The sequence below is a fragment of the Parabacteroides sp. AF19-14 genome, from assembly GCF_003635485.1.
Taxonomy (GTDB): Bacteria; Bacteroidota; Bacteroidia; order Bacteroidales; family Tannerellaceae; genus Parabacteroides; species Parabacteroides distasonis.
Window position 1 is genome coordinate 137,883 of sequence record NZ_QTMJ01000007.1, and the last position, 57,671, is coordinate 195,553.

General features: G+C 42.0%; 37 protein-coding genes and 2 pseudogenes (2 of these 39 cut by a window edge). 37 read left to right on the top strand and 2 right to left on the bottom strand.

Annotated elements, in window-relative coordinates; all coding sequences use genetic code 11:
- The 10 genes from DWX33_RS09360 to DWX33_RS09405 form a co-directional block, all read left to right on the top strand.
- A protein-coding gene (locus tag DWX33_RS09360; RefSeq protein ID WP_122380252.1) for a FecR family protein crosses the window boundary here: on the top strand, positions 1–54 show its final stretch. It extends 921 nt beyond the left edge of the window; only the last 54 of its 975 coding nucleotides appear in the window; the start codon falls outside the window, past its left edge; the stop codon is at positions 52–54.
- 249 nt (positions 55–303) lie between these two features.
- Positions 304–3,642 (top strand): TonB-dependent receptor, encoded by a 3,339-nt coding sequence (locus DWX33_RS09365; protein WP_122380253.1) that lies wholly within the window; start codon positions 304–306, stop codon positions 3,640–3,642.
- Positions 3,643–3,655: 13 nt separating this feature from the next.
- Complete coding sequence (locus DWX33_RS09370; RefSeq protein ID WP_122380254.1) at positions 3,656–5,512, top strand: RagB/SusD family nutrient uptake outer membrane protein; 1,857 nt, start codon at positions 3,656–3,658, stop codon at positions 5,510–5,512.
- 19 nt (positions 5,513–5,531) lie between these two features.
- The gene (locus DWX33_RS09375; RefSeq protein ID WP_087346821.1) at positions 5,532–6,227 is read left to right on the top strand and encodes a DUF3823 domain-containing protein; all 696 of its coding nucleotides are present in this window, start codon (positions 5,532–5,534) and stop codon (positions 6,225–6,227) included.
- A gap of 26 nt (positions 6,228–6,253) precedes the next feature.
- Positions 6,254–7,408, top strand: a complete 1,155-nt coding sequence (locus DWX33_RS09380) for a glycoside hydrolase family 130 protein (RefSeq protein ID WP_122380255.1) — start codon at positions 6,254–6,256, stop codon at positions 7,406–7,408.
- 18 nt (positions 7,409–7,426) lie between these two features.
- Positions 7,427–8,593 (top strand): glycoside hydrolase family 130 protein, encoded by a 1,167-nt coding sequence (locus DWX33_RS09385; protein WP_122380256.1) that lies wholly within the window; start codon positions 7,427–7,429, stop codon positions 8,591–8,593.
- A gap of 633 nt (positions 8,594–9,226) precedes the next feature.
- A complete protein-coding gene (locus DWX33_RS09390) occupies positions 9,227–12,436 on the top strand; it encodes a TonB-dependent receptor (protein WP_122380295.1) in 3,210 nt (1,069 codons plus the stop codon).
- A gap of 10 nt (positions 12,437–12,446) precedes the next feature.
- Complete coding sequence (locus DWX33_RS09395; RefSeq protein WP_122380257.1) at positions 12,447–14,210, top strand: RagB/SusD family nutrient uptake outer membrane protein; 1,764 nt, start codon at positions 12,447–12,449, stop codon at positions 14,208–14,210.
- Positions 14,211–14,226: 16 nt separating this feature from the next.
- Positions 14,227–15,069 carry an endonuclease/exonuclease/phosphatase family protein gene (locus DWX33_RS09400; protein WP_122380258.1) on the top strand — a complete coding sequence of 281 codons (843 nt, stop codon included), beginning with the start codon at positions 14,227–14,229 and terminating at the stop codon, positions 15,067–15,069.
- 37 nt (positions 15,070–15,106) lie between these two features.
- Positions 15,107–16,024, top strand: coding sequence for an endonuclease/exonuclease/phosphatase family protein (locus DWX33_RS09405; protein ID WP_122145660.1), 918 nt, complete (start codon positions 15,107–15,109; stop codon positions 16,022–16,024).
- Between the two features lie 74 nt (positions 16,025–16,098).
- Here DWX33_RS09405 and DWX33_RS09410 read toward each other — a convergent pair whose 3' ends face one another.
- On the bottom strand, positions 16,099–17,481 hold the full coding sequence (locus tag DWX33_RS09410) for a restriction endonuclease (RefSeq protein WP_122380259.1): 1,383 nt from the start codon (positions 17,479–17,481) through the stop codon (positions 16,099–16,101).
- A gap of 438 nt (positions 17,482–17,919) precedes the next feature.
- Between DWX33_RS09410 and DWX33_RS09415 the strand changes: the two genes are divergently transcribed.
- From DWX33_RS09415 to DWX33_RS09525, 23 genes and pseudogenes are all read left to right on the top strand, one after another.
- Complete coding sequence (locus DWX33_RS09415) at positions 17,920–18,462, top strand: RNA polymerase sigma factor (protein WP_122145659.1); 543 nt, start codon at positions 17,920–17,922, stop codon at positions 18,460–18,462.
- 75 nt (positions 18,463–18,537) lie between these two features.
- The gene (locus tag DWX33_RS09420; protein WP_122380260.1) at positions 18,538–19,521 is read left to right on the top strand and encodes a FecR family protein; all 984 of its coding nucleotides are present in this window, start codon (positions 18,538–18,540) and stop codon (positions 19,519–19,521) included.
- Positions 19,522–19,663: 142 nt separating this feature from the next.
- Positions 19,664–23,104 carry a TonB-dependent receptor gene (locus DWX33_RS09425; RefSeq protein WP_122380261.1) on the top strand — a complete coding sequence of 1,147 codons (3,441 nt, stop codon included), beginning with the start codon at positions 19,664–19,666 and terminating at the stop codon, positions 23,102–23,104.
- Between the two features lie 18 nt (positions 23,105–23,122).
- Entirely contained in the window at positions 23,123–24,787 is a 1,665-nt protein-coding gene (locus tag DWX33_RS09430) for a RagB/SusD family nutrient uptake outer membrane protein (RefSeq protein ID WP_122380262.1), read from the top strand.
- Positions 24,788–24,925: 138 nt separating this feature from the next.
- Entirely contained in the window at positions 24,926–26,608 is a 1,683-nt protein-coding gene (locus tag DWX33_RS09435) for a hypothetical protein (RefSeq protein WP_199713285.1), read from the top strand.
- Positions 26,595–28,028, top strand: coding sequence for a DUF3863 domain-containing protein (locus DWX33_RS09440; RefSeq protein ID WP_122380264.1), 1,434 nt, complete (start codon positions 26,595–26,597; stop codon positions 28,026–28,028). Before DWX33_RS09435 ends, DWX33_RS09440 begins: the two co-directional genes overlap by 14 nt.
- Positions 28,029–28,035: 7 nt before the next feature.
- Positions 28,036–29,868, top strand: a complete 1,833-nt coding sequence (locus DWX33_RS09445; protein ID WP_122380265.1) for a glycoside hydrolase family 2 protein — start codon at positions 28,036–28,038, stop codon at positions 29,866–29,868.
- 99 nt (positions 29,869–29,967) lie between these two features.
- Positions 29,968–31,113: a glycerate kinase gene (locus tag DWX33_RS09450; RefSeq protein WP_122378911.1), complete on the top strand. Its 1,146-nt coding sequence runs from the start codon at positions 29,968–29,970 to the stop codon at positions 31,111–31,113.
- A 49-nt stretch (positions 31,114–31,162) separates the two neighbouring features.
- Positions 31,163–31,333 (top strand): annotated as a pseudogene (locus DWX33_RS22810) (GntP family permease); the annotation flags it as partial.
- Positions 31,334–31,459: 126 nt separating this feature from the next.
- Positions 31,460–32,671 (top strand): DUF418 domain-containing protein, encoded by a 1,212-nt coding sequence (locus tag DWX33_RS09460; RefSeq protein WP_122380266.1) that lies wholly within the window; start codon positions 31,460–31,462, stop codon positions 32,669–32,671.
- Between the two features lie 326 nt (positions 32,672–32,997).
- A complete protein-coding gene (locus DWX33_RS09465) occupies positions 32,998–33,588 on the top strand; it encodes an RNA polymerase sigma-70 factor (protein ID WP_041525604.1) in 591 nt (196 codons plus the stop codon).
- A gap of 80 nt (positions 33,589–33,668) precedes the next feature.
- On the top strand, positions 33,669–34,592 hold the full coding sequence (locus DWX33_RS09470) for a FecR family protein (protein WP_122380267.1): 924 nt from the start codon (positions 33,669–33,671) through the stop codon (positions 34,590–34,592).
- Positions 34,593–34,818: 226 nt separating this feature from the next.
- Positions 34,819–38,181, top strand: a complete 3,363-nt coding sequence (locus tag DWX33_RS09475; RefSeq protein WP_158595294.1) for a TonB-dependent receptor — start codon at positions 34,819–34,821, stop codon at positions 38,179–38,181.
- 12 nt (positions 38,182–38,193) lie between these two features.
- Positions 38,194–39,657: a RagB/SusD family nutrient uptake outer membrane protein gene (locus DWX33_RS09480; RefSeq protein WP_122380269.1), complete on the top strand. Its 1,464-nt coding sequence runs from the start codon at positions 38,194–38,196 to the stop codon at positions 39,655–39,657.
- 49 nt (positions 39,658–39,706) lie between these two features.
- A complete protein-coding gene (locus DWX33_RS09485) occupies positions 39,707–41,140 on the top strand; it encodes a sulfatase (RefSeq protein WP_233570155.1) in 1,434 nt (477 codons plus the stop codon).
- Between the two features lie 23 nt (positions 41,141–41,163).
- Entirely contained in the window at positions 41,164–43,440 is a 2,277-nt protein-coding gene (locus DWX33_RS09490; RefSeq protein WP_122380271.1) for a GH92 family glycosyl hydrolase, read from the top strand.
- A gap of 8 nt (positions 43,441–43,448) precedes the next feature.
- The gene (locus DWX33_RS09495) at positions 43,449–44,987 is read left to right on the top strand and encodes a sulfatase (RefSeq protein ID WP_122380272.1); all 1,539 of its coding nucleotides are present in this window, start codon (positions 43,449–43,451) and stop codon (positions 44,985–44,987) included.
- Between the two features lie 4 nt (positions 44,988–44,991).
- Complete coding sequence (locus DWX33_RS09500; RefSeq protein WP_122380296.1) at positions 44,992–45,816, top strand: alpha/beta hydrolase; 825 nt, start codon at positions 44,992–44,994, stop codon at positions 45,814–45,816.
- Positions 45,817–45,822: 6 nt separating this feature from the next.
- Positions 45,823–47,274: a sulfatase gene (locus tag DWX33_RS09505; protein ID WP_122380273.1), complete on the top strand. Its 1,452-nt coding sequence runs from the start codon at positions 45,823–45,825 to the stop codon at positions 47,272–47,274.
- A 69-nt stretch (positions 47,275–47,343) separates the two neighbouring features.
- Positions 47,344–49,542 (top strand): GH92 family glycosyl hydrolase, encoded by a 2,199-nt coding sequence (locus tag DWX33_RS09510; protein ID WP_122380297.1) that lies wholly within the window; start codon positions 47,344–47,346, stop codon positions 49,540–49,542.
- Positions 49,543–49,566: 24 nt separating this feature from the next.
- Complete coding sequence (locus DWX33_RS09515; protein WP_122378919.1) at positions 49,567–50,418, top strand: class II fructose-bisphosphate aldolase; 852 nt, start codon at positions 49,567–49,569, stop codon at positions 50,416–50,418.
- Positions 50,415–51,419, top strand: coding sequence for a carbohydrate kinase family protein (locus DWX33_RS09520; protein ID WP_122380274.1), 1,005 nt, complete (start codon positions 50,415–50,417; stop codon positions 51,417–51,419). The genes DWX33_RS09515 and DWX33_RS09520 overlap by 4 nt, the downstream gene beginning before the upstream one ends.
- Entirely contained in the window at positions 51,416–52,084 is a 669-nt protein-coding gene (locus DWX33_RS09525; protein WP_122380275.1) for a D-lyxose/D-mannose family sugar isomerase, read from the top strand. The genes DWX33_RS09520 and DWX33_RS09525 overlap by 4 nt, the downstream gene beginning before the upstream one ends.
- 48 nt (positions 52,085–52,132) lie before the next feature.
- Here DWX33_RS09525 and DWX33_RS22815 read toward each other — a convergent pair.
- Positions 52,133–52,401: pseudogene (locus tag DWX33_RS22815) on the bottom strand (IS3 family transposase); the annotation flags it as partial.
- Between the two features lie 223 nt (positions 52,402–52,624).
- Here DWX33_RS22815 and DWX33_RS09535 point away from each other — a divergent pair.
- The 4 genes from DWX33_RS09535 to DWX33_RS09550 all read left to right on the top strand — a co-directional run.
- Positions 52,625–54,367, top strand: a complete 1,743-nt coding sequence (locus tag DWX33_RS09535) for an ATP-binding protein (RefSeq protein ID WP_122380277.1) — start codon at positions 52,625–52,627, stop codon at positions 54,365–54,367.
- A gap of 62 nt (positions 54,368–54,429) precedes the next feature.
- Positions 54,430–55,377 carry a site-specific integrase gene (locus tag DWX33_RS09540; protein ID WP_005860121.1) on the top strand — a complete coding sequence of 316 codons (948 nt, stop codon included), beginning with the start codon at positions 54,430–54,432 and terminating at the stop codon, positions 55,375–55,377.
- Between the two features lie 357 nt (positions 55,378–55,734).
- Entirely contained in the window at positions 55,735–56,499 is a 765-nt protein-coding gene (locus DWX33_RS09545) for a DNA-binding domain-containing protein (RefSeq protein WP_008773073.1), read from the top strand.
- Between the two features lie 180 nt (positions 56,500–56,679).
- Positions 56,680–57,671, top strand: partial view of a C10 family peptidase gene (locus tag DWX33_RS09550; protein ID WP_122380278.1) — the 5' end (the start) only. It continues 4,015 nt past the right edge of the window; only the first 992 of its 5,007 coding nucleotides appear in the window; it begins with the start codon at positions 56,680–56,682; its stop codon lies beyond the right edge, outside the window.

The following is a 57,671-nucleotide window of genomic DNA, read 5'->3' on the forward strand; positions in this document are numbered from 1 at the left end:
GCTCCAATTTTATACGGATCGGAAGGCGATACGATAACACTGAGAGAGAAATGAGATAAGTTTTAGTTAACCTTAAAATGATGATGCCTATGATATAAAGAAAGAATAATAAAGGGACAGTTCCTTTAGGGTAAAGACCTGTCCCCCCAATGTATTGTTTTTATAAGTATAAAATCATGACATATAAAGTTTAAAAGGATAAGACAACTGGCGGGTTGCCTCTATCTATCAGATTATTGCCATGTATTTTATCTTGTAAAGTTACCTTTTATTATTTATATACTATATAAAAAACACTTAAAAATGAGTAACATCAAGCAAATTCTTTTACGAGCGATCCTATGTTCATTTGCGTTGGCCTCTTCTGGTTTATCCGCAATGGCTCAAATTACGCTTACTCTTAAGAACCAAACGATGCGTGAGGTGATTAAGGAAATAGAAAAGGTAAGCGACTACCGATTTTTTTATAATGATGATCTACCCGGGTTGAGTACCCGTATATCAGTGGATGTCAAGAATGCCAGTATACAAAATATCTTAGAACAGATCTCTAGGCAAACACCCATTACTTATGTCTTAAAAGATAATAGCCAGATTGTCTTGTCTTCTAAAAATACATCTGTTACCCAACAACAGAAACGAGTGATTACCGGTACTATCATGGATCAGAACGGGGAACCGGTGATTGGTGCGAACGTGGTTGAAAGGGGTACGACGAATGGTACGATAACAGATTTGGATGGTCATTATTCATTGGAAGTCTCCTCTCCGCAGGCAACCTTGCAAATATCCTATATTGGTTATAATACATTAGACGTGGCGATTGCTGGACAATCTGTGTTGAACGCCTCTTTACGGGAAGATACTCAAAAGCTGGATGAGGTCGTAGTTGTAGGATATGGTGTACAAAAGCGTGCGTCCGTGACTGGTTCCGTAGCTTCGTTGCAGACGAAAGATATTGTTTCTGTCAAGACTCCGAATGTGACGAATGCTTTGGCTGGTAAGTTACCCGGGCTACGGGCGGTACAGAGAAGTGGTGCTCCCGGTGATGATGCGGCTAGTATCGATATCCGTGGCTTTGGAAGCGCATTGGTGATTGTAGATGGTGTGGAGCGTGATTTTACTCAGATCGATGCAAATGATATAGAGTCGATTAGTATCTTGAAAGATGCTTCTGCCGCTGTCTATGGTTTTAAGGGGGCGAATGGCGTTATTTTAGTAACAACCAAGAAGGGAGAGATCAGCAAACCAAAAATTTCATATAATGGTTATTATGGCCTCCAACAGGTGACTCGGTTCCCTGAATTATACAATGCGTATCAATATGCGACCTTGTGGAATGAGGCGCAGATGAATATTGGAGTACAGGCTCCTTATTCTGAAGAAGAGATTGAAAAATATAGGACGGGTACAGATCCCGCTTATCCTAGTACGAACTGGTGGAAAGAGATAACTCGGAAATCGGCTCCTCAAATGTATCATAACTTGAATGTTTCCGGAGGAACGGAGAAGGTTAAATATTATTTTTCTTTAGGCTATACAAGTCAAGACGGTATTTGGGTTTCGGGAGACCAAAACTATCGTAAATATAATGTACGCTCTAATGTTAATGCGGAGATCACGAAAGGCTTAACGGTAGGTTTACAACTTAGTGGTCGTTTGGATACTCGGAATAAACCATATGACCAAAATGTCTTCAAAGATGTATATTTGTCTAGCCCGTTAAAAACAGTATATGCTAATAATACGCCTCCTTATTACAATACCGCAGGTAATGAGCCTAATCCGATGCAGGTAATTAACGCTAGTGAAGTTGGATACGATAAGCGAGACCGTCGGGAGTTTAATGGAGCATTGACTATCAATTGGGATCTACCTTGGGTAAAAGGCTTATCGGTAAAGGCATTGCTATCATACGATTATAATAATCTGTTTGAGAAGAAATGGTTCAAGGAATACTATGAATACCAGTATGATGCGATAAATGAAACTTATAATAAAATAACACGACATGCGCTTTCTACGTTGGACGAGAAGAATGAGAATTCTTTTATGCCTAACCAGCAATACTCTGTCAATTATCATAATACATTCGGTAAACATGATGTCGGCGCTTTGTTATTGTGGGAAATGAGGAATTATCGCAAGGACTGGTTTTCTGCCTATCGTCAATTTTACATCAGTGCTCTTGACCAAATGAATGCGGGTGATAATACGAATAAGAGTAATGATGGAAATGCGGAAGTTTCTGCTCATGAAGGTTTGGTGGGGCGTGTGAATTATGCGTATGATAGTAAATATCTGGCTGAGGTAAGTTTTCGTTATGATGGTTCTTATAAGTTTGCGAGCGATAGTCGTTGGGGATTTTTCCCTGCTGTTTCTCTGGGATGGAGAGTTTCACAAGAGGCTTTCTTCAAGGAAAATGTATCGTTCATAGATAATTTAAAGATTCGTGGATCTTATGGAAAGGTGGGCGATGAAGGTGATTTTGCTGCTTTTCAGTATTTAAGTGGTTATAAGTATCCATCGGGTAATTATGTATTGGGCTCTGACGGACTTTCTAATGGTGCGGAAGATAAAGGATTGCCTAATCTTAATTTAACGTGGTATGAATCTACAACGGCCAATATCGGTTTTGAAGCATCTGTATTAAATGGCTTGATCTCTGCGGAGTTCGATTACTTTGAGCGTCGCCGTAAAGGATTATTAGCGAATCGTTTATTGACTTTGCCGACTTCATTTGGAAAGAGCTTACCACAAGAAAACCTAAATTCGGATAAAACAAGAGGTTTTGAGCTTGTACTTACACATCGTCATACGATAGGTAAGGTGTCTTATAGCGTAAGTGCGAACTTTACGACTACCCGCGAACTGAATCGGTATGTAGAACGTGCTGTTTCCGGTAATATGTATGAGAATTGGAGGAATAACACGAATGATCGATATAAAAGTATCACTTGGGGATATGAGGCATTAGGACAGTTCCAGAGTTTTGAGGAGATACTGAATGCGCCTATCCAAGACGGTAATGGCAACAAGTCTTTATTGCCCGGAGATATTAAATACGCTGATATCAATGAGGATGGAATTATTGATGATAAAGATAAGAAACCTGTTGGGCATAGCGATACACCGAGTATGTATTATGGATTGAATTTATCGGTAAACTGGAATGGCTTTGATTTTACCGCATTTTTCCAAGGTGCCGCTGGACATGAGGTGAAAGTGTTTGAGACATTCTTAGACCCGTTTATTCAACAGGGATTAGGTAATGGTGTGGTCTTCTGGGAAGACCGTTGGCATAGAGAAAATCCCTCGGATGTAAATAGCGCATGGATTTCAGGTGAGATGCCGGCTGTACGCCCTACTGGTTTTAGTTTGAATAATGAGACTAGTACATGGAGCTTATTGAAGGCGAATTATCTACGATTAAAAACAATAGAGTTAGGTTATACTTTACCGAAGACTTGGTTAGCGAAAGCCGGATTGGAGAATGTCAGGATTTATGTGAATAGTTATAATCCTTTGACTATAACTAGAGGTGGAATGATGAAGTACATGGATCCGGAGAACTCACAGACGAATTTACAATATTACCCGCAAATGAAGTCTTATAATTTTGGTATTAATTTAACATTCTAATAGTGGAACTTTTATGAATACGATAAAATATTTTAATAGTTTGATTTGTGGCATTGCGTTTCTTTCCTTCACGAGTTGTGATTATTTGGATAAAGAACCGTTTGATTTGATCACGCCGGACCAAGTTTGGGAAGATCCTAAATTGATTAATGGTGTATTGGTGAACTTGTATGATAAGATGCAATTGGAAGATTTTAATTATAGACATTATGCCGATTATCAATTAGTGAACTTGACAACGATGTCGGATGAGGCGCAAGGCTCTTTCCAAAAAGATCCGGTATTTGATAATGGTAATGCGACTTATGCCTATGCTGATGATCTGTTTGGCACCTTTGCGGACCCATATAAAGGCATTCGTAATTGTAATGATTTCCTTGCTCAGCTGAAAGAAGCATTGTTGGATGAGGCAGAAAAGGCCTCTTTGGAAGCCGAGGTTCGTTTTATCCGTGCTTGGCATTATTTTACGTTGGTAAAACGCTATGGTGGAGTTCCTATAATAATGGAGCCTCAAGAATATAATGGGGCGGATCAATTAGAATCTTTGCAACTACCTCGTTCAAAAGAGGAAGAGGTGTATAACTTTATTATCGACGAGTGTAATGCTATCGCAGAAAACTTACCATTACAACGGGATGCTTCCGGAAAGTATAGAGCCGATAAAGGGGCTGCTCTGGCTCTTTGTTCTCGTGCCGCTTTATATGCCGGATCTATCGCTAAATATGGTACGGTTCAATTGGATGGTATCGTGGGGATTCCTACCGAGAAGGCGAATCACTTTTATCAAATAGCATATGATGCTTCTAAAAAAGTTATGGACTTGGGAGTTTATGCTTTATATCTGAAAAAACCGGATGATCGAGCTCAGAACTATTGTGATATGTTTTTGAAAGGTAATGGTGATAACGGTGAATATATTTTCCAAAAGCAATATAATGTGGCTGGAGGAAAAGGACATGACTTTGATAAACGTAACGCTCCTTTTTCGTTCCGTGCCGGAGGCTGGGGCTGTGGTGCGGCTCCTACGCTCGAAATGGTTGAGGAATATGAATATTTAGATGGTTCGGAGGGTACCTTGGTATTAACCAATCCGGATGGCTCGGCACGTGCTTTCGATGATCCGATGGAGTTATTTGCTAATAAAGATCCGAGATTGTTCGCCTCTGTTTATTTGCCGGGTTCTCCTTGTAAGGGTGATATCGTAGAATGGAGAAGAGGTATCATTAATTCGAATGGCGAAAAGATTCAAGCGACCAAGCAACCAGATGCGGTAGAAAACTATGTGGATCCATCTACCGGGATTACGTATAATGTATCAGGTAAGGATGGTGGAGCAGATGCGGGTGACCCTTCTAAAACGGGTTTCTATCAGAAAAAGTTCTGGGATGAGACATTGACAGACCTAAATATGGGTAAGTCGGAGACTCCTAGACCGGTCTTCCGTTTGGCCGAGATGTATTTGAATCTAGCGGAGGCTGCCGTAGAGATGGGAGGAAAGGAGCAAGAGGCTTTGAATGCTATCAACGCTATTCGTGAACGTGCGGGAATTGCTAAACAGACATCCATCGATATCCAAAAAGTACGTCACGAGCGTAAGGTTGAGTTGGCATTTGAGGGGCATCGTTATTGGGATATGCGTCGTTGGCGAATTGCTCATTTGGATGTAGCGCAGGGAGGCTTGAATGGTTTCCGAGGTTCCGCCCTTTATCCATGGCTGGATACTCGCACTCAAAAGTATGTATTTGAACGTGGAAATAAGCCTCCGAAACAGGTGCGTTTATTTTTGGAAAAGAATTATTATGTGAAGATCGGATCGGATGACATGAACTCGAATCCGAAATTGGTACAGAATCCCGGTTATACAAATTAATTTAAAATGTATTAGAGTTATGAGACTTATAAATATATGCTTTTTATCATTGATGTCTTTATGCCTGATGAGCTCTTGTGTAAATGAGTTGGATAATTATGACGCTCCGGATGGAGGGGTTTATGGTACGATATTAGATGCTGAGACAAATCAGCCTGTTCCTCTGCCGGTACAGGGCTCTACAGGTGTGATTATAAAGTTGATGGAACAAGGTACGGGGGCTACTAAAACAGTGGATTTCTATGCGAAACAAGATGGTACCTTTAATAATTCTCGTATATTTAATTGCGATTACTTGATTACGGTAGAAGGACCTTTCGTAACTTCGGAAGAGGTCCGGGCAACCGTGGAAGGACAAACAGAAGTAAATATCCCAGTGATTCCGTATGCAAGGATTGAAGCCTCGGCTTCTGTTTCCGGGAAAAAAGTTTCTATCAATTATCAAGTGAGCAAGACCCGGTCTTCATATACAACGGATGAGGTATATGGGTATTGGAACTTTGCTCCGGGTGTAGATGATGGTGGAGCGAACCAAGCGGGGAAAGTTACAGTGAATGAATTGTCTGGAACGATTACATTTGACTTGGTAGCTGATCAAACATTCTTAGATAATGAGTATAAAGTTAAAGCGAATGGTAATAAGATCTATGTCCGTATAGGAGCGAAAACAGAAGGGGTAATTAATTACTCTCAGATAATGGAAGTGATTTTATAGTTAATTTGTAAATTAAAATAGTATATATGAATTATTTAAATCTAATACCTGTATCGTTCTTATGTGTTTGCTTGTTGGCATGTGGCAATAAGGCGAAACAGGTACCGACAGAGGTGATCGCTAACAACACAAATAATCTTCCCGTATGGGCTTTGGGGGATTTTGTACGTCCGGAAGGGATGAATCCTGTGATTACTCCGAATCCGGAAAGTAAGTTTGATTGTCCGATGCGTAAGGCTCCGGTAGGATGGGAAGAGAGTGATACGTTCAATCCTGCGGCAGTGGTAAAAGACGGGAAGATTTGTGTTTTGTATCGTGCGGAAGATAATTCAGCCACGGGTATCGGAAAACGTACCTCTCGGATCGGATTGGCAGAGAGTGTAGATGGGGTTACGATGGAACGGCATGCTACTCCTGTAATGTTTCCCGCCGAGGATAATATGAAAGAATTTGAATGGCAAGGAGGCTGTGAGGACCCTCGTGTAGCGGTTACGGAGGATGGGCTTTATGTTATGATGTATACCGCATGGAATCGGGATGTTCCTCGTTTGTCTGTCGCTACTTCCCGTGATTTATTGACGTGGGAGAAGCATGGCCCGGCTTTTGCGAAAGCTTATGATGGACGTTTTAAGGATATGGCATGTAAGTCCGGCTCTATCGTAACAAAAGTGGTGGATGGTAAACAAGTTATAACGAAAGTAAATGGTAAATACTTGATGTATTGGGGGGAACAGATGGTTGCGGCTGCGACCTCTGACGATCTGATAACTTGGACTCCGGTATTAAATGATCAGAATGAATTGTTGGGCTTAATTTATCCTCGTGATAATTATTTTGATAGTGCCTTGACAGAGTGCGGACCTCCTGCTATCATGACTGATAAAGGGATCTTATTACTTTATAACGGTAAGAACCAAAAGGATGATAGGAGAGATCCTCGTTTTAACGCAGGTACTTACAGTGCGGGGCAAGTATTGTTTGATTTGAACGATCCTTATAAAGCGATCGCTCGTTTGGATGTTCCATTTTTCCAACCTATGGCTGATTTCGAGAAGAGTGGTCAGTATGTAGATGGTACTGTATTTATTGAAGGGTTGGTATTCTTTAAAGATAAATGGTACTTGTATTATGGTTGTGCGGATTCTAAAGTTGGGGTAGCTATTTATACCCCAACCTTGTAATGCCTAAAAGCAGGATGTATGTGGTTCTATAATAGATTGTTTGTATGTGTATTTATTATGTCTTTTTGTGGCTTAGTGAATGCTCAGATCGATACTTCGGTCTATAAAGATTGGATGATTGGCCCTTTCGAGAAAGAACCGGAAGGGATCAATCCGATACTCGGCCCGAACTTTGATAGTAAATTCTATTGCCCTTTAGAAAGAAAAGAGGTTAGATGGGAATCGAGGGCTATCATTGGCGGAGCTGTGGTTGTGAAGGATAATCAGATCTTTATGATTTATCAAGGTGAAGATGATAGCAGGGGATATAATCTTCATACTCATGGTAGCCCGGGCATAATGAGACTTGGGCTGGCGGTTAGTTCTGATGGGATAAATTTTACACGGCGATCTCCTGTACTATATCCTCAAGATGATTTATTTTTGGATAAAGAGCGGGGAGGAGGCTGCGAGATTCCCCGTTTGGTGGAATCTCCCGATGGAGGCTATGTTCTGTTGTATGATGGTTGGAACCAGTCGGTTGCCAGACTAATGGTTGCGACCTCTAAGGATTTAGTAAACTGGAAGAAGGAGGGTTCGCCTTTCTCTAAATATCATGGGGAGAAGTATGTTGGCTTATGGTCTAAATCGGCTGCTATCATTACGGAATTAAAGAATGGAAGATTAGTCGCCGCAAAGATAAATGGTAAATATTGGATGTATTGGGGTGAAGAAGGCTTGTATATTGCGACCTCGGATAATTTGCGGGATTGGAAGATGTTGGAAAATCCGGATGGATCTCCTAAAGTCTTATTGCCTAAACGTGTAGGAAAATTTGATGATCGCGTGATAGAAGGTGGGTATGCACTTAAGACGGAAAAGGGAATTGTCGTTTTTTACAATACGTTCCGTTTCCGACAAGAAGGGGAGACAGGAGAGCCTGTTCTTGCCTCGGGATTAGGACAAGCTCTAGTTGATCCAAATGATCCAAAGGTATTATTGGACCGTTCGGAAAATGCTTTTCTGAAACCAGATTGGGAGTATGAGATACAAGGTGCTGTAAATAACGTAGTGTTTATGACTGGGCTTGTTTATTTTAAAGGGAAATATTTTCTTTATCATAATGGTGGCGATCGTATGTTGTGTGTTGCGATCTCTAGAAGTAATGATTCGGCCCTTCAAGTCTCCGGAGATCCGATCGAATAATTGATGATTCCCCAGATAAAGTTTTTAAAGTTTCGAAAGCACGTATGTTCTCAAAAGAGCATACGTGTTTTTTTTATGAAAAATGTATCTAGTGTTGCTAAATAAACGATAAATTCACTAATTTTGTACCATTAGATCTTAAGAAAAGACATAGTCTATCCATATAGTTTATTTTTTTAAAGGTTGCTTGCTGACTTAGTTCCGGGAAGACTATGGTTCTTTATGATACATAAATCATTTTCCCGTACACTATTATAATCCTATTTTTTCTTTCTAATCTTTTTACTAGATCAATCATATTCTATCCGGATTCCGGTTATCTATTGATCTAGCAGGCTTTATGTCCTAAATTCTTTCTATTGAAAATCATAGTCTTCCCGGAACTCGTTTGTCTTGTTTTTTTATTTAAGATGAGAGAATGTAAATAGAGTAGTTAACCTTAAAAAAAGAGAAGCCTATGTAAATATGCGGAATGAATGTAAAAAGAGAAGAAGGCGGTATGCCTACCTGTCTTCATTTGTTATCTAGTTAAAATCTATACATTATAAAAAACGTTTTAAAATGAGTAATATCAAGCATTTTTTCTTCAAGGCTTTGTTTTGCGCATCATTATTCCCGAGCGTAAATACTCCAATGGCCTTGTGTGCGAATAGTCATGATATAGAGGCTTTGCCGGAACCACAGCAACAAAGAAAAGTGACCGGTGTAGTTACAGATTTGAAAGGCGAACCTATCATCGGCGCCAATGTGGTAGTGAAAGGTTCTACGAATGGAACGATCACGGACATTGATGGTAATTTCTCCATCGAGGTAACTCCGAATTCGATACTTCAAATCTCTTATATTGGTTACGTAGCTCAAGAGGTACCGGTAGGAAATAAGAATAATCTGGTCATTTCTATTCATGAGGATACCCAAAAATTAGATGAGGTCGTGGTTGTAGGTTATGGTACTCAAAAGAAAGTAAACTTAACGGGTGCCGTGGAACAAGTGACGAGCGAGGTTTTTGAGAACCGTTCCGTATCGAACGCTACCCAGATGTTACAAGGTTCTATCCCGAACTTGAATATTCAATTGACGGATGGTAAGCCGACCCGTACGGCTAGTTATAACGTGCGTGGTACGACCTCTATTGGTCAAGGTGGGGATGCCTTGGTTTTGATTGACGGTGTTGAGGGGGATCCGTCTATGTTGAATCCAAATGATATCGCTAGCGTGTCTGTATTGAAGGATGCGGCCTCTGCCGCTATTTATGGTGCCCGGGGTACGTTTGGCGTGGTATTGATTACGACAAAAGAACCGGCTAAAGATAAGACCTCTATTACGTATACGGGTAATTTCTCGCTACAACGTCCGGCTACGGTTCCCGATGTGGTGACGGATGGATATATGTATGCCGAACGTTTCTATGAGGCTTATCACGCATGGAACAATTATTCGGCGGACCCGAAGAATATTAATAAGACCCAAGACTTCTCTCTTGGTTGGTTGGAAGATTTCAGGTTACGGAAAGAACAAGGTCTTACCTCGGAAGTAGAGAAAGATGCCAACGGTAAGTATGTTTATTACGGAAATGAGGATTATTACGACGCTTTGTATAAAAAGAACACGTTTGCGCAGGATCATAATTTATCCTTGACCGGGAGCAATGGTAAATTGAATTATTATATTTCCGGACGTTTCTACGGTTATGATGGTTTGTTCCGTTATAATACGGACGATTACAAAACGATGAACTTACGTGCGAAGGGTTCTATCCAACTGTTCGATTGGTTGAAAGTAGAGAATAACATGGAATTCTCGAATATGGATTATCATAACCCGATGAATGTGGGTGAAGGTGGTTCGATTTGGCGTAATATATCGGATGAGGGACATCCTTGCCAGCCCATTTTCAATCCGGATGGAAGCCTGTCTTTTGCGGCCGCTTATACGATAGGTGATTTCATATATGGAAAGAACGGTATTGATACGAATAATAAGGTATTACGGAATACGACTAGCTTTACGACATCATTCTTAAACAATAAGTTGCATGTAAGAGGTGATTTTACATTTAGGAATACGGATAATAATAAGACGCAACGCCGTGTCCCGGTTCCTTATAGCAAGGTAGAAGGTGAGAGTTTGCTGTTGAGCGAGAAATACAATGATTTAAAAGAAACGACTGGTAAGACTGATTATATCGCCACTAATATTTATGCAGATTATGAGGATACGTTTGCGGAGGTGCATTATCTTAAAGGTATGATCGGTTATAATTATGAGCAGTCTCAATATAAGAACCTAGAGGTTCAGCGGAATGGCTTATTATTTGATGATACGGATAACATCAATTTGGCGTTGGGTGACGCTATCACTACATCCGGTAAATATAATCGTTGGCGGGTTGCTGGTGGTTTCTTCCGTTTGAATTATGCGTTTAAGGATCGTTATCTGTTGGAGGTGAACGGCCGTTATGATGGTTCCTCGAAATTCCCGACAGATCAGCAATGGGCATTCTTCCCATCTGTATCGGCGGGTTGGAGAATCTCGGAGGAGCCGTTCTGGCGGGTGAATGAACAAATCTTCTCGGATATGAAAGTCAGGGCTTCTTATGGTTCACTGGGTAATGGTAATGTTGACCCGTATAGTTTCCTTGAGCTTTTAAGCATCAAGACTTCCGATCGGGTATTGAATGGAGCGTTGAATAAGTATACCAGCGCACCTGCCGTTATGCCAAGCGGACTTACTTGGGAGACCGCTACGACAACTGACGTAGGACTTGACTTTGGTATGTTGAACAGTCGTTTCCGTTTCTCCGGCGATTACTACATCCGTAAGACTACGGATATGTACACGGTCGGTAAGACGCTCCCAGAGATTTTCGGTGCCGCTTCCCCAAAAGGTAACTATGCGGATATGACAACGAAAGGCTGGGAAATCACATTGACTTGGCGTGATCATTTTGAGCTGGCTAGCAAACCGTTTAATTATGAGATCAAGGGTACTCTGTCTGATTATATTTCAACCATAGATCGTTATAATAATGAGAATAAGTATCTGGATGATTACTATGAGGGTATGCGTGTCGGTGAGATTTGGGGATACGAGACCGAGGGCTTATTTAAAGACCAAGCGGATATCGATAATCATGCTACCCAGAAATTAATCAAGTCATCTTCCAAGAATATTTGGTATCCGGGAGACGTGAAGCTAAAGGATCAAGACGGGAACGGTGCGATCGATTATGGAACGAACCGGGTTGATGATCATGGGGATTTGAAGGTGATTGGTAATAGTTTACCCCGTTTCGCTTATAGTATTAACCTAAGCGGTGATTGGAATAATTTCTTTATATCGGCTTTCTTCCAAGGCGTGGGAAAGCAGGATTGGTATCCTAGCTCGGAATGTATTTTCTGGGGACAATATAATCGTCCGTATAATAATCTACCGACATGGCATGTCGATAATTATTGGACTGAGGATAATCAAGGCGCTTATTTGCCTCGTTATGCGGGTTATAATACCTCTATTAGAGATACGAAACAGACTCGTTACTTGCAGAATGTGGCTTATATCCGTTTGAAAAATCTGCAATTTGGTTATACATTACCCAAGCAATGGATCTCGAAGATCATGCTTCAAAATGCCCGGGTTTATATCTCGGCGGAGAATTTGTGGTGCTGGTCTCCCTTGTATAAACATACCCGTGATTTGGATGTGACAAATATCTATGGTTCGGACCCGGACTTGACGGATGCGGATATGAAGTCTGGCTTGAACGGGAAACGAGGTAGTGGTGATGGTAATAGTTATCCTCAAATGCGAAGCGTAAGCTTAGGTGTATCAGTAACTTTTTAAATCTTGAGACATGAAAAAACTAGTATATTCTTTTATATCGGCTTGCTTGTTATTGGGTGCTTGTTCGATGGATGAGTCTCCAAAATCGGAAATAGACAAGGAATCTATATTTAATAATGAGAAAGGACTTCAGACATATTCTTATTCCTTTTATGATATTTTGCCTTCTATCAGTAATGGGTATAAGAAAGATGCGATGTGTGATTATGGTGCGGTAACAAGTTTCGATTCTTTTTTGAGAGATGGGGCTTATTCGGCTGAGGTCGCTACGGGCTGGTCTTCCGATGATTGGAAAAACTTACGTAATTTGAATTATTTCATTGAGAATTGCGTGAGTGATCAGCTAGATGAGTCCGTACGTGATAATTATATCGGATTGGCCCGCTTTTTCCGTGCTTATTTCTATTATGAGAAAGTACTCCGTTTTGGAGATGTGCCTTGGGTAGATAAATCGTTGAGTATTGATGACGAGAAGCTGTATGATGAGCGTGATCCCAGAACATTCGTGATGGACAAAGTTTTGGAAGACTTGGATTTTGCGTGCGAACATATTACTCGTACGAGTGATGGTACGGGATCTTTGGTGACGAAGTGGGTGGCTTACGCTTTGAAATCCCGTATTTGCCTGTTTGAAGGTTCTTTCCGTAAGTATCATACGGAATTGGGATTGGCCGATACAGCGAATAAGTGGTTCCAAGAGGCTGTTAACGCTGCTGAAACCGTGATGGCAGAATCTGGTCATTCTTTATATACAGGTGCGGGAACAGATGGTTCGATGCGTGCTATATTCATTAGTGATACGCCGATCACGAGCGAAGTAATGCTTGCTAGCTGTTGTGACGTAACTCTAGGTAAACTAGGTGATGCGAATTGGTGGTGGACATCGGGTACCTACGGCTCTCGTTTTAGCATGACTCGTACGTTTGTCAACACATTTTTGAGTATCGATGGAACTCCATTTACGGATCGTCCGGGATATGAGACAATGTTGTTCTATGATGAATGCCAAGATCGTGATATGCGTTTAGCGCAAACGATTCGTACTCCGGGTTATCAGAGAGATGGGGAACCTGCCGCTCCGAATTTCAATGGTTATACATTTACCGGCTATCAGCCGATTAAGTATACGTTGGATGCTACTCATTATGACGCTGGGGCCTTGAATACAAACGCTATACCTCTTTTCCGTTATGCGGAGGTGCTGTTGAATTATGCGGAGGCCAAAGCGGAATTGGGTACATTGAGTGATCAGGATTGGAGCAAGACAGTTGGAGCTTTACGTGCCCGCGCCGGTATTACGGGAGGATTAAATGCAAAGCCGGTGAAGGTGGATACTTATCTTCAGAATACTTATTTCCCTAATATCTCAGATCCCGTCTTATTGGAAATCCGCAGGGAACGTTCTATTGAACTTGCTTTGGAGGGATTCCGTTTCTCGGATATCAAGCGTTGGAAGTTAGGTAAATTGATGACTATGCGTTGGACGGGTATTTATGTCCCGAAATTGAATGAACCGATGGATCTTGACCATGACGGAACAATGGATGTCGTGTTCTATATCGGTAGTAAACCGGAGAATTTACCGGCTAGTTGTACGCCGATATCAGTAGGGGATGATACCCAACAAGGGTTGACACAGGGTACATATGGAAACCTCACTTGGTCTGATAACGATCCTAGGATCTGGTATGATGATGATCGTCAATATTATTATCCGATTCCGGCGGCGGCAATTCAGAAAAATCCTAATTTGAAACAGAATCCGGGTTGGTAATTAAAATAAGAATAGTATGAGAAATCTAGTTATAGTATTTATTTCTTTATTTAGTTTCTGCTCCGGAATATTGGGGCAGCAGAAATGTCAGTTGAACGTAGGTAGTTTTAACCTGCGGTATGATAATGACGGAGATAAGGATGATTCTTGGACGCATCGGAAGGATATGGCCGTGTCGTTGGTACATTTTCATGATTTTGATGTCTTTGGGATTCAAGAAGGGTTGATTCACCAAGTGAAGGATTTAGTGAAAGATGGTACGTACACGTATGTCGGCGTAGGTCGGGATGACGGAAAAGAGGCAGGGGAACATGCCGCGGTCTTATTTAAGAAAGATCGGTTTAAATTATTGGATTCGGGAAATTACTGGTTGTCGGAGACACAGGATAAGCCTTCTTTTGGCTGGGATGCGCAATGCCGGAGGGTTTGTTCTTGGGCGAAGTTGAAGGATAAGGTTTCGGGAAAGGAATTTTATTTCTTTAGTGTGCATTTCGATCATATCGGTAAAGTGGCCCGTCATGAGTCTGCTTTGATTATGTTGGCTAATATTAAAAAGATAGCGGGGGATTCCCCTGCTATCTGTGTAGGTGATTTCAATGGTACGCCGGATTCTGAGCCTATACAAATATTGAAATCCGATGGTTTACTGTTGGATTCACGGGAAATCTCAAAAACACCACCCTATGGAACGGTAGGAACGACAAATCAATTTAATTTGAATGCTCCGATGAAGAATCGAATTGACTACATTTTCGTTACCAAGAATATTCACGTGAATAAATATGGTACGTTGAATGAGTTCCAATACGGTCATTACCCTTCAGACCATTTCCCGATTATGATTGAGGCTGAATTTTGAGTTTAAGGATTAGGATGTTAAAAATAATTATAAAGGTATGAAGAAGCTAATTTATTCTTTCTTATTTCTCCTTTGCTCCGTGTTTGCGTTGCAGGCGGAGTCTATGGTAGTTGCCACTTATAATTTGCGTAACGCGAATGCGGGTGACTCGACGAATGGTAATGGCTGGGGGCAACGGTATCCGTATATCGCCCAGTTGATTCAGTTTCACGGTTTTGATATTTTCGGAACTCAAGAAGGCAAGTATCAGCAATTGCAAGACCTTAAAAACGCGATGCCCGGTTATGATTATATCGGGGTAGGGCGTGATGATGGTAAACAAGCCGGGGAACACTCTGCCATATTTTATCGTAAGGAGAAGTTTGAGGTACTGGATCATGGGGACTTTTGGTTGTCTACGATAACCGATCGCCCTAATAAGGGATGGGATGCCGTTCTTCCCCGTATTTGCACATGGGGTAAATTTCGGGATAAACAAACCGGCTTTACTTTCTTGTTCTTTAACTTACATATGGACCATGTCGGTGTACAGGCTCGTGCGGAGAGCGCAAAACTCATTCTTGAGAAAGTGAAGGAATTTCCTGAGAGATTGCCGGCAATCCTAACGGGAGATTTTAACGTGGATCAACATAATGAATCTTATTTACTACTGGATAATTCCGGTATTATGCGGGATTCTTATCAGATAGCGGATTTCCGGTATGTGCCGAATGGGACATTCAATGGTTTCCATACGGATCGCAAGACGGATAGCCGTATCGACCATTTGTTCCTAACGAAAGAGTTTGATGTGAAAAAGTACGGAGTCTTGACGGATACGTATCGTTCGGAAGCAAAAGAAAGCGCTCAAAAGGAACAGGATGCGAACTTCCCTAAAGAAGTTTCCATGCAGAAGTATGTTGCTCGTACGCCATCTGATCATTTTCCTGTAATGGTTGTGGTAGAAGTAGAATAGAAAAACTTTAAGAAAAATAGAGGCGATCGCTAGAGGTCGCCTCCTATTCTGTAGAAATATTATAGAGGTTCTATTTACTCATTCTTTTTATAATAATTACCCATAAAAGAATTAATTGTATCAGAATAACAATTACCTGTTTCTTTGGATGTATGGGGTCTTGTTGGATCGATTCCTCCCTTAAACTGATCGAAATAAGTATATCTTATTTTCGTATAATCCGTAAATGCTTGTTCGGGAGAGGGATTAAAATGTCCATGCATAAAAAATTCCCAAGTATCGTCTACACCCGCATAATTCTTTTTGGCAAACCCTTCTATCGTTATATAATCCGAATTGTCTTGGGAGATAATGGTAGCGTAATGATGAGCGGTACTATCTTTCACTGTAAAATTCAACATGCTAGATTTACTTTGACTTTCGTATCGGCCAAACAGAGAGGCAACCATATCGCACCCTCTGGGCATTTTAACCTCTTCAGAGTGGGTTTGTTCGTAAAGAAATGCCTCTCTGGTACATAGACCTAAGGTATCAATTGAGATACGACTCTTTATTTGTCGTAATTTTGATATAAGGGAATCTATATTATTTACAGTCGGACCATACATCTCGTGGACATCATCCCTTTCACTATTATTATCAAAGACGGTAGGTATATAGGAAGAGGGCGACAAGGCTACTTCCAGATCAGACTTCAATGTGGTTAAATTTTCGATCAAGGTATCATAACTTCCAGTTACAGGCTTTTTACCTCTTTCTGGGTAGAGCCAAGAGGAAAGTTTGATGTGAATTTCTTTATACATTTCATAGACAGAAGTAAATTGACTCTGTTCGGCCGGCCATTTAAATTGCAACTGAACAAAGAACTTCCTTAAATTCTCACTGCTTTTTCTTATCTCGTTCACCTCTTGATAGAGCGAATTAAATTCTTCATTATATCCACCTGTAACATCATTAAGATTTGAAAAACTTGAAATTAACTTTTTACTCGAAAAATCATGTTCCTTTTTCCATTTCGGTTCTACCCGGATATACTCTTTTGTACGGTATGTTGAATTGAGTCTTGTAAATTGTCTTTTTTCCTTTGGCACAAACTCAATCATAGCACCTTCCTTTTGCATAATAGTATTAAAATCTAATACATACAATTCGTGATTTGGATATTCCAAGCCGCAAATAGCTTGGCCGGAATTGGAAATATTATAAATTTTCCCACCTTCCGTGAAGGTAGCATATCGTTGAATGGGTACAAAATTATTGACTGATGGTATTTTTAGCTCGTCTTTTATTTTAGTTCCTGGACTGTTATTATTTATTTGACATTGAATAGCCTTCCTCTCAAGCAACTTATCATGAGAAGACTGTAATATTTCACACAAAGATGCTTGCTTGGAATTACCAACATGACCAACAAGGGTATGCGGTGTTCTCTGTTTTCTTTCAGCATATGTTTTCATGACAACTTAGATTTTAAACTATTCGTAGATAAAATCGGAGATTGCGTTCTGTTTTTTTCCAAAAATAATAATTTTGCAGGAAAATAAATATTAAAATAACCAATCGAATAATAATTTTTCTACATTTGCGTTACAGGAGATTTGAGGAAAGACACGATTGATCCCTTGTAAAATATATTTCTGAGATCTATTACAACTGAGTCTCGGCAAGACTATGGTTTTGTTGATAAACCGTAAATCACTCAACCATATATATTTATAATCTATTCCTCCTTTTTATGAAATCTCAGATCTATCAACTAAGCATCTTTTTAAACCTCGATTACAAACTGATTCTGTTCGCTTTATATCTTCGTTCTTCTTTTTGTTAGCCATAGTCTTGCCGAAACTCATTTACCTGTAAAGACGATTGCGAATATTCATGATAATAAAGATTGTATGCAGGAAATTCATGCCGATAAGGTTTTAATGATAGCGATCGGAAATAATGATTATATCAGTTATAATAAACTGTTTGATCGTTATTACGGGCGTCTTTGTCAGTATGTGTATAGTCTATTGATGGATAGAAATGATGCGGAGGATGTTGTTCAAGAGCTTTTCTTGAATTTATGGAAAAATAGGGGGAGAATAGAGATAAAGGAAAATGTATCAGGATATTTATATCGGATGGCTAAACATCTGGCCTTGAACTTTATCCGATCAAAGGTGCAGACGGGAAGTTTATCAGAGAATCAAGACTTATTACTTCTATCCTATGAGGATAATCAACTGGAAACAGAAGAGTTTAGGATCGCTCTTTATGATTGTATAGACCATTTGCCGGATCGGAGCAGAGAAGTGTTACTTCTTCACAGGGTAAAAGGATTGAAGCAGAAAGAAATATCGGAGAAACTATCTATATCCGTGAAAACAATTAAAAATCAAATATGGATGTCTTTACAGAAGTTGAAGGAATGTCTGGAGATGAAGGAGGTATAAAATAATGAGAAAATTTTTAAGGTCTGTATAGGACCTTTTTTTATTTGCGGTGTCATTTAAACAAAGACTAGACTCATGGAGAAGAAAAAGCAAATAGGAGAACACATCGTTGACCATTTATCGGAGAGGATGAATGAAGAGATCGTGGATCCGGTTCTGGATGAATGGTTGGCTGAGGATGAGTCTAATCAAGAGGATTTTAAACGGTATAAAGAGATCTGGAAAGAAACAGGCTCTTATCTGGAGCAAGAAACTTTTAATGCTCAATACGCATGGGATAAGATCGATCGTATCAATAAGAAGAGAGATAATAAGCGGAAACGCTTGGTGAATATCGGATATATCATTTCAGGAGTGGCGGCTACTTTATTGCTTGTCCTCGGGTTTTCGAAAATGGGAGTATTTGATAAACAGCCGGAAATGCTGGTTCGAATGACCGCCGATTACGGAAGCCGATCGGAGGTCGTCTTGCCGGATGGTTCCGTTGTTAAGCTGAATTCAGGATCTGATATTACGTATTCCTATAACGCGAAGGAGAATATCAGGGAAGTGAATTTCCAAGGAGAGGGCTTTTTCGATGTCTCGAAGAACAAGATACCGTTCGTGATCAAGATGAACAATGGATTACGCTTAAAGGTACATGGTACTTCTTTTAATTTGCAAGCGTATACGGATGAAAAAACAGTTGAAGCCTCGTTGGTGGAAGGCTGTATCGAGTTGGATCATGGGAATGATAAGTTGCTAATGAACGCCGGTGACATGGCGATTTTCGATAAGCAAACCAACAAGATGAGACCGACATCGGGCGTGTTATCTCATTCGTACAGTTGGCTGGAAGATAAACTCTATATGGATCATATGCCGCTAGCTTCCGTCTGTAAATATCTGGAGAGGAGGTACGATGTGACTATCCATCTTCAAAAGGATTTGGGGAATAGTATACATTACGATGGAGTCATACAGGAGGAAACCATAACGGATATATTGGGCGTACTATCCCGATTGAGTGATATAAGTTATAGCGTGAAAGGAAAAAATATAAGTATAACCTCTAAATAAAGTCTGCCTATGAAGTAAAGAACAGGAATCGCATGAATACACATGAAAAACGGGAAATGCTGGAACATTCCCCGTCATCTTTTTGATCATTAAAATTAGTGCTCGTAACACTAGTGTTAACAAACAATCGAATTACAAATATATGAATTTTTGGAATATAGCAAGGCCGGAAGAGTCTCCGGTCCTTAAAAAAACTTTGTCTATTATGAGATTGACGACATTATTCTCTATCGCATGTTCACTTCAGATCTCGGCCTCTGTCTATTCGCAAGAGACAAAGTTGTCTTTGGACGTTAATAACCAGACAATAAAGGAGGTTCTTTTCAAGATAGAGAAACAGTCTGGCTTCCGTTTTATCTACGAGAGCGAGAAGGTTAACCTGAATAAGAAAGTATCTGTACATGTGAAAGAGCAGACGGTAGAAACTATCTTAAAGCGTCTTTTCGAGCAGGAAGGGATAAAGTATGAGATTACCGAGAATAATTTCATCTTAATTAATCCTTCTACAAAAAACGAGAAAGCCGCTCCTTCTTCACAGGCGGTTTTACAAAAGAAGAATTTGGTAAAAGGGGTAGTGACCGACGAGAATGGTGAACCTATTATTGGCGCGAACGTAGTTGAGAAAGGTACTACTAACGGAACGGTTACGGACCTTGATGGAAAGTTTACGATGGAGGTAGCTGAAAACGGTGTCCTTCAAATCTCTTACATCGGATATGCCATGACGGAATTGCGTCCCGGCAAGGAAGCGAATTTGAACGTGAAGTTACGGGAAGATGCTTTGCAAATGGATGAGGTTGTAGTTGTCGGTTACGGTACGGTAAAAAGAGCGAACTTGGGTGGTGCCGTATCTACGGCTGACGCGAAAGCGTTTGAATCTCGTCCGATTCAGAATGCGGCTCAGGCTTTGCAGGGAGAGGTACCCGGTTTGACGATTACACGTGCCGGAGGCGCTCCGGGTTCGGACATGACCATGAAGGTTCGTGATGTCTCTTCTATCAACGGTGGTACTCCCCTTGTATTGATTGATGGAGCGGAGGGAAACATTAATATGATCAATCCTTCCGATATCGAGAATATTTCCGTATTGAAAGATGGTACGGCCGCTATTTACGGTGCTCGTGCCTCGGATGGTGTTATTCTGGTGACAACGAAAAGTGGTAAGCGCAATCAGAAGACATCTGTTGCTTTTGATGCATATTACTCTATTAAGACTCCAGCGTTGTTAAGGAAACCGGCGAACCTATTACAACATGCGGAGATGGCCTTGGAGATCACCGATGGATCATTCACTCCAGAATACACGAGAGATCAATTGGACCTGATCCGGCAGAATAGTGATCTGGTGTTGACAGATGCGGAATGGGGGCGTTGGACCGGCTATCCGCAATTCTTCAAGGATCAAGACTGGAATGATATGCTTATTGGCAATGGTAATATGCAGAATTACAATGTCAATATCTCCGGTGGTGGAGAGAGATACTCGTATATGTTGTCTTTAGGCCATCTGCGGGAGGAAGGTATCCCTAAATTCGGTGAGGATGTGAACAAGCGTTACTTCGTACGTGCTAAATCGAGCGTCGAGATCTTCAAGAACTTGACTTACGATCTTAATTTAGCTTATGAGGCAAGCAACAGGGACTATTCCTCGGGTTTGACGGAAGGACAAAATATATGGGAACTGATTTATAAGACTCGCTCTTGGACTCCGATGTACAATCCGTCGGGAACTTTCTATACATTCGAGGGTTTCGATAATCCGGCCCAAGTATTGGAAGACGGGGGTATGGTGAATAAGACTACAGGTAATATAACGGTCAACAACCAATTACGCTGGAAAGTGATCGATGGATTACAATTGGTGGGGCAAGCCGTGATCCGTAAGTATGATATGGACGAGAACGTGACGAACAAGAAAATCACCAATTACGATTGGGATAATAACGAGGTCCGGGAGAAACGTACGCCGAATAGCGCAGAGCGTCGTTACCAGAAAACTTTATCCAAGAACTTCACGCTCTATGCTGATTATAAAAAGAACTTCAATGACCGGCATGATTTAAGCGTGATGGTCGGTACTTCCCATGAGTCTGAGAACTATGATAGGTTCACGGCGAAGCGTATTAACTTCGACCAACAAGAAAATATGTCTTTGCAATTGGGTAGCGCCCAAGATCAAAACGCTTGGAGCGAGGGAAATCAGTGGACGATTAATTCTTTCTTCTCAAGAGTGAATTATACGTTTGCCAATAAATATGTCATCGAAGGAACGATCCGTGCGGATGGTAGTTCCCGTTTTGATCCGGATCACCGTTGGGGATGGTTCCCGGGTGTAAACGCGGCTTGGCGTGTCGGGGAAGAGGGCTTCATGAAAAGATTGGGTTGGTTCGAGGACTTGAAGGTAAGGGCTTCTTATGGAGAGATGGGTAATCAGTCTGGTATCGGATTGTATGATTATATTCAATTGATCTCTTTATCGAACGATTATTATCCTTTCGGGACTGGCGTAAAAGGACAAATGGCTACGTCTGGAAATATTATTTCTACCTCTCGTACATGGGAGACGATCCAGACAACCAATGTGGGATTTGATTTCTCGACGCTCAATAACCGTTTATATGGATCGTTCGACTACTTCTGGAAAGAGAATAAGAATATGCTTATCCCGAAGACATATCCTTCTATGTTAGGTGCGGACGCTCCGAGCACGAACAGCGGCCATTTAAGTATTCATGGATGGGAAATCTCTCTAGGCTGGAGGGATCAGATCAAGGATTTCAGTTACTCGGTTCGCTTTAATATCAGTGATGCGAAAAACAAAGTCGTGGATCGGGTTGGAAGTAACCTGATCAAATTAGGTAATAACGAGACTCCGACCGGATATCCGTTGAATTCCTATTTCGGATATGAATTTGATGGAATCATCCAGAATGAGCAAGAATTGGAGGCGTATAAATCTCGTTTCTCGGAAGGGGGTATCCCGGGTGACTTGAGCGTAGGTGACGCTATGTACAAGGACTTGGATGGAGACGGGAAGCTATCCGTATTAGGTGATGGTAAAGAAGGTTCCGGTGACGTGAAATACTTGGGCGACAAGAACCCGCGTTATAATTTCGGCTTTAACCTGAGTATGGCTTGGAAGGGATTCGATTTGAGTGCTTTCATACAAGGAGTCGGCCGTAGGACGATGTTCTTGGAAGGGGAGAGCCGGTGCCCGATGCCAGAGGCATGGTATCAATCCGCCGAGTATTGGTATGGAAAGACTTGGATCCCGGAAAGAACGGACGCCCAGTATCCGGCGATCACGTTGAAGGATAAACGAAACTACAATTATTATGTATCTACGAACACGAAGTTTAACGTTGCGTATGCTCGTTTGAAAAACTTGCAGTTCGGTTATACGATCCCGCAGACTTTGACCTCGAAGGCCGGTTTGCAGAAGGTGCGGGTGTATTTTTCCGGCGAGGATTTATTTGAGGTACATAACACGCCAAATGGTTGGGACCCGGAGGAGAACAGCGGTAGCATTACTTCCTATCCGTTTACCCGTAATTATTCATTTGGTATAAATGTCGTATTTTAAAAATTAAAGCGAAAAGTCATGAAAAACTATCGGATAATATTGGGAAGCTTTATAGTTTCCGCTTTGTTCTTGTCAAGTTGCCAAGATATAGACCTGTTGCCAAAAGATAATATGCCGGACGAGCTATTCTGGAAAACCCCGGATGATTTCGAGAAAGAGGTCAATTGGCTCTACACACGTACCGAGACGTTCGGCACGAAGGATACGGATAGCGATATCGCCTATGAGTTGAACGAGAATACGACGAGCAACGGTACGTTGATCGCCCCGAATACGGATGCCCTATGGGACTCTACTTTCATAGACCTGCGTCAGAGCAATATGATTATCGAGAAGAGCCAGACGTACGAGGGCGATCCCTCGGAGATCGAGCGGTATGTGGCTGAGGCCCGTTTCTTCCGTGCTTACTCGCATTTTCGGTTGATGGCGAAATACAACGATATTCCTATCTTGACGAAGGTGCTTACCGTAGATTCCCCGGAGTTGTATGGTTCTAGGAATAAGCAACAGGAGGTGGAAGACTTCATCTTGTCGGAACTCAACGAGGTGTATGCTAAACTACCCTTGCAAAGTGAGTTAAGCTCGGATGAGGCGGGACGTGTAACCCAAGGCGCTGCCTTGGCGTTGAAAGCGAGGGTTGCCTTGTTTGCCGGGACGTGGGCGAAGTATCACCAGCACCGTTCGGACTATCAGCAGTTGTTGCAACAAGCGATCGATGCCGCTACAAAAGTGATCGATAGTGGTGAGTATGCTTTATATGAAGGCTCTGGTGAGGAGAGCTACCGCTACTTGTTTATCAATGCGGGCGATAATTCAAAAGAAGGTATCTTCGACAGTCGGTATGAGACGGATATCCGCCACCATAGCGACGCGTGCCCTGTATATTGGGGATGGCGAGGGACGCCTACCCGTAAGTTGGCCGATATGTATTTGTGTAAGAGTACGGGATTGCCGATTGAGAACGCTAATTCCGGATTTGAGGGATATGCCACGATCAAGAGTGAGTACGAGAACCGTGATCCTCGTATGACACAGACCTTCTTGATGCCCGGAACCGACTATATCAGTCCGCAAGACGGTGCCTTGACCTGCCCGCCGCAATTTACCATACGTCCCGAGACACGTACGGGTTATAAGTTATGGAAGTATATGGCGGAGACTTCTGTTCCTTCGGACAAGGATGTATTCGACTATCACATCATCCGTTATCCGGAGGTATTGCTGATATTGGCCGAGGCCACTTACGAGAAAGACGGGGCGATTAGCGATGACATCTTGAACAAGACGATCAACGTGATCCGCTCCCGGAAAGGTGTGGAGATGCCTCCTCTGACCAACGCTTTCGTGAAGAGCAATGGGTTGGATATGCGGACGGAGATTCGTCGGGAACGTACGATCGAGTTAGCGTTCGAGGGTTTCCGCAGGGATGATTTGAGACGTTGGAAGACGGCTGAGACGGAATTGATAGGTGCCATAAAAGGTATTAAGCTGAAAGGTTCGGAATACGAGAACTTGGATGTCTTGAACGAGGGAAATCCCGGTTTGACAGACGAAAATGGTTTCTTGGTTGTGGAACCGGCGGAGAATCGTAACTTTGTGACCCCGAAGCATTACTATTATTCCCTTCCGTTGGATGAGTTGTATCTGAACCCGAACTTGGCTCCGAACAACCCGGGGTGGTAGGGTAATGCCTTATATTCCGGTAAAAATGGCTTTTCACCCTTGCGAAATGCTTTTTAGATCTCTAAAAATGATTTTACACCGGTGAAATGCCATTTCTAGAATATTTTATGAGAGTAAATGAATTTAAAATTGAATCGAATGTCATTCATAAAGAAGATAGGTCTTGTATGCTTTATCGTCTTCTGCTGTGCGGGATGCCGTAGCGCGGGAGAGAAACCGGTTGAGAGTGCGGCTGCTCCCCGTATTATCAACATCATCAATTTCATCCGCCAGACAGATTACCGGGTGGAGAACGCTGATAGTTTATTGTACGAGACGGTTTGTGAGCAAGTGAAATTGGTGAATAAATATGATTTACCGGCGACCTTTTTATTACAGTACGATGCGTTGATCAACCCATTGTACCAAGATCTGTTGAAAAGTAAACTCAATGATCATTCCGAGATCGGCGCTTGGTGGGAACTTACGCAACCGCAGATCGAGGCCGCCGGGATCAAGTGGCGTGGCGAGCATTCTTGGGTCTCGCACGCGAATATCGCTTTCAGCACCGGATATACGAAAGAAGAACGGGAGCGACTGGTGGATGTCTATATGGCGAAGTTCAAGGAGATATTCGGCACGTACCCGAAATCGGTCGGCTCTTGGTTTATCGACGCGCATACCTTGGGGTATATGTACGATAAATATAAGATCGTGGCGTCGTGCAACTGCAAGGACCAAGTGGGGACGGATGGTTATACCCTATGGGGTGGTTACTGGAACCAAGCCTATTACCCGAGCCGGGTAAACGCCTATATGCCGGCGCAGACCGAGGAGGGGCAAATCCCCGTTCCTATTTTCCGTATGCTGGGCAGTGATCCTATTTATCAGTATGATGACGGTCTGGGACAAGAGCGTCAAGGGGTGATCTCCTTGGAACCCGTGTATGAGAAGGCGGGCATGGATCGCCGCTGGGTGGATTATTTCTTGGAATCGATCGTGGATCAGCCTTGTCTGGCCTTCAATTACGCGCAAGCGGGACAGGAGAACTCTTTCACGTGGAGTAATATGAGCAAGGGACTGGAGATGCAGATCCCTATCTTGGACTCCTTGAGGAAGGAAAATAAGATCCGGGTGGAGACGCTGGGCGAATCCGGTGCGTGGTTCAAGGAATGCTTCAAGGTTACGCCGGCGACGGCTGTCACTACGTTGACGGATGTCCGTGGAGAAGGCAATAAGACGGTCTGGTTTAACAGCCGTTATTATCGGGCGAACTTATTGTGGGAGAAGGGAACATTCCGCTTTAGGGATATCCATCTTTTCGACGAGAGCTATAAGTCGGCTTATCTGGAAAAGCCCGGAGACGGGAACCAGTTCCTATTCTATACGTTGCCGGTCGTGGACGGATTCATGTGGAGCGAGGGACTCGATCGTGCCGGGCTTCGGATCGTCCGATTAGACAAGGATGGAGATAAGGAGGAACTTGCCTTGGACCATCCGGTAGTGACGGAGATAGGCAAGGATACCTTGGTAGTTTCCGCCGAAGACTCAAAAGGCCATGCTTTCAAGATCACCTTCTATGAGACCCGCTTCGAGGTAGCCGCTCTGTCAAAGGAGGCGGACTTCTCATGGGCTTTAGAGCTAAAGGCTGCGGCAGGGAAGGAGCTACCTTTCACCGTTATAGAGGATAAGGCGGTCAACGCTAGCTTCGATGGTTTTAACTACGTGATCACCTGCGAGAAAGGCCATATAAGGAAACCTGAATCTGGTTCGGATTATGTCTTTAGGATATTTCCGTCGGATCAGGAAATAGTAATAGATTGTACAAATGCGAGAAAGTAATATGAATATATCAGTTTGGAGAAAATGGGTGATCGTATGGATGGTCGCTGTGCTCAGTGGTTTTCAATTAAGGGCGGCGGATCCTGTGGTCGTCCCGGCGAATACGGAACCGCTGACGATAGAAGGAAATCGTTTTGTCACCTTATGTATCATGATACGTACGACGCCTTGGGAAGTCTCCCGGGATGTCAAGTTACATCCCCGCGATGAGGTGGATTGGCATACGCTTGAAGGAGTGCGGGCCTTGCGGGAGGCTTTCGCCACGAATAACCCGAACGGTCGTCTTACATGGGGATTCACGATGAATGCCTTGGAGGACGGACGGAAGAATTACCGGGAGATCCGTGATTATGTAGTGGAGTGCCAAAAGAAATATGGGGATGAGGTTACTTATTTCCCCGGTTATTTTCCTGCGATGTATCTACCCCGTGAGCGGGTAAACCGTGAGATGTCGGAGGCGATAGAGATCATTTCTAAAATGGTAGGAAATGGTTATCGTCCCCAATCGATTATGGGAGGTTTCTTATCGGCCGATAATCTAAGATATCTGGCGGAGAAAGAGAACATCCATGTGGCGCACGCCGTGATCTGGAGCCAGCATAATATAGACGGTGGTGGTGCTGACGGTTCTCCTTCTTATCCTTTCTATCCCTCGACGGAACACTTTTGCAAGCCGGCTCAGGGAAAAAGCGATTTCATCGATTGCGTGAATCTGGATGGCTGGACGATGGACTTTATCTGTGCCCGCCGTAGCGGACAGACCGGACATGGTATCGATGGATACAACAGCCGTAGAGGTGTCGGCCCGATCGAGACGTACAAAGGTTGGGGGCTTGACTTGGGGCATCGTGAGGTGATGCACACGGAAGCGATTCACTTTGATAAAGGTCTTGAGTTGAATGGCTTTGGCTGGGTCGCCAATATCTGGGAGGCGCAGATGGTACATGAGTTCGGGAAGGATCTCATCTGTGATGCCATGAAGATGTGGGTAACGGGTACCAAGGAACGCTGGCCGGATACTCATTTCGTTACGTTCGGAGAATTTGGCGAACTTTGGAGAAAACAATATAAATCGAACGACGACTGGAACTATCGCTTCGTAGAACGTGGCTCTGGTTTGGGAGACTCTTATAATAATTTGGAGATAAAATGGTTTATGAATAAGGAATTCCGCTTGGCCTTATTACGTGATTGGCATACGAAAAATTCCCCGGCTTACGTCATCGACTTTACCCGCTATGATTTGCCGGCTCATGAACCTGCCGATCCCAGCCCGGAGAAACCGGCTAAGGATTGGAGCTTGATCAACAAAATCAACCAAAAAGGTCTCCGGCCGCAAGATAAGCCGGTCTTGATCGATAAGTTGGAGAAAGAAGATCAAGATTTGATCCGGAAATATTATCCGGAATTACTTAAATAGTTGGTTTATGAAAAAGATTACCGTTGTTTGTTTAGCTCTTTGCTCCTTTCTTTTTGGGGGAGATCTCTTCTCCGTAAAGGCGCAAATCCTAGAGAAGTTCACATTGCCTACTCCATGGACAGAGGAGGCATTGAAGGCTGAGATTCCTTTACCGGAATATCCGCGTCCGCAGATGGTGCGTTCGGAATGGTTGAATCTGAATGGTATATGGGATTATATGGGAGGAAAAGACCTGCTTGATCCTGTTACGGCAACCACCCCTCCAGTCTTTCCCGCAAAAGTAGAAAAGATACGTGTGCCGTATCCTCCGGAATCGGAATTATCTGGTATAGCTCGTGGGGGTGATACTTGCCTGTGGTATAAGCGTAGCTTCTCTGTTCCTCAAGCATGGAAGGGCAGGAATGTATTGTTGAATTTTGGGGCTGTAGATCGGATCTCGTCTGTGTTTGTCAACGGTAAGAAGGTGGGTACCCATACGGGAGGGTACGATGCTTTTAGTTTAAATATTACTGATTATTTGAAATACGGTGAAAATGTCCTTGTGGTAGGTGCTTATGATCCTAACGACGGCCGGGCCGCTTCGGGCAAGAACGGCTCACGTGGAGATTATATTTTTACCTCCGGTATCTGGCAAACCGTTTGGCTTGAACCGGTAGAGAAACAATATATTTCTCAGATTAAGCTAGTGCCCGATTTAAAAAATAATCGGTTGGAAGTAATTGCTTATACGGAGGATAAGGAGTTAAAGGTAACGGCTATCGCGGATAATGGTACTTCAGAGGTGGCAAGAACCGAAGGAAATTCCAATATGAGTTTTTACTTGCCTATCCGGGAACCCCGTCTATGGAGTCCAGATGATCCTTTCTTGTATGGTTTGAAATTACAGTTGAAAGATCGAAAGGGTGAGATAATAGATGAGGTATCTTCTTATTTTGGTATGCGTTCTGTTAGTATGGGAAAGGTAGATGGTGTGCTTCGGCCTTTATTGAACGGGGAGTTTGTTTTCCATATCGGTCTTTTAGATCAAGGTTATTGGCCCGATGGCGCATTTACTGCTCCTACCGACAAGGCTTTGTTGTATGATATAGAACTGGCGAAACGTGCGGGTTTTAATGTAATACGCAAGCATATCAAAGTAGAGCCTCAACGTTGGTATTATCATTGTGACAGGCTTGGCTTGATGGTTTGGCAAGATATGCCGAATCTTTGGGAGCCGGATGGTGAGGATTCCGTGGCGGTTCGTAAACAGTTCCGTGACGAATTGAAAGTGATGATCGACCAACACGTCAGCTCGCCTTCTATCGTGATGTGGGTTCCGTTTAATGAGAATTGGGGAGCCTTTGAAGCGACAGACATCACCGCTTGGGTGAAAAAGTACGATCCGAATCGTTGGGTAAACGGTATGTCGGGATATAATTACGCTCCGGGCTATCGTAAGGCTTATGGAGATCCCGGAAATGGAGATTTCGTGGATATGCATCATTATGGCAAGATCGAGCCTAAGGCGATCCCCCGTCCCGATGATAAACGTGCTGCGTCCCTTGGCGAATTCGGAGGAAAAGGTCTATTTGTGCGTGGGCATATGTGGCCTGTACGCAATGACGCTTATGAGATGATGTTGAATAGAGAAATCTTGACCGATACCTATGTATTAATGCTTACCGAGCTAGAGCAGATGATAAACTATTTCGGACTAAGCACGGCCATCTATACGCAGACTACAGATGTGGAACATGAGATAAACGGCTTGGTCACTTATGACCGAAAGGTGGAAAAGATGGATCTGGAGAAGGTTAAATACATCAATCAAGAGGTAATCAAATGTACACGGGCAAAATAAAGAATACCTAGTTAAGTTTATGGGAGTGTCCTCGGAAAAGGACACTCCTTTTTTATATATTTGGGCATCTTATTTTTCATGTTATAAAAAGGTTGGTAAATGAAAAAAATCGTTGTTGCTTCCGATTCATTTAAAGGCTCAGTATCTTCTATTGAAGTGGCTGAATGTGCCAAGTTGGCGATCCATAAGGTCTTTCCGGATTGCGAGGTCGTGAAAATCCCGGTTGGGGATGGGGGAGAAGGTACCGTGGAGACTTTAATTACGGCGATGGGTGGAGAAGCCGTATCTTGTGTCGTACATGATCCGTTGATGAGATCGGTCGAGGCCACTTATGGGATACTGGGAGATAATCGTACGGCGGTTATCGAGATGGCGACGGCGAGTGGTCTTACGTTAGTGCCTGTGTCGGAGCGTAATCCCTTGAGAACAACGACGTATGGAACCGGAGAGTTGATAAAAGACGCTATGGATCGTGGTTGCCGGGATTTCTTGATAGGAATAGGAGGAAGCGCAACGAATGACGGAGGAACCGGTATGTTGCAGGCCTTGGGTTTTCGTTTTCTTGATAGAAACGGGAATGAGCTGGGATTGGGTGGGCAGATCCTTAATCAGATTTATGAGATAGATTGCTCAAGGGCATTATCGCAATTGCGGGAAACTTCATTTACCATAGCCTGCGATGTGAATAACCCTTTTTATGGTGAGAAAGGGGCGGCGTATGTCTTTGCCCGCCAAAAGGGAGCGGACGACGCTATGGTCCGTTTGCTGGATGAGGGCTTGCGAAATTTTGCGGAAGTCATAAAAAGAACGGGACGAATAGAGATAGACGACATTCCGGGTGCGGGAGCCGCAGGTGGTTTAGGTGGAGGATTTGTCGCTTTCCTAAAGGCTGAACTTAAACCCGGTATCCAGATGGTTCTGGATGCCTTGCGTTTTGATGAATGTATACGGGGGGCGGATCTAATTATTACGGGAGAAGGTAAACTGGATAAACAGACTTGCATGGGAAAGACCCCATGCGGAGTATTGCAGGCAGGCATGAGACAGGGTATCCCGGTTATCGTAATGGGTGGTTCCGTAGAGGAGGTAGAGGCACTTAATAAATCCGGGTTTCTGGCGGTCTTGCCACTTCTTCCTTATCCGGTTTCCTTGGAGCAGGCGATGGATAAGGATTTCACTTGCTGGAATATTGGGCGTGCCTTGGAACAACAATTGCGTGTAATCCAATACTATATGAATCACTAACACATGGGTATAATGAGTGCATGGGGAGCTTTTATCGGATTATTAGTGTCATTCTGGTGCTACCGTGCTTGATCATTTACCGCATGGATCGTTCTTCCACGCTACTGGTGGGGTAGCGGATATAAGCATTCGTGAGCGGTTGAGGCTGATTCCTTATGAGACCGCAATCGGCGCTATTTTGGCCGTTGGGACTATAATTGCTTATCTTACCGTAAATTAGTTCTTTTCGTGATGAGGCTTATTCTTTTCGTTTTGGAGTTTGAAAGTATTGCGGCGTTTAGTGCCACCATTTACTTTTGCGTTATCAAACTTGAAAAAACGAATAAGAATAAAAATTATTACGGATATGGAAATGAATAAGACACTTGCTTCGTCCGGTGGACGTATTACGGTAATCGACGCTCTGCGTGGCTTCTCCTTGATTGGTATTTGCTTGATTCATGGGATGCAGCATTTTGGCGCTATGGGGACGATGGCTCCCCAAGCCATGTTCCCTTGGGAAGGGACGCTGGATGAGATTTTTCGGTGGTTTATTAATTACTTGGTGTTCGGCAAGTTCTTCATTATATTTTCTTGCCTGTTTGGTTTGAGCTTCTTTATCCAGATGGATCGGGCAGCTCAAAAAGGTGTTGATTTCCGTCCTCGTTTTTTATGGCGATTGGTACTATTGCTGGTGATTGGTTTTGTTCATGGTTTATTAGTCCGTGTAGATATTTTGTTGGTGTATGCGTTGCTTGGTTTTGTATTGGTATTGATGTATAAATGGCCTACTAAATTATTGGTGGGAATCACCCTTTTCCTTTTCTTGGGCGGTGCCTCGCTAATTCCCGTAGCGTATAAGGCTGTAACGGCTCTTGCCGTCGAGCAAGTGGTGGAGAGACCGGCTGCCGCACCTATCGCTCGTGCTGAGGCTCCCCGGCGAGTCCCGACATTAGCCGAGACCATTGAGAACAACGCTTGGGACGGATTGGTAGGAAAAATGAATTTCCAGTTTGCCAGCGGTCGTATCTATCTGACCTTGGGATTGTTTATCCTCGGATTTATCGTAGGCCGAATCCGCTTGTTCCAACGCATGGATGAGTTCCGTAGCCGTTTGAATTACGGGGCGTTGGTCGCATTGGTTTTAATCGGCTTGTTGTATCTGCTAAAACCTTATATACCTGCCGCATCTTGGCGTGAGGTCTCTATCAATGCGTGGATGGGTGCTACGACAACTAACTTGATTAATCTGATGACGGCTTATCTGTGGGTGGTGTTGGTCTTAGAGGCTTACCGCTCGGTAAAAGTTCAAAATGCCATGAAACCATTGGTTAGCTATGGGCGTATGGGATTGACAAACTATATCGTACAATCCGTGACCGGTGTCTTTATTTTCTCCGGTTTTGGCTTGGATTGGAGCCATTTGGGTGTTTTCTTGAGTGTATTGGTCTGCCTTGGATTTACGGCTATACAGATAGCCTTTAGCCAATATTGGCTGTCGGGCTTGCGCTACGGCCCGATGGAGTGGTTATGGCGGACCGGCACGTATATGAGATGGCAACCCATCCGTTTGGGTTAAGCCGGAAAGCTTTGTTCTCAATACAAATTCCGTACAATAAGACCACTGATGAGCCTAGTGTGTAAAATGCTAAAAATCAGAGTCAAAAAAGCACGATGATCTTTCATCCAAAACGCGTACGACTTTTTGAAAAAACATGTACGTGTTTTGGATGAAAGTCGTACGTGTTTGTCCCGAATCCTTCCACTGAAAACCAGAGCGCATATAAAAATCTACAAGAAGCTTCATTTAAACGGAGCGGTAAATGAAAAAGCTGTGGATGGAAGATCGTATAATTAGAAATAATATTTTTAATTTTCATTTTAAAATCTCATCTTTGCGATGAGATGGATGTTAAGGAGCGGTTAATAGTGCAAAAATTACGAAATGGCGAGCAAGATGCTTATCGATATTTATATGATCGTCATTATGTGGTACTATGTCAATTTGCGAATGAGTTGGTTGGCGACCCATTTCTAGCGGAGACTATAGTTGGTGATGTGATATTTCATCTGTGGGAAATCCGTGAGACATTGGATATAAATAGCTCTCTTCGTGCTTATCTAATGCGGGCTGTGCGGAACCGCTGTTATAACCATATCTCATCAGAAAAGGAAAAGAAGGAAGTTCGTTTCTCGAAGATTGAGTCTGAGACCTTAGGGTGGGACGCTATGATACAATCGGATGAACAGCCGCTCGGTATATTACTTGAACGGGAGTTAGAGAAGGAGATCATAAAATCAATCGATAGTTTAGGCGATGAATGTAAACGAGTTTTTAGGAAAAGCCGTTTTGAGCATAAGAAAAATGAGGAAATCGCTACAGAGCTAGGAATTTCTGTCAATACGGTTAAATACCACATAAAGATAGCTTTAACCCGCTTACATCAAGATCTGAGGAAGTATCTGATCTTGTTGATATCATTTTTCTCCTTGTGAGGATGAAAAAATTGATGTTTCTCACTACCCCTTGAGGAGAAATAACTGTCTTATATATAAAAGCTGGATATTTAATCTATATGGAAGAAAAGAAATCACATACGAAAAACGAGCGATCATTACCTGATCATGAAGAACAAGAACTTTGGTTCTCTGCTTTGGTTGCCGATGATTCCTGTGCCTATAATGTCGATAAGGCGTTCGATCGTTTTGTTTCTCGTACCCAGCAAAAACGCCGTACGGTTTTCAATATTCCTAAAATCGTTTATGGTGCGGCAGCGGTTATCCTATTATTGATCGCTTCTACGATTTCCTATTGGTGGGGTGAGCGGCAATTACAGAACCAGTTTGCGGATATCTTGGTGGAAGCTCCTTTAGGGGCCAAGACCAAGCTGATTTTACCGGATAGCACATTGGTCTGGTTAAACGCTGGCTCAAAGATCGTATATTCGCAAGGTTTTGGGGTGAAAGACCGCCATCTTCGGCTGAATGGAGAGGCCTATTTTGAGGTGAGGAAAAATGAGAAGTTACCTTTTGACGTGATGACGAAAGAATTGAATGTAAAAGTATTGGGTACTAAATTCAACTTTCGGAATTATGACGAGGACGAAGAGGTAACCGTGAATCTGTTGGAAGGAAAAGTTCAGCTAGAGAATTATGTGAAGAAGATGGGAATAAACTACTTATCTCCTTCGGAGAAAGTTACCTTGAATAAACTTACCGGGGAAATGATTATAAGTCGGGCGGAAGTGAAAAACGCTAAGGAATGGACGAATGGCGGACTTTTCTTCGATGAGATGCCTCTATCTGACATTGTGAAAGAACTGAATCGTAGCTATAATGTGAAGATTCATATTGCGGATGAACAGTTAACCCATAATCGCTTTTATGCGTTATTCAATAGAAAAGAACAGACTATCTATAATGTGTTAGATATTATAACTGCGACAAATCAAGTAAGATATAAAGTGGAAGGTGATAGTATTCTGCTTTATGCGAAGTGATAGATAATTGTTTAACCTTAAAATTGTTTTAATATGGAGAATATGGAAGGAGATTAAAAAAGGAGTAACAGGATAATAAAAGGAATCGGAGAATGGGCTAGATCCTCCGACTCGTAAATCCTCAAATTACATTATGCAAATGATCTGGATGAGGATTACAAATGTAATCAATCCTCTGAAAGGTCATCATCAATCACAAGTTAAATTACTAAAAATTAAGCTATTTATGAAAGTTGTAAAAAAGGCCATTTATATGGTCGTAGCTTCGTTTTGCTTAAATCTAACTGCCAATGCTCAGGATATAACCTTGAAAGCTAGCAATATAACAGTAAAGCAAGCGATGGATGAACTAAAGAGTAGAAGTGGCTACTCATTTGTATTTTCATCTGCGGATGTGGATACAAGGAAGAAAATATCCGTGTCTGCGGAGAATCAATCGGTCAATGCGGTAATCGAACAGATCTTGCGTGGTCAAGGATTGATATATGAGATCCAAGGGAAGAATATTATCTTGAAGAAAGAGGGAGCGATTGAGAAAACAGTATCCAAGAAAACTAATAAAATAACAGGTGTTGTTTTAGATCCTAGTGGAGAACCGGTTATTGGAGCCAATGTTGTTGTAAAGGGCTCTACAAATGGAACAATAACAGATATTGATGGGAATTTTTCTATTCAAAATGTTCCGGAAAATGCTGTTCTTTTGGTTTCTTATATAGGTTTCAATACGAAGGAAGTGGCTTTGGCTGGTAAAACAGCTGTGTCAGTTAGGTTGCAAGAAGATACCCAAGTGCTGGATGAAGTTGTAGTGGTAGGTTATGGTGTAACGAAGAAAAGAGATTTGACAGGGGCTGTAGGAGCAGTTAAAATGGATGAGAATGTTATTAGTTCACCAGCTGTTGATGCTGGACAGGCCATTGCTGGACGTGTAGCTGGTGTTCAGGTTGTTTCTGCCACAGGTCGTCCGGGAGCTTCTTCTACCGTTCAAATTCGTGGTATAAATTCTGTTACAGCTTCTCAGGCACCACTAGTTGTGGTGGATGGTATCCAAATGCCCGACTATGATTTAAATTTGATTCCTCCTAGTAATATTGAGTCTATTGATATTTTGAAGGATGCGGCTTCTGCTGCGATTTATGGTTCTAGAGGAACAAATGGTGTAATTCTTATCACTACAAAAAGCGGAAAGGAGGGTAAAGGTAAAATTAATTTTGGATATAAGTTTAGCATACAGCAGCCGATAAAAAAGGTTGATGTTATGAATTCCGCAGAATATGCCGAAGCTGCTAAGGATGCAATCCAGAATGCATGGATTGAAGATGGTGGAGATCCTAATGCTCCTAATACTTTAGAAGCACGTAGGAATCAATATAAATATACTTGGCCTACGGCGTTAGACTCTCCCGAAACTTTATATGATACGGATTGGCAGGATGTAATATATAGGAATGCCCCTATGCATCAAGTTGATTTAAATTATTCATGGGGGAATAAAACCTCTAATTTCTCAGCAACTATGGGAGTTGTCAAACAAGATGGTGTCGTGATCACTTCAACATATCAGAAATATACGATGTCTTTACAAGCGTCCACAAAAATCAAGGATTGGCTTCAAATAGGAGGAATGATGACCGCATTGTATGATAAGGAACGAGAACCTTTTAGTCGGACAGTGGAGTGGGCTGTTCAGTATCCCTCTATTTATCCAGTTTATGGTAAGGACGGCCTTTTAGGTGAACCTACAACTACTGAGGGATTTGAGAACTATAACTCATTGTTGTTTAGGGCTCGTAATGGGCATCCTCTTTATTGTATTGATTGGGAATTATATAGTAAGAAATTCAAGAATTATGGAAATGCTTTTATTGCCCTAGATATTATTGACGGATTGAAATTCAAAACTACTTTTAATTATTATATAAATCGTTCGGATAGAGATGAATATCAGCCTAAAGACCATAATATGGGACCTAACGCTATGGATGCAGGCTATGGCTATAAAAAATGGGATAGGACGCTTTATGTCACAAGCGAGAATTTACTTACATATAATAAGGAGTTTGGTAAACATGTGATTTCTGCGTTAGCTGGTTATGAGGCAAATTATCGTAGGTTGGAAAGTGTAACCGCTGCTCGTACAGATTATGAGAATGACTTGATTCATTATGTTGGTGCGGGTAAAACATTAAGTGCAGCTGCTGATTCTGATGTTGAAACAGCCCGAGTCTCTTGGTTTGGTAGGGCTTCATATACCTTTGATGGAAAATATATGCTTTCAGCTTCTTTGCGTAGAGATGGATCATCACGTTTTGGAGCAAATAATAAATGGGGCTATTTCCCTTCGGTATCTGGGGCTTGGAGGTTGTCTGATGAATCTTTTTTTAAGCCATTGGTTAAAATAGCGAATACTGTAAAAATCAGAGCAAGCTATGGTGTGACTGGAAATGATGGGATTGCAGACTATTCTTGGATAGCAAATTTGGATAAAGGGAAAATCGTTTATGGAGAAAATATAGAATCTTCTTATTATCCTAGTAAATTAGGCAATCCAGATTTAAAATGGGAGAGGCTACAACAATTAAATATAGGTGTGGATTTAGGATTTTTACAAAATAGAATTCTACTGGAAGCCGATTGGTACCGTTCTTATTGTGATGGATTACTATTAAATGTTCCGGTGCCGGCTACTTCGGGATTTCAGACAGTACTTAAAAATATAGGAGAACTGGAAAATAAAGGTGTAGAATTAAATTTAACGACAAGAAATTTAGTCGGTAAATTCCAGTGGCAGACTGTATTTAACATCTCAACGAATAAAAGTAAAGTGTTAAGTTTAGGAGAAGATGATGCTCCTATATTGTTTTACCCGGGTAATGCTGGACAATTAGGCTTGATTACACAAGTCGATCATCCTCTATATGAATTTTATGGCTACAATTATCAAGGGGTAATCATGAATGAAGAAGAGTTAGCATCAGCAGCTAAATATCCAGGTATTGGCATTGGCTATGGAAAATATGAAGATGTTAATAATGATGGAAAGATTGACTCAGAGGATCGTACTACATTGGGGCAAAATACTCCTAAATTTATTTGGGGTATGACAAATACGTTTAAGTATAAGAATTTTGACTTAAGTTTCTTGATCCAAGGTGCACATGGACAGAAGATTTATGATATGAATATGATTCGTTCAACTTATTATCATGAAGGACGAAACTATCTGGCAGAAATGGTGGATCGATATCGTTCTCCGGAGCAACCAGGAGATGGTTATCATTATAAACTAAATAGAAATACGAATCATTTTGAAACACAGGGGTCTTCTTATTGGTTGAAAAATGGCTCATATATACGTTTTAAAAATATCACATTGGGTTATACCTTACCTAAGAGTTTGACAGATAAATTGCATATTGGTTTTGCTCGTCTCTTTGTTAATGGAACTAATTTATTTACGATAACAAAATATCCAGGGATAGATCCTGAATCGTTTAAAAATAATGCAACAGAAGCTAGAAGACGAGGTACTTCGGATAATCAATATCCAACGGCTAAGGTTTTTACAATGGGAATTAATGTTGAATTTTAAAAGGATCATGTTATGAAAAAAGTGATAGTCTTGATTTTAGCTATGGGAGCTTTGATGATTTCTTGTGGTGATGATTTTTTGAGTAAGTTTCCAAATACGCAAGTTTCAGAAGGGAATTTTTATAAGACAGAAGATCAGTTGTCTGCTGCTGTAAACGATTGCTATAGGCAATTGAACAGATTGTATGAAGAGTCTAGCATTTGTGAATTATATGGAGAGTTATATTCTGATAATACATGGATGCAGTATTTTGCTTCAAGTGATCCTTTTCTAGATAATATAAGTAGATATATACAGGAAGATAATAATGGGTATATATTAGATGCATGGAATGCTTGTTATAATGGTATATTCATATGTAATAATGTATTATATTGGCTAGAGAACAGTGAGGCTGTTTATAAGGAGGAAAAAACAAAAAAGCAATTCATAGGAGAGGTTCGTACTATTAGAGCATTGTTTTATTTTAATATGGTAAGGGCGTGGGGAGCTATTCCGATGCCTTTGGCTCCGATTTCTCCGGAAGAATCTTATAATTATTTAAGGGAGGATCCTTCAAAAGTATATGAACAGATTATAACTGATTTGACTATGGCGAAAGAGTATCTTCCCGAATCTTATTCTAAAACGCATGTTGGAAAAGTGACGAAATATGCAGCTATGGCTCTTTTAGGGAAAGTTTACTTAACGCTTGGAGATAAGACTAAAGCTGCTGTAGAACTGAAATCGGTTATTGACAGTGGTTTATATTCATTGGATACGAATGAGGATGGGCTAGTTGATGGTACTGACTATGAGTATTTATTTGCTCCAACTACAAAGAATTGCAAAGAATCATTGTTAGAATGCCAATTTTTAGCAGGAGTTTCAAATCCGAATAGTACACACCAGACTGCTTATATGCCTTTTTTATGGTCTTTCCATCTACCTGGGCAAACAGAAACATTCCGAGGACATGGGCATTGTACGCCAACGAAGGATTTGATAGCGGAATTTGAACCGACAGATACTATTCGTAAAAATGTTACTGTTGTTGAGGGTTTCGTTGATTTAGAAAGTGGAAAATGGGAAGATTATGCATTTACGATGAAGTTCTATGATCCTAATTGGAGAAATCCTGGTAATAATTTTAAAATACTGAGATATGCGGACGTTTTATTGATGTATGCAGAGGCTGTGGGTGAAGATGAAGGTAAGAAGTACTTAAATCAAGTTCGTGCTAGGGCCGGGCTTGTTGGATATGGTGATGCTGATTATCCGAAGGAGTATAATACCTTTAATAAAGCTTTAGAGCATGAGCGCCGTGTAGAATTGGCAATGGAATTCCATCGCTTTTTTGACTTAGTAAGAACAAATAGAGCAATGGAGGTAATAAACTCTAAAGGGTTTAACTTGACTAAAGATAAATTACTTTTTCCGATACCAGTGAATGCGATAGATATTAATCCTGGACTTTTGCAGAATCCGGGATATTAAAATTAATCAGGGTTGCCTATGTATGGGGCAACCCTATAAATAAAATATCATGAGAAACTTTCAGAAACAAATATGGATGTTAGTTTCGCTTCCTATGATCTCATCGGTTGTTTATGGGAGCGAAAAATCAGAAAAAGGTTTACCTAATATCATTGTCTTTGTTGCAGATGATGCAGGTATGGATTTTGGATGCTACGGGAATAATGGTATTAAGACACCCAATATTGACCGGTTGGCAAAAGAAGGGATACGTTTTGAGAAGGCTTATCTTACTTCTCCTCAATCCAGCCCTTCAAGAACGAGTATGATGACCGGCCAGTTTGCCCATACGATAGGCACCGAGGACTTGCACAACCCTTTGGATGGGTCTACGAAAATGATGCCCTATTATTTTAATCAAGCCGGGTATTCAACAGGGGTAATGCTTAAAACGCATTGGGGACCTAATGGCGATAAGCAATTTACCCATGTCATTAAAGGGGGATATAAACCGAATCAGGGAGATTTGACGGAGGAGCTGTATCGTAATTACCGGAAGTTTTTGGATGACAGCAAAGAGCAACCCTTTTTCTTATGGGTTGGCTTTATTGATCCTCACCGGCCTTATAATCGAGAGGTTTGTCCTCAAATCAATAAGCCAGAGGATGTGAAAATACCTCCGTTTTTGGTGGATGCGGCAGATACCAGGAGGGATATGGCTGATTATTATGATGAGATTTCCCGTATGGATCGGAATATAGGGATTATGCTGGGAGAATTGGAAAAAAGAGGAGAGCTGGAGAATACGATCATTGTGTTCATGAGCGATAATGGTCGTCCTTTCCCCCGCTGTAAAGGTTCCTTGTATGATACGGGGATTCAAACCCCTCTTATTTTTGTGTGGGATAAACATATCACACCGAATACAGTGCATAGCAATGGCTTGGTAAGTTCGGTGGATTTAGCTCCTACCTTGTTGGATTTGGTGAGAATTAATATGCCAGATACTGTTTATGGTAGAAGTTTTAAAGAATTACTTTTTGATCCTACGAAAAGAGGACGGGACTACATTTTCGCTGAAAGAAATTGGCATGATACGGATGAATACATTCGTTGCGTACGAACCGAAAAATATAAGTTTATTTATAACGCATATTATGAGCTTCCTCATGGCACGACGATGGACTTAGGCTCAAGTTTGAGTTGGTATGATTTGAAAATCGCTCAAAAAGAGGGAACGTTAAGCAAGGAGCAAGCTCTTTTATTTACTTCTCCTCGTCCAATGATAGAAATTTATGATTTGGAAAAAGATCCGGAAGAATTTACAAATGTGGCGGATGTGAAAGAGTATCGAGACGTTGGTAAAAAATTGGCTAAGCTTTTGGTGAATTGGCAAAAGGAGACAAAAGACCATCCTTGGTGGATGCGTCGCAGATGTGACCAAAATGATCGTGTGACAGGGTTCCCCTTGTATGAGACTCGTCCGGGGTTGTGGGCAGATTGATTTTGAATATAATTAAGATGATTATGAGATGTTTTTCGTATTGTGTTAGTTTATTTTTATTTGTATCCTGCGTTAATGTTTCAAACCAAAAGGATACAAGCCTGTCAGGTTTGAGCTATGTTAATACTTTAATAGGGACAAACTCGAATAGAGCTTTCTCTCATGGCAATACGTACCCTGCGGTTACGCAGCCTTGGGGTATGAATGCTTGGACACCGCAAACTGGCTTGATGGATGATCCTTGGGTATATACTTATCAGTCAGATTCTATTCGGGGGTTTAAGCAAACACATGTGCCAAGCCCTTGGATTGGTGATTATGGTGCTTTCTCGATCATGCCTGTTACAGGTTCATTGAGAACAAAAGATACGGAACGTTCATCTCGTTTTTATCATTCGGATGAATTTGCTACTCCTTATTATTATAAAGTGCATTTGGCAGACTATAATGTAGATGCTGAATTGACCGCAACGGAACGATGTGGGTATTTGCAATTCTCTTTTAATGATAATAGGGATCGTTTTGTGATATTAGATGCTTTCAATAAAGGAGGACATATAAAGATAATTCCGGAAGAACGGAAGATAGTTGGTTTTTGTAAGAATAATGCGGGAGGCGTACCTTCGAATTTTGCGAATTATTTCGTGATGGTATTTGATTCTGACTTTTCTGATTGTGGAGTTTGGAACAAGAATGGAATTTATGAACAAAAAAAAGAGTTAGAGTCTTCTTATGTTGGGGCTTATTTATGTTTTGAAAATAGTCGTAATCGAGTTTCTGTAAAAGTGGCCTCATCGTATATCTCCGTGGAACAAGCGGAGTTAACATTGAAGCGAGAGATTGGTGACTTGGATTTTATGCAAGTTAAAGAAAAGTCAAGATTGGTTTGGGCAGATTTGATGGGACGTATTAACGTTGAAGGTGGAACTGAAGAACAGAAAAAAACTTTTTATTCAAATTTGTATAGAGTTTCTTTATATCCTCGTCAGTTTTATGAGTATGATGAGAAAGGGGAAGCTGTTTATTTTAGCCCTTATGATGGGCAAGTGCATAAAGGATTCATGTTCAGCGATAATGGCTTTTGGGATACTTTCCGATCAGCTCATCCTTTTTATACCTTGTTGTTCCCTGAGTTGACAGGGAAGTTGATGCAAGCATTGATTAATATTTATGAGGAGGGAGGATGGCTCCCGAACTGGATAAGTCCGGGTTATCGGAATTCGATGATTGGAGCCCATGCGGTTTCTTTAATTAGCGACGCTTACGTAAAAGGTATCCGGGACTTTGATGCCCAAAAGGCATTGGAGGCGGTTCGTAAAGAATGTTCCATGGATGCTCCACGATCTTTTATGGGAAGATATGGCTGGGAAAATTATAATAAGCTAGGTTATGTCCCTTACCCTAAATATCCTCAAGCTGTTTCAATGACATTGGAATATGCTTATGATGATTTTTGTGCGATGCGCTTAGCGGATTTGTTAGGAGAAACAGATGATGCTATTGAGTTTAAGAGACGTGCGATGAATTATTCTCATGTTTATGACTCTATTTCAGGATTTATGCGTCCGCGCATGCTTAATGGGGAATGGCATTCTCCATTTGATCCGTATCGCTGGGGTGGTCCTTATACGGAAGGTAATGCGATTCAATATAGTTGGAGTGTTTTTCATGATGTGCAAGGTTTGGTTAGTTTAATGGGTGGAAAGTCGCGGTTTATCTCCAAATTGGATTCTGTGTTTACACGTCCTCCCAAATTTAGCTTATATGATCGTAGCTTTAATGAGATTGCAGAAATGCATCAAGCGGGATTTGGTCAATATGCTCATGGAAATCAACCGGCCCAACATCTTCCCTATTTGTACACATACGTTGGAGAGGCTTGGAAAACTCAATATTGGGTTCGGAAAATTATGGATTGTTTGTATAATTCAACTCCTAATGGTTATTGCGGCGATGAGGATAATGGACAGACATCCTCTTGGTATTTGTTTAGTGCCTTAGGATTCTATCCTGTTTGTCCGGGTTCTGGGGAATATATTTTAGGAAGCCCTATCTTTGATAAGGTGACACTTTCTTTATCTAATGGGAAAAAATTTGTTATCTCTGCTCCGGGAAATTGCGAAAAAAACAGGTTCGTGGGACAAACCTATTTAAATGAAGATATATATTCTCCTTTATTTATTCGTCATGAGGATATAATTCAAGGAGGAACTTTACGATTTGATATGGTATCTGATCCTCTTAGAGATAAACAATATAGTAAGGATGACTATCCTTATTCTTTATCGAATTTTAATTAATCGTTAGTATGTATAAGATATTTTCTACGGGTTTATTCGTTTTTGTAGAGGTTAGCTTTTTTTTCGCACATTCAGAAAATAAGGCTCCTAATATCATTTTTATTATGTCTGATGATCATACCTCTCAAGCTGTTAGTGCTTATGGTGGGATATTATCATCAGTACTTCCAACACCCCATATAGACCGGATAGCCAAAGAAGGCGTTCGTTTGAATAATTGTTTTGTAACCAATTCGATAAGTACCCCTAGTAGGGCGGCTATTTTAACAGGGCAATATAGTCAAAAAAATGGAGTATATACATTAGGTGATCGTCTCTCGAGAGATTTGCCGAATGTGGCAAAGGAGTTGCAGTGTGCCGGTTATCAGACTGCTATTGTCGGGAAGTGGCATTTAGGAACAGAGCCAAGTGGGTTTGATTATTATAAAGTTCTTCCAGGGCAAGGCCGATACCATGATCCGATATTGATCGAAAAAGGGAATTGGCGTGATGTCGCAAATAAAGAGGGGGAAGGGGCTATAGGAAAAGTTCATAAGGGGCATAGTACCGATGTCATAGCAAATGAGGCCATTTCCTATTTGGAGAATGTGGATAAGAATAAGCCATTTTTCTTGATGTGCCATTTCAAGGCTCCTCATAGACCTTGGCAACCTGCCGAACGCTTTAAGGGGTTGTTGGAAGGAGTGAATGTTCCCGAGCCATCTAATTTGCTCGATGCTTATGAAAGTAAAGGAAAATATACTTCTGAGATACGAATGGGGCTAGAGTTCATGAATAAAAATGACTTGAAAACTCCGATTCCATCGGATAAGTCCAGGGATGAATTCAGGCATTGGGCTTATCAAATTTATATTAAGGATTATTTACGTTGTGTAGCGGGAGTAGATGAGAACGTCGGTCGAATCTTGAAATTTTTGGATGAGAATAATTTAACGGAAAATACAATTGTCGTTTATACTGGAGATCAAGGTTTCTTTTTAGGGGAACATGGATGGTTTGATAAACGGTTGATGTATGAAGAAAGTCTTCGTATGCCGTTTTTGATTCGCTATCCGAAAGAAATTCAAGCGGGAGGAATAAATGATGATATTATCTTAAATATAGATTTTGCTCCTTTGTTCTTGGATTATGCGGGGGTTAAGAATACGCCTGCTTATATGCAAGGAAAAAGTTTTCGGGATAATTTATTAGGAAAGACTTCTCCGGAATGGCGACAGTCTATGTATTATCGTTATTGGATGCAAGGAGATGGCGCTCATAATGCGACAGCTCATTATGGAATACGTACGGATCGATATAAGTTGATTTATTATTATGCAAGATCTCTTGGGAAAATCGGAACCAAAGATGGTACGATAGCTCCAGAATGGGAACTGTATGATTTGGAAAAAGATCCAAAAGAGATGCATAATATTTATAATGATCCCCAGAACCAATTCTTAATAAACAAATTGAAACTTGAATTATTGAGGTTGAAAAAAGAATATGGTGATGACGATGAGAGTTGTGAAGAGATGAAAAAGATTAATGACGTTTATTTTAAATAAGAATATGAGGATATTAATAGTCATACTAATGTCGCAATTATTTACTTGCTTATCCTTGCAAGCAAGGAGTGTAGAAGTGGTATATAAAACAGTCGATTCATTGCAAATGAAGTTGTATATCGATTATCCGGATGATATGAAAGCTTCTGAAAAACGACCGGCGATTGTGTTTTATTTTGGAGGGGGATGGATAGCTGGAGATATCGCTCATTTCAAGCCTCAAGCCGACCATTTTGTTAAGAAAGGGTTGATAACAGTTCGTGTTAACTATAGGGTTCAGGGTAGGCATAAGGTATCGCCTTTTGTTTGTCTTTCTGATGCGAAATCCGCTATTCGTTATATAAGAAAAAATGCGGACAGCTTGTGTATCAAGAGTGATAGCATAGTGGTTTCCGGAGGCTCAGCCGGAGGTCATTTGGCAGCGGCAATCGCATCAATAGATGGTTTTAATGACGCTACGGATGATTTATCCGTAAGCTGTAAGCCGAATTTGCTGGTGTTGTTTAATCCAGTGTTGGATAATGGCCCCGAAGGATATGGTTATGATCGAGTAAAAAAGCATTATAAGGAATTTTCTCCTTATTACAATATAAAGGAAGGATTACCTCCAACTATAATATTCTTAGGGACAAATGATAATTTAATTCCTGTGGAAACGATGGAAAAATATAGGGATAATATGTTGGAATTAGGAAATGTATGTGATCTATACTTGTATGAGGATCAGCAACATGGTTTTTTTAATCATGGTAGAAATAATAATGTTTATTATTATGATACTTTGAACAAGATGGAGAGTTTTTTGAATAGGTTTAGGTATATAAAATGATATACGATGGATACTTCGAGAAGAGATTTCATAAAGAGCGCAACATTGGCGGCGGGGACTTTTTTGTTGTCGGGATCTTGCACCTCTGTAGCGAGGAATGATAAGCGGAGAGGTAAAAGACCTAATTTGGTATATGTCTTCGCGGATCAGTGGCGTGCCCAAGATGCAGGATTTGCGGGAAATAACGATGTTATTACTGAAAATATAGATAAATTGGCTAGTGAGAGTTTGGTATTTAAGCATACGGTGTCTTGCATGCCAGTATCTACTCCTTATCGTGGCTCTTTGTTAACAGGGCAATATGCCCATACGCATGGACTGTTTTTGAATGATGTAACCTTGGATCCTGATTCGGTTTCTATAGGAAAGGTATATAAAAACGCTGGTTACGATACAGGATATATAGGGAAATGGCATGTAAATGGGAATGGAAGAAGTAATTATATTCCTGAGACACATAGGCAGGGTTTTGATTTCTTCAAGGTCTTGGAGTGTACGCATAATTATACGCATTCTGCTTATTATGACAATAATGATCCGGAAAAAAAATATTGGAAAGGGTATGATGCTTTTGCACAAACAGAAGAGGCGGTACATTACATGGAAGAGCATGCTAATGGGGAAAAGCCATTTGTCTTATTCCTGTCTTGGGGACCACCTCATAGTCCTTATGAGGTTGTACCGGAAGAATTTTTGAATTTATATAAAGATAAGGACATAACTCTTCGTCCGAATGTCCCGGATCAGATGAAAGAGAAAGCGACTCGTGATTTAAAAGGATATTATGCGCATATAACGGCTTTGGATCGATGTGTAGGTATGCTTCAAGATGCGATTAAACGTTTGGGGGTGGAGGAGGATACGATATTTGTACTCACATCAGATCATGGGGATATGTTAGGCTCTCAAGGATTGGAGTGTAAGCAAAAACCTTATGAAGAGAGTATAATGGTTCCCTTCCTATTAAAGTATCCGGCTATATTTGGGAAAAAAGGCAAGGAGGTTGAAACGATCTTAAGTTCTGTTGATATAATGCCTACATTGCTTGGAATGTCAAATGTGACTGTACCTAAGTCTGTTGAAGGGAAAGATTTGTCTCCTATATTACGGGGAGAAATTACTGATTTTACGGAAATGGCCTTGATCGAATGTATCGCACCTTTTGGGGAATGGGAAAGAGATAAAGGAGGAAAAGAGTATAGGGGTGTACGAACTAGGAGGTATACGTATGTTCGGGATTTATCAGGCCCTTGGCTTTTATATGATAATCAAGAGGATCCGTATCAATTGAGAAATTTGGTTCATGAAGTAGGCTATAAGTATCTTCAAGAACAATTGGATGAAAAACTGTTCAGCTTATTAAAGGAGCATGGGGATCCTTTCTTGGAGGGAGAATATTATATTAAACAATGGGGATATACGGTGAATTCAAAAGGCACCGTGGAGTATACACCATAAAGTGTAGAATAACAGCAAGTCTTAAATATTAAAATTGATGCGAAAATGAATAAATCGAAGTGTTTTTGGATGAGAGTTTTTTTGTTTGCGTGTGGGGTGTTCGCATTGGATGCGCAATCAGAAAACGCTCCCGTAGACTATGTGAACACCCGTATAGGAAATATAAGCCATTTGCTTGTTCCTACTTTTCCTACGACTCATCAGCCTAATAGCATGCTTAGGATGATTCCCGGGCATCATGATTTTGTTACAGATCGGATGCGTGGGTTACCGTTGAATGTGCCTTCTCACCGTAGGGGGGATGTTTTATTGCTTATGCCTTATTGTGGCAATTTGGATGTTTCAAAGGGGGCATTTGATTATAGGTATGATCATGAAATATCCAAACCTTATTTTTACTCTGTTTTTTTGGATGATTACGAGATAGAAGCTCGCTTTGCTCCAATGAAAAAGTCGGCTATCTATTCATTTGCTTTTGAAAAAGAAGATAACCCCCAAATAATATTGAGAACAAACGCTAAAGGCGATTTGATTTGGGCAAATAAAGCCTTGAGCGGCTATGAGATTTATAACGGGATTAAGCATTACTTTTATTTGGAGTTTGATCAAGATCCGTTAAGTGTGTCTTCTCTTGATTGGGAAAAGATCTGCGCAAAGTCTATTTCTTTTGATTCTTCCGTGAAGGAAATTAAGGTGAGGTATGGAATCTCTTATATTAGTGTCGAACAGGCCCGGAAAAATTTGAGAGAAGAAATTGCTGATTTTGATTTGGATCGAGTTGCTGGCCAAGCAAAGCAAGAATGGAATAAAGCTTTGTCTAAAATTGTGATAGATGGGGGCACAGAAGATCAAAAGACCGTTTTTTATACGTCATTATATCGGGCGCATGAAAGGATGATTAATATTTCGGAGGATGGAAAGTACTTTAGTGGATATGATGGGAAAGTCCATGAGGACGGAGGAGTGGATTTTTGGGTAGATGATTGGGTATGGGATACTTATCTTGCGCTTCATCCATTACAAGTTCTGTTAAACCCGAAAGCTCAGGAACAGAAGCTTTCCTCCTACATTCGCATGTATGAGCAATCGGGCTGGATGCCAACTTTCCCATGTGTGTTTGGCGACGCTCATTGCATGAATGGAAATCATGTAGCAGGTGTTTTTGTGGATGCGTTACATAAAGAATTGCAGTTTGATGTGGAGAAGGCATTTGAGGGAATGAGGCATACGGTAATGAATGAATCCATGATCCCATGGTATTTGGGACCTAAGACAGAGTTGGATGATTTCTATCATGAGCATGGTTGGTTCCCAGCCTTACATCCGGGAGAAAAGGAGGTTTTCCCAATGGTTGGCCCTTTTGAGCAGCGGCAAGCTGTTGCGGTTACTACTGCGGCATCTTACGATGATTGGTGCATTGCTCAGTTGGCCAAATATCTAAAAAAAGAGACAGAGTATGATTTCTTCAATAAACGTTCTTACAATTACCGAAAAGTCTTTAATAAGGAGACGAACTTTTTTCATCCAAAAGACAAGGATGGGAATTTTATAGAACCATTTGACTATATTTTTTCAGGAGGTATTGGTTCTCGAGCTTATTATGATGAGAATAATGCTTGGACATATAACTGGGATGTACATCACCATATTCAAGATCTAATTGATTTATTTGGAGGGGAGGAACCTTTCACGGAAAAATTAGATCAATTATTTGTAGAAAGCATGAAGCGATCTAAATGGCAGTATTATGCCGTGCATCCTGATGCTACCGGTAATGTGGGGCAATTTGTCATGGGTAATGAGCCCAGTTTCCATATTCCTTATTTATATAATTATGCGGGTCAGCCATGGAAGACGCAAAAACGGATCCGTATGCTTATGGAAAGTTGGTTCCGGAATGATTTGATGGGAATTTGCGGCGATGAAGATGGTGGGGGGATGTCTGCCTTCTATGTTTTTTCCGCATTAGGTTTTTATCCGGTATCTCCGGGTGTGCCAGTTTATACGATAGGTAGCCCTTTGTTTGAGAGATCAGAGATTCGGCTGGCGAATGGAAAAGTGTTTACGGTGGTTGCTCATGGAGCTTCTTGGGAAAATAAATACATCCAGTCCGCTAAATTGAATGGAGTAGAGTATGATAAGACCTGGTTTACCCATGAGAATATCATGGAAGGTGGAACATTGGAACTGTTAATGGGCAACCGTCCTAATAAGGGCTGGGGAATAGGTGAAGGGGCAACCCCTCCTTCTAGTGAATTTGTTGATTGATTCTTTGTACAAAAAATATTGTTTATGTTAGTTTCATTGAGAGAAATTGTAGCAGATGCTTATCAAAATGGTTATGCTGTTGGAGCATTTAATTGCTTAAGTTTAGAAAATGTGGAAGGAGCGATAATGGCTGCGGAGGAATTGAACTCTCCTATTATTTTACAACTAGCGGAAGTACAGTTCCCTTGTGCGCCATTAGAGAAGATGATACCTATGTTTGTGGATGCGGCTCGCAGCTCCTTTGTTCCCGTCGCTGTTCATCTAGACCATGGATTAAGTTTCAATACTTGTGCGCAGGCGATTCGCTTAGGGGTTACATCTGTCATGATTGATGGTTCTACCCTACCTTTAGAAGAGAATATCCGAGTTACTCGTGAAGTAGTCCAAATGGCCAAGGCTTTTGGTGTAGCAGTTGAATCTGAATTAGGGAAAGTTGGTGATACTGATACGGTGGAATGGGATAATAATGTGAATACGTTTACAGATGTAGATGAATCAATCCGATTTGTACAAGAAACAGGCATTGATGCCCTTGCTATTTCTATAGGTAATTTACATGGGAAATATACAGCTACACCTAACTTGAATATCCAACGACTAAAAGAGATCAAAGACCGGAATCCAATTCCTTTAGTTCTACATGGAGGATCGGGTACTAGTGAGGCTGACTTTAAGGATTGTGTTCATAATGGGATTAGTAAGGTAAATGTAGCGACTGCTATTCAATTGCGTATAATGGATGAGTTACGTGAGTGCATGAAAAATGAGACTGATTTGGGGTACATTGGATTAAAAGAAAAAATAAAGTGTGCGTCAAAGAATGCTGTAGCAGATCATATCAAACTGTTTGAGAGTAATAATAAAGTAAAGCAATGAGGACGGGGATTATTGCAGCTGGGACATGGCTGGCCGATTTGATCAAATTTATTCCTTATTATCCTGCTCCGGGAAATTTGGTCTCTATCGAAAAAGAAGAAGTTGGATTAGGAGGATGTGCTCACAATGTTTTGATGGATTTGGCAAAATTGCAGAGTGGATTGCCTTTGTATGCTGCTGGTTGTATAGGAAAAGATGCGTATGGGGACTTGATCTTGAAAACAGTCATGGAACAAAGGATAAATGCGAAATATTTATGTCAGTTATCCAGTGTTCCTACATCTTATACAGATGTTATGGTGGCCAAAGCGGGTACAACCCGTACGTTTTTTCATAATCGAGGAGCGAACGCAGAGTTTGGTATAGAATATATAGATCAAATAGATGTTCCTGCTAAGATTTTTCATTTAGGATATCTATTGTTATTGGATAAGTTGGAGGAACCGGATAAATTCTATCAATTGAAAGCAGCCCGTGTTTTTCATGAATTGCAGCAAAAAGGCTATGAGACTTCCGTGGATGTAGTCTCGGAAGAGAGTGATCGTTTTCGGAATGTCTTATTGCCTTGTTTACCATATATTAATTATTTAGTAATTAATGAGGTGGAGGCTGGATCATGCTATGGGGTATCTTTACGTGGTGATAATGGGGAAATTCTGTTGGATCAGGTAAGGCTTGTTGCGGTAGATTTGATGAAAGCAGGAGTGAATACGCTGTGTTGTATTCATTTTCCAGAAGGAGGATATGCCTTACATCGTTCTGGTGAGGAAGGCTTTTGCCCATCCTATAAGATACAATCAAATGAAATTGTTTCTACGGTTGGAGCAGGAGATGCCTTTTGTGCAGGAGTACTATATGCGGCACATGAAGGTCTGGGATTAAAAGATACACTGCGGTTTGCAAATGCTTTGGCGCATTTTAATTTATTACATGCGACTTGTTGTGGTGGGGCACCTAGATTAAAAGAAGTTCATGATTTTATAAAAGTAAATAAGATATGAGAAGAAGTGAAATAAACCAATTTATACATGAGGCTATCGAGTTTTTTGAAGAAAGCCATTTTTATTTGCCGGAATGGATATTATGGAGTCCTGCGATATGGGAAAAGAAAGGTAAAGCTTATGAAGAGATTCGTTTAAATCATTTAGGATGGGATGTGACAGACTTCGGGAAAGGACGATTTTTGGAGGAGGGGCTTACGCTGGTTACAATTCGTAATGGGAATATTCATCGTGACAAAAAAAGTTACTGTGAAAAAATCATGATGGTTCGTGAAGGACAGGTTACCCCTGTTCACTTCCATTGGAAAAAAATGGAGGATATTATTAATAGGGGGCGTGCTATATTGTGTATGCGCTTATGGAAAGCGACGGCGACGGAGGGATTATCTACAGAAGATTGCTGTGTAAGTATAGATGGTGTTAGGACGAAAATTAAGGCTGGTGAAACTTTGCGATTAATGCCGGGGCAGAGTATCTGTTTTGAGCCTTATCTATATCATACATTTTGGTCTGAAAATGGGCATTGTTTGGTAGGCGAAGTTTCTACAGTAAATGATGATATTAATGATAATCGTTTTTATGAAGAATTGGGCCGATTTACGATTATAGAAGAAGATGTTCCTGCGGAGTTTGTATTATGTAATGAATTTTTAGTAAAGGATTAGAAAGAAATTTTCATTAAGATGTGAAAGGCTCAGATGTCAAGAAAGAGGCTATCTCCGAATGAAGTGACCCCAAAAAGTTGAACAGGTTAAACCTTTACCAATTATAGAAAGAGTTCGGTATTGTACTGGACTCTTTCCATTTAACCGGGACTTTATTCTTTTATTGTTGTAATTCAATATACCTCTAAAGCCTTCATGAAGGCTTCGGGCGATTCAAATTCTTCTGCATAAAGAAGTTCAGACTTCATGATGCCGAAGAAGTTCTCTGCCGTCGCATTGTCAAAACAGTTTCCCTTTCGGGGCATGCTTTGTATAACATGATGATCTTCAGAATGCTTGCGGTGTCAGGGATGAAGGTTCTCGCCCATAACTTGAGAAAATTGGTGGTCTTAACGTTAGACAGTCTTCTTTCTCCTTTAGGCCGGATAACATTAATATATAAAGATTCGTGAAATCATTTTGTATATGTTATCTTTGCGTAAGTAAGTTACGAACAAGTGATTTATTCGTAAGCGACAAATAAACAGGAGGAGATATATTATGGCAACGAAGCAAATTCCATATGGCCTGACGGATTTCGAGCGAATCCGTACCGCCAATTATTATTATGTTGATAAGACTCGCTATATTGCGGAGGTGGAGCGGAACGCCAGTTTCTTTTTCCTTATCCGCCCGCGCCGTTTCGGGAAGTCTCTATTCTTGAATGTCCTCAGATGGTATTATGACGTGAACCGTAAGGATTCTTTTGAGGAACTCTTCGGCGACTTATATATCGGCTCCCATCCGACCCCGGAGCAGGGACAATATCTTGTACTGGATTTCAATTTCGCAGGCGTGAACCCAGATCCTGACGAGTTGATCCGCTCTTTTAATGATCACTGTGCCGCTCGTTTCCGGGAGTTTGCCTACTACTACGAACGTTTCTTCAATCCGGGCTTCCGGGAGAAAATGGAGAGTCTGCCAAATGCTGACGAGAAGTTGACCTACACGATCAGTGAGGCTAAACGCTTGAATCTCTCTATCTATCTCTTCATTGACGAGTATGATAACTTCACCAACGCTATCCTCGCCAATATGGGTGAGAAGCATTACAAGGCATTGACACACGGTACGGGCTTCTTCCGTTATTTCTTCAACAAACTGAAAGAAGGGGCTACGGGCGATGGCCCTATCAAGCGCATGTTTATCACTGGGGTATCTCCAGTGACGATGGACGACGTGACCAGCGGTTTCAATATCGGAGCCAACATGACGACAGATTACCGCTTTAATGGAATCATAGGTTTTAGCGAGGGAGAGGTACGGGAGATGCTGGCCTATTACAAGGAGGAGACAGGTTTCGAGGATAGTGTGGACGATCTGATCAACTTGATGAAGCCGTGGTACGATAACTACTGCTTCTCGGAAGAATGTATGGACGAGCCGATGTACAACTCGGATATGGTATTATATTTCCTAAGCAATTATCTGAGTCTTCACAAGCCTCCTAAGAATATGATCGACAACAATATCCGTACCGACTACAACAAGCTCCGCCATTTGATCCGTCTCGACAAGCGCTTCGGTACGAACGCCTCGATCATACAGGAGATCGTGAACAACGGCGAGACCACCGCGGTTATCAAGGATGCTTTTCCCGCCGAGGATATTACCAAGCCCGATAACTTCAAGAGCCTGCTTTACTATTTCGGGTTGCTCTCCATCAAGGGTACCAAGCGTGGAGATACCCTTCTGGGCGTTCCCAACCTGACGGTACGTGAGCAATTATATACCTATCTGATCGAGGCTTACCGGGAAGCGGATGTCTTCTCAATAGAGCTATACAAGCTTCATGATCTGGTAAAGGACATGGCTTACGACGGAGACTGGAAGCCTGTGTTCGAGTATTTCTCCTCCGAGCTGGAGCGGCAGAGCGCTATCCGTGAGTTCATTGAGGGGGAGGCGCACGTGAAAGGTTTCCTACTGGCTTATCTAGGCTTGACCCGTACCTATATAATTTATCCGGAGTATGAGGCCAACAAGGGGTACGCCGATTTCTACATGATGCCCGACTTGATCCACCAGCCCGAGATAGGCTTTAGCTATATCGTGGAGGTGAAATACGCCCGTCGGGACGCTTCCGAAACGGAAATCGAGGCGTTGAGAGCCGAGGCCGCCATCCAGTTACGCCGTTACGCCGCTGACCCGAAGGTCCACGCTACCAAGGGGGATACGGAGCTTCGCCTTGTCACCTTGGTCTTTAAGGGTTGGAAGCTTGCTGTTTGCGAGATGGACTTGGCTTGATCTTGTTTTTATGCTATTTTTGATGGTAGATAATAATACGTTTAATCATCAAAAAAGGAGATATGAGCAAAAGAAAGAATAACCGCTTGGGCAAGGCGGGCATCACATTTTATACCTATGCCACCGAACGCATCCGGGAGAAACGTTTAGCGGGGAAACATAACACCGCCGATTTATATAGGACGACCCGTAATTGGATCTGCGCCTTTCTGGGTAGGAGAAACCTTCTTTTCCCGGAGATAACCCCGGGCTTAATAAGCCGTTTTGTCGCTTATCTGCAATCCGCCGGCTTGCGAGTGAATACCGTGAATACATACCTCAGCAACTTTCGCTCGATTTATAACCAAGCTTGCCGGGATGGTCTGTTGCCAGCTTGCGTCGTATCGCCTTTCGCGTACTTGAACTTGAAGCGGGAAAGAGCCGGATCTAGGGCGTTGGGAAACGAGTCGCTCCGGGAGATCGTGACCTTGAAGTCTGAGGAGCCGGATTTGGCGTGCGTGATCGACTATTGTACGTTCGCCTATTTATCTTGCGGCATGCCTTTCGCGGATATGGCTCGCTTGACTACGGCGAACCTGTATGGCGAGGAGATCGTATATCGGCGTAAGAAGACGGGGACCTTAATCCGTGTCGGGATAACAGCAGGGATGCGGCGGTTGATTAATAAGTATGCGGACGCTTCTTCCCCGTACCTTTTCCCTATTTTATCTCCGGGTAGAGAGGTAGGGCATGAGGAATACAAGGCGATACTGCGTTCGTATAATAACTCGTTGAAGAAGATCGGTCGTGCGCTATCTCGTCCCATTCATCTGACCTCGTATGTTTTCCGCCATACATGGGCAACGAACGCCTTGCGGAAACAAGTCCCTTTATCGATCATTAGCCAAGCGCTGGGGCATACCTCGGAAAAAACAACACGTTTTTATCTGGCCTCTTTGGAACAGTCGGAATTGAATCGTGCGAACGCTAGGGTGACGGAAGAGGTGGATTTGCTTTTGGCGGCTGGATGATGCCCTTATTCGCGAAATAAGGGGAATAGCCTACTCAGCATAAAAATTACCTATAATAGGCTATTTTCAACAGAAGGCTTGGCAAATGTAAAAAATATTATTGATAAACAATCACTTTTATCTATTTATTAAGAAATAGGAATTGAAGGGGATACAGGCATCGTATCCTCTAACTAATCCAAATTTATGCTTATTGCGCATATATCGTGGATATGCGGTTAAAAATAGTGGTTATGCGTTTTTTTTAGTTTATGTTGGACGTGCGATATCTCCTCCCCTTATTTCGCGAATAAGGGTGATAAACATTATTAAAAGGTAACGCTCCACTACCACGGGGCATTAAAGACAAAAAACATCATGGCAGAAGAAAAGACCATCTTGACCGTAGATCTGTACGACAACGTGTTAACCGAGAAAACCGGCGATTTCACCGGAAAGATCCGCATTACCGGAACCACGCGAACCTCAGACATCTCGAACCGCATCGTGAAGAAACGCACCGAGTACCGCCCGGAGACGATCACCAACATCCTCGACCTCTCCTACGACGAGATGATCGAGGCCCTCGCCCAAGGCCGTTGCGTGGTGAACAAGTTCGGGCAATGGCTGCTCACTATCAACGGCTCGTTCGACGGAAAGAAATCAGACTTCCGCTCTACGGAGAATAAGATCACCGTAATGTTCACCCCCAGCGCCACCCTCCTGAAGGCGCTAGAAAACATCTACGTGAACGCCGACGTAGCTACCGTGGGCCCGATGATCGAGAGCCTTACGGATTCCACCACGAACGAGAAGAACCTCCATATCACCCCGAACGCCCCGGCTATCATCTTCGGCAGCACGCTGCTTATCAAGGGGGATGATCCATCTGTAGGCGTCTACTTCACCAAGGATGAGGAGGGCGCCACGCCAACAAAAGTCTCCCTTATCGTACGTAACACCAAGAGCGAGATCATCATCCAAATCCCGCAACTCGCCGAGGGGCAGTACTGGTTGAGCGTCACCACGCAGGCAGGTGCGGGCTATTCTCTCGTAAAAGATCCACGCACCTACAAATTTCCCATACTCCTGACAGTTGGCGCGGGAGGAGGAGGCGACAGCGAAAGCCCGGACGAGATCTAGGCGCATAGCGGGATGGGAGAGCCTCTATGCTTAGGGTAGGGAACACTGTTGCTCCCAGCCATGGGAACCGAGGCTTTCCCATGCCTATCAACCGGGGCTTTCCCACCCGTGGGAACACCGTTGTTCCTATACTCCTTACTAACGAATGTTAAATCATTTATTCATTATAAATTATAGCTCATGAGAAAACAACTTTTACTAATGCTGATCCTTTGCCTGTCGGCCACGATGGTCTGGGCGGAAAGGATAGATGTGTCTACGGCCCGTAAGGTGGCGGAGAACGTGGCTAATGCGGGTTCGGGCTTGCGCTCGGCTGGAGACTTGTCACTGGTTTATGCGGCTGCACCGGGGAAATCCGGTTCAGCGTTACGTAGCGGGACAGTGGATGGAGCCGCCGACTATTTCGTGTTCAATGTATCGGGAAACAAGGGATTTGTGATCGTCTCTGGAGAGGACCGGGCACTCCCTGTGTTTGGTTATTCGGACGAGGGTGCTTTTGATCCGGACAACCTACCGGACAACCTCCGCTACATGTTAGCTTACTACCAGAACCAAATTACCTGGTTGGAGCGTTCTGGCATAGAGGTTACCGCAGATATACAAGCCGAGTGGAGTCATTACCTAAACGGAACCAACTTTAGGTCTACCGCTCAAGAGGTAGTGCTGGAGACGGCAGAGTGGGATCAAGGGAAACCTTATAACGGGATGACTCCTCTGATCAGTGGTGAACATGCGCTTACCGGTTGTGTAGCTACAGCGCAAGCTATCATCATGCGCTATCACCAATATCCGGTGCGTGCGATTGGGGGCGTGTCCTCCTACGATGGTGTTTCCACTACCTATGATGATTATGATTGGGCGAATATGCCGCTTACTTATCCGAGGGATGGCTATGGTGATGCCCGAGACAATGCGGTGGCCAAGTTGATGTGGCATTGTGGGGCAAACGTGGAGATGAGTTATGGACTGTCGGCGAGTGGTGCAAGCATGAAACTTCCAGCCAAGTCTTATGTTGAGGTATTTGGCTATAGTTCGGCCATTCGTTATTTAAAAAAGGAAACTTATCGCTGGGAAGAATGGAAAGAGATGATTCGGAAAGAGTTAGATGCCGGGTATCCCTTAAGTTATGGCGGGCAAAGTTCGGGTGGAGGCCATGCCTTCGTATGTGATGG

Excerpts from the sequence above, each read along its gene's own strand:
- DWX33_RS09510 (WP_122380297.1), top strand. The coding sequence starts at position 47,344 with ATGAGAGTTTTTTTGTTTGCGTGTGGGGTGTTCGCATTGGATGCGCAA.
- DWX33_RS09540 (WP_005860121.1), top strand. The coding sequence starts at position 54,430 with ATGAGCAAAAGAAAGAATAACCGCTTGGGCAAGGCGGGCATCACATTT.
- DWX33_RS09480 (WP_122380269.1), top strand. The coding sequence starts at position 38,194 with ATGAAAAAAGTGATAGTCTTGATTTTAGCTATGGGAGCTTTGATGATT.
- DWX33_RS09475 (WP_158595294.1), top strand. The coding sequence starts at position 34,819 with ATGAAAGTTGTAAAAAAGGCCATTTATATGGTCGTAGCTTCGTTTTGC.
- DWX33_RS09405 (WP_122145660.1), top strand. The coding sequence starts at position 15,107 with ATGAAGAAGCTAATTTATTCTTTCTTATTTCTCCTTTGCTCCGTGTTT.
- DWX33_RS09365 (WP_122380253.1), top strand. The coding sequence starts at position 304 with ATGAGTAACATCAAGCAAATTCTTTTACGAGCGATCCTATGTTCATTT.
- DWX33_RS09450 (WP_122378911.1), top strand. The coding sequence starts at position 29,968 with ATGAAAAAAATCGTTGTTGCTTCCGATTCATTTAAAGGCTCAGTATCT.
- DWX33_RS09390 (WP_122380295.1), top strand. The coding sequence starts at position 9,227 with ATGGCCTTGTGTGCGAATAGTCATGATATAGAGGCTTTGCCGGAACCA.
- DWX33_RS09425 (WP_122380261.1), top strand. The coding sequence starts at position 19,664 with ATGAATTTTTGGAATATAGCAAGGCCGGAAGAGTCTCCGGTCCTTAAA.
- DWX33_RS09385 (WP_122380256.1), top strand. The coding sequence starts at position 7,427 with ATGTGGTTCTATAATAGATTGTTTGTATGTGTATTTATTATGTCTTTT.
- DWX33_RS09465 (WP_041525604.1), top strand. The coding sequence starts at position 32,998 with ATGGATGTTAAGGAGCGGTTAATAGTGCAAAAATTACGAAATGGCGAG.
- DWX33_RS09500 (WP_122380296.1), top strand. The coding sequence starts at position 44,992 with ATGAGGATATTAATAGTCATACTAATGTCGCAATTATTTACTTGCTTA.
- DWX33_RS09410 (WP_122380259.1), bottom strand. The coding sequence starts at position 17,481 with ATGAAAACATATGCTGAAAGAAAACAGAGAACACCGCATACCCTTGTT.
- DWX33_RS09535 (WP_122380277.1), top strand. The coding sequence starts at position 52,625 with ATGGCAACGAAGCAAATTCCATATGGCCTGACGGATTTCGAGCGAATC.
- DWX33_RS09400 (WP_122380258.1), top strand. The coding sequence starts at position 14,227 with ATGAGAAATCTAGTTATAGTATTTATTTCTTTATTTAGTTTCTGCTCC.
- DWX33_RS09460 (WP_122380266.1), top strand. The coding sequence starts at position 31,460 with ATGGAAATGAATAAGACACTTGCTTCGTCCGGTGGACGTATTACGGTA.
- DWX33_RS09395 (WP_122380257.1), top strand. The coding sequence starts at position 12,447 with ATGAAAAAACTAGTATATTCTTTTATATCGGCTTGCTTGTTATTGGGT.
- DWX33_RS09495 (WP_122380272.1), top strand. The coding sequence starts at position 43,449 with ATGTATAAGATATTTTCTACGGGTTTATTCGTTTTTGTAGAGGTTAGC.
- DWX33_RS09440 (WP_122380264.1), top strand. The coding sequence starts at position 26,595 with ATGCGAGAAAGTAATATGAATATATCAGTTTGGAGAAAATGGGTGATC.
- DWX33_RS09420 (WP_122380260.1), top strand. The coding sequence starts at position 18,538 with ATGGAGAAGAAAAAGCAAATAGGAGAACACATCGTTGACCATTTATCG.
- DWX33_RS09380 (WP_122380255.1), top strand. The coding sequence starts at position 6,254 with ATGAATTATTTAAATCTAATACCTGTATCGTTCTTATGTGTTTGCTTG.
- DWX33_RS09485 (WP_233570155.1), top strand. The coding sequence starts at position 39,707 with ATGAGAAACTTTCAGAAACAAATATGGATGTTAGTTTCGCTTCCTATG.
- DWX33_RS09435 (WP_199713285.1), top strand. The coding sequence starts at position 24,926 with ATGTCATTCATAAAGAAGATAGGTCTTGTATGCTTTATCGTCTTCTGC.
- DWX33_RS09515 (WP_122378919.1), top strand. The coding sequence starts at position 49,567 with ATGTTAGTTTCATTGAGAGAAATTGTAGCAGATGCTTATCAAAATGGT.
- DWX33_RS09505 (WP_122380273.1), top strand. The coding sequence starts at position 45,823 with ATGGATACTTCGAGAAGAGATTTCATAAAGAGCGCAACATTGGCGGCG.
- DWX33_RS09520 (WP_122380274.1), top strand. The coding sequence starts at position 50,415 with ATGAGGACGGGGATTATTGCAGCTGGGACATGGCTGGCCGATTTGATC.
- DWX33_RS09545 (WP_008773073.1), top strand. The coding sequence starts at position 55,735 with ATGGCAGAAGAAAAGACCATCTTGACCGTAGATCTGTACGACAACGTG.
- DWX33_RS09470 (WP_122380267.1), top strand. The coding sequence starts at position 33,669 with ATGGAAGAAAAGAAATCACATACGAAAAACGAGCGATCATTACCTGAT.
- DWX33_RS09445 (WP_122380265.1), top strand. The coding sequence starts at position 28,036 with ATGAAAAAGATTACCGTTGTTTGTTTAGCTCTTTGCTCCTTTCTTTTT.
- DWX33_RS09525 (WP_122380275.1), top strand. The coding sequence starts at position 51,416 with ATGAGAAGAAGTGAAATAAACCAATTTATACATGAGGCTATCGAGTTT.
- DWX33_RS09370 (WP_122380254.1), top strand. The coding sequence starts at position 3,656 with ATGAATACGATAAAATATTTTAATAGTTTGATTTGTGGCATTGCGTTT.
- DWX33_RS09375 (WP_087346821.1), top strand. The coding sequence starts at position 5,532 with ATGAGACTTATAAATATATGCTTTTTATCATTGATGTCTTTATGCCTG.
- DWX33_RS09415 (WP_122145659.1), top strand. The coding sequence starts at position 17,920 with ATGCAGGAAATTCATGCCGATAAGGTTTTAATGATAGCGATCGGAAAT.
- DWX33_RS09430 (WP_122380262.1), top strand. The coding sequence starts at position 23,123 with ATGAAAAACTATCGGATAATATTGGGAAGCTTTATAGTTTCCGCTTTG.
- DWX33_RS09490 (WP_122380271.1), top strand. The coding sequence starts at position 41,164 with ATGAGATGTTTTTCGTATTGTGTTAGTTTATTTTTATTTGTATCCTGC.